This window comes from Cellulomonas sp. P2_B4 (assembly GCF_056404795.1).
The window spans coordinates 1-57,671 of the sequence record NZ_JBFUDI010000007.1 but is presented as its reverse complement, the minus strand read 5'-3'; the positions used below and the strand labels follow the sequence as shown (position 1 = coordinate 57,671).

At 70.4% G+C, this 57,671-nt stretch carries 47 protein-coding genes, 1 tRNA gene and 3 rRNA genes (1 of these 51 running past the window's edge); 44 read left to right on the top strand and 7 right to left on the bottom strand.

Annotated elements, in window-relative coordinates:
- The 4 genes in view from kdpB to AC1DZC_RS13525 are tightly spaced (each overlapping or abutting the next) and all read left to right on the top strand, a layout consistent with a single transcriptional unit that may run on beyond the window.
- Positions 1–1,189, top strand: partial view of a potassium-transporting ATPase subunit KdpB gene (gene kdpB, locus AC1DZC_RS13540; RefSeq protein ID WP_477043635.1) — the 3' portion only. The gene continues 923 nt to the left of window position 1, outside the view; the window shows 1,189 of its 2,112 coding nt (coding positions 924–2,112); its start codon lies beyond the left edge, outside the window; the stop codon is at positions 1,187–1,189.
- Positions 1,189–1,833, top strand: a complete 645-nt coding sequence (kdpC, locus tag AC1DZC_RS13535) for a potassium-transporting ATPase subunit KdpC (RefSeq protein ID WP_477039977.1) — start codon at positions 1,189–1,191, stop codon at positions 1,831–1,833. Before kdpB ends, kdpC begins: the two co-directional genes overlap by 1 nt.
- Positions 1,830–4,364 (top strand): DUF4118 domain-containing protein, encoded by a 2,535-nt coding sequence (locus AC1DZC_RS13530; protein ID WP_477043634.1) that lies wholly within the window; start codon positions 1,830–1,832, stop codon positions 4,362–4,364. The genes kdpC and AC1DZC_RS13530 overlap by 4 nt, the downstream gene beginning before the upstream one ends.
- Positions 4,364–5,050, top strand: coding sequence for a response regulator (locus tag AC1DZC_RS13525; protein ID WP_477039979.1), 687 nt, complete (start codon positions 4,364–4,366; stop codon positions 5,048–5,050). The genes AC1DZC_RS13530 and AC1DZC_RS13525 overlap by 1 nt, the downstream gene beginning before the upstream one ends.
- A 48-nt stretch (positions 5,051–5,098) precedes the next feature.
- On the opposite strand, the gene AC1DZC_RS13520 is transcribed toward AC1DZC_RS13525, so the two are convergent.
- The 3 genes from AC1DZC_RS13520 to AC1DZC_RS13510 all read right to left on the bottom strand — a co-directional run bounded on the left by AC1DZC_RS13520 (position 5,099) and on the right by AC1DZC_RS13510 (position 7,981).
- A complete protein-coding gene (locus AC1DZC_RS13520; RefSeq protein ID WP_477043633.1) occupies positions 5,099–7,057 on the bottom strand; it encodes a potassium transporter Kup in 1,959 nt (652 codons plus the stop codon).
- A gap of 115 nt (positions 7,058–7,172) precedes the next feature.
- Positions 7,173–7,248: transfer RNA gene (locus AC1DZC_RS13515), tRNA-Arg, on the bottom strand.
- A gap of 76 nt (positions 7,249–7,324) precedes the next feature.
- The gene (locus tag AC1DZC_RS13510) at positions 7,325–7,981 is read right to left on the bottom strand and encodes a FadR/GntR family transcriptional regulator (protein WP_477043632.1); all 657 of its coding nucleotides are present in this window, start codon (positions 7,979–7,981) and stop codon (positions 7,325–7,327) included.
- 93 nt (positions 7,982–8,074) lie between these two features.
- On the opposite strand from AC1DZC_RS13510, the gene AC1DZC_RS13505 reads away from it, so the two are divergent.
- The 25 genes from AC1DZC_RS13505 (at position 8,075) to AC1DZC_RS13385 (ending at position 33,454) form a co-directional block, all read left to right on the top strand.
- Positions 8,075–9,367: an MFS transporter gene (locus AC1DZC_RS13505; RefSeq protein ID WP_477043631.1), complete on the top strand. Its 1,293-nt coding sequence runs from the start codon at positions 8,075–8,077 to the stop codon at positions 9,365–9,367.
- A 31-nt stretch (positions 9,368–9,398) separates the two neighbouring features.
- Complete coding sequence (argS, locus tag AC1DZC_RS13500) at positions 9,399–11,078, top strand: arginine--tRNA ligase (RefSeq protein ID WP_477043630.1); 1,680 nt, start codon at positions 9,399–9,401, stop codon at positions 11,076–11,078.
- On the top strand, positions 11,075–12,418 hold the full coding sequence (gene lysA / locus AC1DZC_RS13495) for a diaminopimelate decarboxylase (protein WP_477043629.1): 1,344 nt from the start codon (positions 11,075–11,077) through the stop codon (positions 12,416–12,418). The genes argS and lysA overlap by 4 nt, the downstream gene beginning before the upstream one ends.
- Positions 12,419–12,528: 110 nt before the next feature.
- Positions 12,529–13,836: a homoserine dehydrogenase gene (locus AC1DZC_RS13490; RefSeq protein ID WP_477043628.1), complete on the top strand. Its 1,308-nt coding sequence runs from the start codon at positions 12,529–12,531 to the stop codon at positions 13,834–13,836.
- Complete coding sequence (thrC, locus tag AC1DZC_RS13485; protein WP_477043627.1) at positions 13,836–14,906, top strand: threonine synthase; 1,071 nt, start codon at positions 13,836–13,838, stop codon at positions 14,904–14,906. Before AC1DZC_RS13490 ends, thrC begins: the two co-directional genes overlap by 1 nt.
- A 4-nt stretch (positions 14,907–14,910) precedes the next feature.
- Entirely contained in the window at positions 14,911–15,867 is a 957-nt protein-coding gene (thrB, locus tag AC1DZC_RS13480; RefSeq protein ID WP_477043626.1) for a homoserine kinase, read from the top strand.
- A 282-nt stretch (positions 15,868–16,149) separates the two neighbouring features.
- The gene (gene rho / locus AC1DZC_RS13475) at positions 16,150–18,117 is read left to right on the top strand and encodes a transcription termination factor Rho (protein WP_477043625.1); all 1,968 of its coding nucleotides are present in this window, start codon (positions 16,150–16,152) and stop codon (positions 18,115–18,117) included.
- A gap of 137 nt (positions 18,118–18,254) precedes the next feature.
- Complete coding sequence (locus AC1DZC_RS13470; RefSeq protein ID WP_477043624.1) at positions 18,255–19,109, top strand: PPK2 family polyphosphate kinase; 855 nt, start codon at positions 18,255–18,257, stop codon at positions 19,107–19,109.
- Between the two features lie 217 nt (positions 19,110–19,326).
- Positions 19,327–19,542 carry a 50S ribosomal protein L31 gene (gene rpmE / locus AC1DZC_RS13465; protein WP_028051036.1) on the top strand — a complete coding sequence of 72 codons (216 nt, stop codon included), beginning with the start codon at positions 19,327–19,329 and terminating at the stop codon, positions 19,540–19,542.
- Positions 19,543–19,655: 113 nt separating this feature from the next.
- On the top strand, positions 19,656–20,744 hold the full coding sequence (prfA, locus tag AC1DZC_RS13460) for a peptide chain release factor 1 (protein ID WP_477039989.1): 1,089 nt from the start codon (positions 19,656–19,658) through the stop codon (positions 20,742–20,744).
- The gene (gene prmC, locus AC1DZC_RS13455) at positions 20,741–21,631 is read left to right on the top strand and encodes a peptide chain release factor N(5)-glutamine methyltransferase (RefSeq protein WP_477043623.1); all 891 of its coding nucleotides are present in this window, start codon (positions 20,741–20,743) and stop codon (positions 21,629–21,631) included. The genes prfA and prmC overlap by 4 nt, the downstream gene beginning before the upstream one ends.
- Positions 21,628–22,278 carry an L-threonylcarbamoyladenylate synthase gene (locus tag AC1DZC_RS13450; RefSeq protein WP_477043622.1) on the top strand — a complete coding sequence of 217 codons (651 nt, stop codon included), beginning with the start codon at positions 21,628–21,630 and terminating at the stop codon, positions 22,276–22,278. The genes prmC and AC1DZC_RS13450 overlap by 4 nt, the downstream gene beginning before the upstream one ends.
- Positions 22,275–23,396 carry a glycosyltransferase family 4 protein gene (locus AC1DZC_RS13445; RefSeq protein WP_477039991.1) on the top strand — a complete coding sequence of 374 codons (1,122 nt, stop codon included), beginning with the start codon at positions 22,275–22,277 and terminating at the stop codon, positions 23,394–23,396. Before AC1DZC_RS13450 ends, AC1DZC_RS13445 begins: the two co-directional genes overlap by 4 nt.
- A gap of 2 nt (positions 23,397–23,398) precedes the next feature.
- Complete coding sequence (locus AC1DZC_RS13440) at positions 23,399–23,899, top strand: hypothetical protein (protein WP_477043621.1); 501 nt, start codon at positions 23,399–23,401, stop codon at positions 23,897–23,899.
- Positions 23,900–23,992: 93 nt separating this feature from the next.
- A complete protein-coding gene (gene atpB / locus AC1DZC_RS13435; RefSeq protein WP_477043710.1) occupies positions 23,993–24,808 on the top strand; it encodes a F0F1 ATP synthase subunit A in 816 nt (271 codons plus the stop codon).
- 89 nt (positions 24,809–24,897) lie between these two features.
- Positions 24,898–25,107 carry an ATP synthase F0 subunit C gene (atpE, locus tag AC1DZC_RS13430; RefSeq protein WP_370504580.1) on the top strand — a complete coding sequence of 70 codons (210 nt, stop codon included), beginning with the start codon at positions 24,898–24,900 and terminating at the stop codon, positions 25,105–25,107.
- On the top strand, positions 25,107–25,691 hold the full coding sequence (locus AC1DZC_RS13425; RefSeq protein WP_477040020.1) for a F0F1 ATP synthase subunit B: 585 nt from the start codon (positions 25,107–25,109) through the stop codon (positions 25,689–25,691). The genes atpE and AC1DZC_RS13425 overlap by 1 nt, the downstream gene beginning before the upstream one ends.
- On the top strand, positions 25,691–26,503 hold the full coding sequence (locus tag AC1DZC_RS13420; RefSeq protein WP_477043620.1) for a F0F1 ATP synthase subunit delta: 813 nt from the start codon (positions 25,691–25,693) through the stop codon (positions 26,501–26,503). Before AC1DZC_RS13425 ends, AC1DZC_RS13420 begins: the two co-directional genes overlap by 1 nt.
- A gap of 81 nt (positions 26,504–26,584) precedes the next feature.
- Positions 26,585–28,213, top strand: coding sequence for a F0F1 ATP synthase subunit alpha (gene atpA / locus AC1DZC_RS13415; protein WP_477043619.1), 1,629 nt, complete (start codon positions 26,585–26,587; stop codon positions 28,211–28,213).
- 2 nt (positions 28,214–28,215) lie between these two features.
- Entirely contained in the window at positions 28,216–29,109 is an 894-nt protein-coding gene (locus AC1DZC_RS13410; protein WP_477039995.1) for a F0F1 ATP synthase subunit gamma, read from the top strand.
- A 33-nt stretch (positions 29,110–29,142) separates the two neighbouring features.
- Positions 29,143–30,630, top strand: a complete 1,488-nt coding sequence (gene atpD / locus AC1DZC_RS13405; protein WP_477039996.1) for a F0F1 ATP synthase subunit beta — start codon at positions 29,143–29,145, stop codon at positions 30,628–30,630.
- A gap of 62 nt (positions 30,631–30,692) precedes the next feature.
- Positions 30,693–30,983, top strand: a complete 291-nt coding sequence (locus tag AC1DZC_RS13400; RefSeq protein WP_477043618.1) for a F0F1 ATP synthase subunit epsilon — start codon at positions 30,693–30,695, stop codon at positions 30,981–30,983.
- Positions 30,984–30,996: 13 nt separating this feature from the next.
- Positions 30,997–31,413: a DUF2550 family protein gene (locus tag AC1DZC_RS13395; RefSeq protein ID WP_477039998.1), complete on the top strand. Its 417-nt coding sequence runs from the start codon at positions 30,997–30,999 to the stop codon at positions 31,411–31,413.
- A 21-nt stretch (positions 31,414–31,434) separates the two neighbouring features.
- Positions 31,435–32,130 carry an endonuclease NucS gene (gene nucS / locus AC1DZC_RS13390; RefSeq protein ID WP_477039999.1) on the top strand — a complete coding sequence of 232 codons (696 nt, stop codon included), beginning with the start codon at positions 31,435–31,437 and terminating at the stop codon, positions 32,128–32,130.
- Between the two features lie 145 nt (positions 32,131–32,275).
- Positions 32,276–33,454, top strand: a complete 1,179-nt coding sequence (locus tag AC1DZC_RS13385; protein WP_477043617.1) for an N-acetylglucosamine-6-phosphate deacetylase — start codon at positions 32,276–32,278, stop codon at positions 33,452–33,454.
- On the opposite strand, the gene AC1DZC_RS13380 is transcribed toward AC1DZC_RS13385, so the two are convergent.
- Complete coding sequence (locus tag AC1DZC_RS13380; RefSeq protein ID WP_477043616.1) at positions 33,449–34,450, bottom strand: LacI family DNA-binding transcriptional regulator; 1,002 nt, start codon at positions 34,448–34,450, stop codon at positions 33,449–33,451. The two genes, AC1DZC_RS13385 and AC1DZC_RS13380, sit on opposite strands and share 6 nt — an antisense overlap.
- Positions 34,451–34,685: 235 nt before the next feature.
- On the opposite strand from AC1DZC_RS13380, the gene AC1DZC_RS13375 reads away from it, so the two are divergent.
- The 7 genes from AC1DZC_RS13375 (at position 34,686) to AC1DZC_RS13345 (ending at position 43,022) form a co-directional block, all read left to right on the top strand.
- Positions 34,686–35,999 carry an ABC transporter substrate-binding protein gene (locus AC1DZC_RS13375; RefSeq protein ID WP_477040002.1) on the top strand — a complete coding sequence of 438 codons (1,314 nt, stop codon included), beginning with the start codon at positions 34,686–34,688 and terminating at the stop codon, positions 35,997–35,999.
- Positions 36,000–36,061: 62 nt separating this feature from the next.
- Positions 36,062–37,045, top strand: a complete 984-nt coding sequence (locus AC1DZC_RS13370) for a carbohydrate ABC transporter permease (RefSeq protein ID WP_477043615.1) — start codon at positions 36,062–36,064, stop codon at positions 37,043–37,045.
- On the top strand, positions 37,045–37,902 hold the full coding sequence (locus AC1DZC_RS13365; RefSeq protein ID WP_477040004.1) for a carbohydrate ABC transporter permease: 858 nt from the start codon (positions 37,045–37,047) through the stop codon (positions 37,900–37,902). The genes AC1DZC_RS13370 and AC1DZC_RS13365 overlap by 1 nt, the downstream gene beginning before the upstream one ends.
- Positions 37,903–37,911: 9 nt before the next feature.
- Positions 37,912–40,173: an alpha-xylosidase gene (yicI, locus tag AC1DZC_RS13360; protein WP_477043614.1), complete on the top strand. Its 2,262-nt coding sequence runs from the start codon at positions 37,912–37,914 to the stop codon at positions 40,171–40,173.
- Between the two features lie 169 nt (positions 40,174–40,342).
- Positions 40,343–41,782 carry a glycoside hydrolase family 1 protein gene (locus AC1DZC_RS13355; RefSeq protein ID WP_477043613.1) on the top strand — a complete coding sequence of 480 codons (1,440 nt, stop codon included), beginning with the start codon at positions 40,343–40,345 and terminating at the stop codon, positions 41,780–41,782.
- Between the two features lie 137 nt (positions 41,783–41,919).
- Positions 41,920–42,219: a hypothetical protein gene (locus tag AC1DZC_RS13350; RefSeq protein WP_477040007.1), complete on the top strand. Its 300-nt coding sequence runs from the start codon at positions 41,920–41,922 to the stop codon at positions 42,217–42,219.
- Positions 42,216–43,022, top strand: coding sequence for an HAD-IIB family hydrolase (locus AC1DZC_RS13345; RefSeq protein WP_477043612.1), 807 nt, complete (start codon positions 42,216–42,218; stop codon positions 43,020–43,022). Before AC1DZC_RS13350 ends, AC1DZC_RS13345 begins: the two co-directional genes overlap by 4 nt.
- On the opposite strand, the gene AC1DZC_RS13340 is transcribed toward AC1DZC_RS13345, so the two are convergent.
- Entirely contained in the window at positions 43,019–43,660 is a 642-nt protein-coding gene (locus tag AC1DZC_RS13340) for a class I SAM-dependent methyltransferase (protein ID WP_477043611.1), read from the bottom strand. The two genes, AC1DZC_RS13345 and AC1DZC_RS13340, sit on opposite strands and share 4 nt — an antisense overlap.
- Before the next feature lie 62 nt (positions 43,661–43,722).
- On the opposite strand from AC1DZC_RS13340, the gene AC1DZC_RS13335 reads away from it, so the two are divergent.
- Both AC1DZC_RS13335 and AC1DZC_RS13330 read left to right on the top strand, forming a co-directional pair.
- A complete protein-coding gene (locus AC1DZC_RS13335; RefSeq protein WP_477043610.1) occupies positions 43,723–44,472 on the top strand; it encodes an alpha/beta hydrolase in 750 nt (249 codons plus the stop codon).
- Positions 44,469–45,197: an alpha/beta fold hydrolase gene (locus tag AC1DZC_RS13330; RefSeq protein WP_477043609.1), complete on the top strand. Its 729-nt coding sequence runs from the start codon at positions 44,469–44,471 to the stop codon at positions 45,195–45,197. The genes AC1DZC_RS13335 and AC1DZC_RS13330 overlap by 4 nt, the downstream gene beginning before the upstream one ends.
- On the opposite strand, the gene AC1DZC_RS13325 is transcribed toward AC1DZC_RS13330, so the two are convergent.
- Both AC1DZC_RS13325 and AC1DZC_RS13320 read right to left on the bottom strand, forming a co-directional pair.
- Positions 45,177–45,635 (bottom strand): hypothetical protein, encoded by a 459-nt coding sequence (locus AC1DZC_RS13325; protein ID WP_477040012.1) that lies wholly within the window; start codon positions 45,633–45,635, stop codon positions 45,177–45,179. The two genes, AC1DZC_RS13330 and AC1DZC_RS13325, sit on opposite strands and share 21 nt — an antisense overlap.
- A gap of 39 nt (positions 45,636–45,674) precedes the next feature.
- Positions 45,675–47,816 carry a coiled-coil domain-containing protein gene (locus AC1DZC_RS13320; RefSeq protein ID WP_477043608.1) on the bottom strand — a complete coding sequence of 714 codons (2,142 nt, stop codon included), beginning with the start codon at positions 47,814–47,816 and terminating at the stop codon, positions 45,675–45,677.
- A 227-nt stretch (positions 47,817–48,043) separates the two neighbouring features.
- Between AC1DZC_RS13320 and AC1DZC_RS13315 the strand changes: the two genes are divergently transcribed.
- The 6 genes from AC1DZC_RS13315 to rrf all read left to right on the top strand — a co-directional run bounded on the left by AC1DZC_RS13315 (position 48,044) and on the right by rrf (position 57,659).
- Positions 48,044–49,771, top strand: coding sequence for a hypothetical protein (locus AC1DZC_RS13315; RefSeq protein ID WP_477043607.1), 1,728 nt, complete (start codon positions 48,044–48,046; stop codon positions 49,769–49,771).
- Entirely contained in the window at positions 49,768–50,766 is a 999-nt protein-coding gene (locus AC1DZC_RS13310; RefSeq protein WP_477040015.1) for a DUF8094 domain-containing protein, read from the top strand. Before AC1DZC_RS13315 ends, AC1DZC_RS13310 begins: the two co-directional genes overlap by 4 nt.
- A 64-nt stretch (positions 50,767–50,830) precedes the next feature.
- Positions 50,831–51,772: a co-chaperone YbbN gene (locus AC1DZC_RS13305; protein WP_477040016.1), complete on the top strand. Its 942-nt coding sequence runs from the start codon at positions 50,831–50,833 to the stop codon at positions 51,770–51,772.
- Positions 51,773–52,382: 610 nt separating this feature from the next.
- Positions 52,383–53,904: ribosomal RNA gene (locus AC1DZC_RS13300) — 16S ribosomal RNA — on the top strand.
- A gap of 448 nt (positions 53,905–54,352) precedes the next feature.
- A 23S ribosomal RNA gene (locus tag AC1DZC_RS13295) occupies positions 54,353–57,460 on the top strand.
- Positions 57,461–57,542: 82 nt separating this feature from the next.
- Positions 57,543–57,659 (top strand): 5S ribosomal RNA (gene rrf, locus AC1DZC_RS13290).
- The 16S, 23S and 5S rRNA genes sit together here, the layout of an rRNA operon.
- The last annotated feature ends 12 nt before the right edge of the window (positions 57,660–57,671 follow it).

Below are 57,671 nucleotides of genomic sequence, written 5' to 3'. Positions count from 1 at the left end.
TGATGTCGACGTGCTCCTGCTCGACAAGACCGGCACGATCACGCTCGGCAACAGGCAGGCCGCGGACCTGCTGCCCGCCGCGGGGATACCAGCCCAGGACCTCGCGGACGCCGCGCAGCTGTCCTCGATGGCCGACGAGACCCCGGAGGGCCGGTCGGTCCTCGTGCTCGTCAAGGAGCGGTTCGGGCTGCGCGAACGCCCTGAGGGTGACCTGGTGGGGGCCGAGCTCGTGCCGTTCGCGGCGCGCACACGGATGAGTGGGGTGGACCTTCCGTCCCATGCCGATCGTCCTGCCCGGGTCGTCCGCAAGGGTGCCGCTGCGGCGGTGACGCACTGGGTGAGGACGACCGGCGGGCATGCGGGTGCCGACGTGGCCGCGACCGTCGACGCGATCTCCGCGTCCGGCGGGACGCCGCTGGTCGTCGCCGAGCAGCTCGGAGACGCGCCGGCGCGGGTCCTCGGGGTCATCCACCTCAAGGACGTGGTCAAGGAGGGCATGCGCGAGCGGTTCGACGCGCTGCGGGCCATGGGAATCCGGACGGTCATGGTCACGGGCGACAACCCGCTCACCGCCAAGGCCATCGGACTCGAGGCCGGCGTGGACGACGTCCTTGCCGAAGCCACTCCCGAGGACAAGCTCGCGCTCATCCGCAAGGAGCAGGAGGGCGGGCGGCTCGTCGCCATGTGCGGTGACGGGACGAACGACGCCCCGGCCTTGGCTCAAGCGGACGTCGGGGTCGCGATGAACACCGGCACGACCGCGGCGAAGGAGGCCGGCAACATGGTCGACCTCGACTCGAACCCGACCAAGCTGCTCGAGATCGTCGAGATCGGCAAGCAGCTGCTCATCACGCGCGGGGCCCTGACGACCTTCTCCGTGGCCAACGACGTCGCCAAGTACTTCGCGATCCTGCCGGCCATGTTCGTCATCGCGTTCCCGCAGCTGCACGTGCTCAACGTCATGCACCTGACCAGCCCGGAGACGGCGATCCTTTCGGCCGTCATCTTCAATGCGCTGATCATCGTCGCTCTCCTGCCGCTCGCCCTGCGCGGGGTCCGCTACCGGCCCTCGTCGGCGTCGGCCCTGCTGCGACGCAACCTGCTGGTGTACGGCGTCGGCGGCGTGATCGCGCCGTTCGTCGGGATCAAGCTCATCGACCTGATCGTCACTGCCCTAGGGATGTCCTGATGACTACCACCCCCCGCCCGCACTACTCCACGGGCTCCGACACCGTCTCGTTCGTCCGGCAGACCTGGGCCGGCCTTCGGGTGCTCCTCGTGCTCACCGTGGTGCTCGGGTTCGCCTATCCCCTCGCCGTCATGGGCGTCGCGCAGGTCGCCCTCCGGTGGCAGTCCCACGGCTCGCTCGTCAGCTCCTCCGGCGAGCGGGTGACCGACCCTACGGACGCCGTCGGATCTCTGCTGATCGGGCAGGTGTTCGACGGACCGCAGTGGTTCCACCCGCGGCCCTCCGCGGCCGGTGACGGGTACGACACCCTCGCCTCGGCGGGATCCAATCTCGGTCCGCTGAACGAAGACCTGCTCTCGACCGTGCAGGAGCGCCGCTCCTCCGTGGCAGCCGAGGAGGGCGTCGACCCGGCCGACGTGCCCGTCGACGCGGTGACGGCATCCGCCTCGGGTCTCGACCCCGACATCTCCCCGGCCTACGCGGCCCTGCAGGTCGCGCGGGTAGCGAAGGAGCGCGGACTCTCGCAGGACCAGGTGCAGGCCCTGGTCGAGGACACCACGGTCGGTCGTGATCTCGGCGTCCTCGGCGAGCCGCGGGTCAACGTCCTGCGCCTGAACCTCGCCCTCCAGGAGCTGGGCGCATGATCCGGCCCGACGAGGGCGGCGGCCCCGGCGCCGGCCGCCCTCGTCGGGGTCGGCTCACCGTCTACCTCGGCGCAGCCCCCGGCGTCGGCAAGACCTACGCCATGCTGGACGAGGCCCATCGTCGTCTCGCGCGGGGCACGGACGTCGTGGTCGGGCTCGTGGAGGACCACGGTCGAGCAGCCACCGCGGCGCAGCTGGTGGGCCTGGAGGTCCTGCCGCGTCGAACGCTGACCTACCGGGACACCGAGTTCACCGAGCTCGACGTGGACGCCGTCCTGGAACGGGCGCCGCAGGTGGTGATGATCGACGAGCTCGCACACACCAACGTGCCGGGCAGCCGTCACGCCAAGCGCTGGCAGGACGTCCACGACGTCCTCGACGCGGGTATCGATGTGGTCACCACCGTGAACGTGCAGCACCTGGAGTCGCTGAACGACGACGTCGAGGCGATCACGGGGGTCAAGCAGCGCGAGACGGTGCCGGACCACGTCGTGCGCGACGCGGACCAGATCCAGCTGGTCGACCTCTCGCCGGAAGCCCTGCGCCGTCGGCTCGCGCACGGCAACGTCTACCGGCCCGAGCAGATCGATGCCTCGCTCAGCCAGTACTTCCGGGTCGGCAACCTGACCGCCCTGCGCGAGCTGGCACTGCTGTGGCTCGCCGACCGAGTCGACGACGCCCTCACGACCTACCGGCGCGAGCACCGGATCGAGTCGCCCTGGCCCGCTCGCGAGCGCGTGGTCGTGGCCGTCACCGGCGGACCGGAGGGGGACACGTTGCTGCGACGCGGCGCACGGATCGCCCAGCGGGCGGCCGGCTCTGAGCTCCTCGCCGTGCACGTGCTCGCGACCGACGGCCTGCCGAGCGCACCGCCAGCGCGGATCGCCGAGCAGCGCCGGCTCGTCGAGTCGCTCGGGGGCACGTTCCACACGGTCGTGGGTGAGGACGTCCCGAGCGCTGTCGTGGACTTCGCCCGCGGTGTGAACGCCTCGATGATCGTGGTGGGTGTGTCCCGGCGCAGCCGCTGGCGAGAAGCCGTCCGAGAGAGCAACGGCACCGAGATCGCCCGGCTCGCCGGCATGGTCGACGTCCACCTGGTGACCCACGAACGCGCCCGCGCCGGCACCCGCCGGACGGGACGGGGATCGGCGTTGTCCGGCCCGCGCCGGACTGCCGGCTGGGTGGTCGCTCTGCTCGGCCCGGTCCTGCTGACTGTTCTGCTGAGCACGATGCGCGAGCTCGTGAGCCTGCCCACCGAGCTCATGCTCTTCTTGGCGCTCACAGTCCTGGTTGCCCTCATCGGCGGACTCTGGCCGGCCATCGTCAGCGCGATCGTCGGCTTCCTGCTGCTCAACTGGTTCTTCACCATGCCTACCGGGAGGCTGACCATCGCCGAGCCGGAGAACGCGCTCGCGCTGGGGGTGTTCGTGCTCGTGGCGGCCGGGGTCGCCTCGGTCGTGGACCTCGCTGCGCGGCGCACGACCGAGGCGTTCCGCGCCCGGGCTGAGGCGTCCGCCCTCGCCACCATCTCCCGGTCGGTGCTCTCCGGCGAGGACACCGCGGCTGCCTTGGTCGCACGGCTGCGCGAGACCTTCACGCTGGAGGCGGTCTCGCTGCTCTCGAGGAACGGGAACGGCTGGGACGTCCTGGCGACGGACGGCGTCGATCCGGCCATCGATCCGGAGACGGCCCAGGTTGTCCTGGCCGTGGACGACGACCGGGTGCTCGCGCTGACCGGTCGCGTACTTCCGGCCAGCGACCGCCGGGTGCTCGAGGCGTTCGCTTCTCAGGTCGGGCTCGTGCTGGAGCAGGAGCGACTGCGGGCCCAGGCGGAGCAGGCGCGCATCCTCGGCGAGGCCGACGCCACCCGCACCGCTCTGCTGGCCGCCGTGTCGCACGACCTGCGCACGCCGCTGGCGACCATCAGAGCGTCGGTCGACGGGCTGACGTCGGCTGATCTGGACCTCGACGACGCCGACCGCGCGGAACTCGTGGGGACACTCGAGGAGTCCACCGCGCGGCTGGAGCGCCTCATCGACAACCTGCTCGACCTGTCCCGGTTGCAGACCGGTAGCGTCCGACCCGTGCTGCGGGCGACGAGCCTCGACGAGATCGTGCCCTTCGCGATCGAGGGCTACCCGCCGGGCGCCGTCGTCCTCGACGTGCCGGACGACCTCCCGCTCGTGCACACCGACCCGGGCCTCCTCGAGCGCGTCGTGGCCAACCTCGTGTCCAACGCGGTCCGGCACGCCAGAGCGGGCAGCCCCGTGGTCGTGGGATCGGCCGTCGTCGGCAACGGCGTCGTCGTGCGGGTTGTCGACGACGGCCCTGGCGTGCCCGACGACGTCAAGGAGCACATGTTCGACGCGTTCCAGCGGCTGGGGGACACCACCGGGAACGGCCTGGGTCTGGGGCTCGCGGTCGCCGACGGGCTCGCGACCGCCGTCGGAGCTGAGCTGAGCGTCGAGGACACCCCGGGCGGTGGACTCACGATGCTGGTCACCGTTCCCCTCGCAGAGACGGCAGCCTGATGGCGGGCAACAAGATCCTCGTGGTCGACGACGAACCCGGCCTGGCGCACGCGCTGTCGATCACGCTGCGCGCTGGAGGCTGGGAGGTCACGACCGCGGGCGACGGAGCATCGGCGATCTCAGCAGCGGCGTCGCACGCTCCCGACGTGGTGCTGCTCGACCTCGGGCTCCCTGACATGAGCGGGCTGGACGTCATCACGGCGATCCGCGGCTGGAGCCACATGCCGATCGTGGTCCTGTCGGCCCGCCAGCACGGGGAGGACAAGGTCGACGCCCTCGACGCCGGGGCCGACGACTACGTGACCAAGCCGTTCGCCATGAACGAGCTGCTCGCTCGGCTCCGGGCAGCGGTCCGACGGGCGTCCGTCCCGTCCGAGACCGATGACGCCGTCGTCGTGGCCGGAGCCTTGACCGTGGACCTCGCCCGCCGGCGCGTGCTCCGGGACGGGTCCGAAGTGCGGCTGAGTCCCACCGAGTGGTCCATGCTCGAGGTGCTGGTCCGCAACCGCGGGCGACTCGTGGGTCGCGTGCAGCTGCTCCAGGAGGTCTGGGGGCCGGGCTATTCCGACGAGACCCACTACCTGCGTGTGTACTCCGCCCTGCTCCGCCGCAAGCTCGAGGACGACCCGGCGCACCCCCGCCACATCATCACCACGCCCGGGGTGGGATACATCTTCGAGACGTGATGGCCGGCCTCCTCCGGGCGTCGGCGACGGCCGGAGGACGTCGCTGGGCTACAGGTCGACGTTGGCGCCCATGATCACGGTCCGATCCGGTGGCAGGTGGAAGACCTCGGTGCGGCTCGCGGCGTTGTTCGCCATCCAGACGAACAGTCGCTCGCGCCAGTTCTTGCGATGCGGAGCCGCAGCGGCGTGCACGGCGAGGAGCGAGAGGTAGTAGTGGGCGTCGTCGACGTCCAGCGTGAGCTCGGGGCTCTCGCCGATGGCCAGCCCCAGGCCGCGTGGGATGTCCTGGCTGTCGTTGAACCCGACGTGTACGCAGACGTGCACGATGCCGTCGTCGGCGTAGCCGAGGTCGTCGACGACGACCCGGTCGACGTGCCGGATGTGCGGGACGTTCTCGTTGAGGATCTGCACGATGACGACGTGCTCGTGCAGCACCTGGTTGAACGCGACGTGCGAGCGCAGTGCCAGCGGGGTCGTCAGCTTGTTCGGATGGGGGAAGACCGCCAGGCCGGGCACGCGCGGGACGCCCGTCTCTCGGACCATCGCGACGAAGTCGTCGAGGGGCCCTTCGAGCTCGGCGCGCCGGGCGAAGAGTCTCTCGGCGCCGGACCGCCACGTGGTCATGAGCGTCACGACGATGGCGGCGATGAGAAGTGGGAGCCAGCCGCCGCTGACGATCTTGGTGAGGTTGGCCGCGAAGAAGACGAGCTCCAGGCCGACGATGACGACGCCGTACGCAGCGACCTTCCACGGCGCCCAGCGCCAGATGCGCTTCGCGAGCAGCAGGAACAGCAGGCTGGTGAGCAGCAGCGTCCCGGTGACGGCCAGACCGTAGGCGGTGGCCAGCCGGCTCGAGCTGCGGAACACCGCGATGAGGACGAGCACACCGAAGAACAGGATCCAGTTGACCGCCGGCACATAGATCTGACCGCCCTCGTGCCGCGACGTCTGACGCACCGAGAGCCGGGGGAGCAACCCGAGCCGCACGGCCTGACGCGAGACCGAGAAGGCACCCGAGATCACGGCCTGCGACGCGATGACCGTCGCGAGCGTCGCCAGGGCCACGAGGGGGAGTGTCGCCCAGGTAGGCGCGAGGTGGAAGAACGGGTTCTCGACCGTCGCGGGGTCGTCCAGGATCATCGCGCCCTGCCCGAGGTAGTTCAGGGTCAGCGCCGGAAAGACGACGGCGTACCAGCCCAGCCGGATCGGCGCCGGCCCGAAGTGGCCCATGTCGGCGTACAGCGCCTCGGCACCGGTGATCGTCAGCACGACGGCACCCATCGCGATGAACGCCGTCGCCGGGTGTTCGACGACGAAGGCGACGGCGTAGGTGGGCGACAGCGCCCGCAGGATCGCCGGGTTCGCGGCGATGTGCGGAACGCCCAACGCGGCCAGGACGACGAACCACAGTGCCATGACCGGTCCGAACGCCCGCCCGACCACCGTGGTGCCATATCGCTGGACGACGAAGAGCACGGTGAGGACCGCCACGGACGCTGGCAGCACGAGCCGCTCGAACGACGGGTCGGCCACCACGACCCCCTCGATGGACGACATGACCGAGATCGCCGGGGTGATCACGCTGTCGCCGTAGAACAAGGCCGCGCCGAAGATCCCGAGCATCGTGGCGATCGCGAGCCGACGTCTGTCCGCGAGCTTCTGGCGCAGCAGCGCGACGAGCGCGAGGATGCCGCCCTCGCCGTCGTTGTCGGCCCGCATGACGAGCGCGACGTAGTTCACCGACACCACGACCGCGATGGACCAGAACACCATCGAGATCACGCCGTACACGTCGACAGCCGTCGGCAGGACGCTGTTGTGCTCGATGCTGAAGACCGTCTGCAGCGCGTACAGCGGGCTCGTGCCGATGTCCCCGAAGACGACGCCCAAAGCTCCGAGCGCCAGCAAGGACCGGGTGCCGTGCCGGGTGTGGCGGGTCTCGCGGACGTCCGCGTGGTCGGCGGCCTGCTGTCGTGCGCCGCCTAGGGATGCCTGCTTGCGTGTCACTCCGGAATGGTGGCACGCCGCGGGAGCAAGATCGCCAGTCGACAGGCACGCGGCTGGGCGACCGCTCGTCGGGGCCGGCCACCGCGACACGGTCAAGACGTTCCTGCAGTTCAGATGGTGCCCGCGAAAGGACTCGAACCTTCGACCTTCTGCTCCGGAGGCAGACGCTCTATCCACTGAGCTACGCGGGCCGGGCACACGCCGGTAGACGACGCGGTGCCCGACACTACCAGCCGACGCCCGGCCGGTCCGAACGCGAATCAGGGGTCAGCGCGTCTCGCCCAGCAGGGCCGACAGGTACCGCGTCGTCTCGTCGGCGGCCCGCTCGTGGTCGCCCGCGACGATCGCCTCGACGAGCGCGTCGTGCGAGTCGTGGCCGTGAGTGTCCGTGACGAAGTTGAAGCGGATGTTCTCGCCGATCGCGGCCAGCAGGTTCTCGTAGAGCTCGGTCAGCACCGGGTTGGCGCCTGCCCGCACGATCTCGCGGTGCAGGGCGAGATCGGTGGCGACCATCGCGTCCAGGTCGCCGGCCCTGTAGGCCGCCGAGCGCTCGTCACGACGGTCCGAGAGGGCGGTCGCCTCGTCGGACGTGCGCCGACGGGCCGCGAGCCGCGCGGCCTCCACCTCGAGGGCGCGGCGGACCTCGACGACGTCGCGCTGGCGGGCGTCGGCGATCTGGCGGCCCATGGTCACGGCCAGCTCGGAGCGCGAGAGCACGTAGGTGCCCGAGCCCTGGCGGCGTTCGAGCAGGCCGGCGTGCACGAGCGACTGCACGGCCTCGCGGACGGTGTTGCGGCCCACGCCGAGCAGGTCGGCGAGCGCGGGCTCCGGCGGGATGCGCGCGCCGACCGGCCATTCCTGCGTGGTGATCCGCATCCGGAGCTCGTCGACCGCGGTGTCGATCAGTCCGGTCCGTCGTGGCATCCGGTTAGGCTCCGTGTCCAGGCATGCGGTGCAGTCAACACCGGCAGGTCGGGCTCGCGCCAGACCTGCAAGGGATGATCTGCTGACCGCCGCGTGCTCGGATCAGGAGTGCTCGAGGTGTCGTCGTCCGTGCCCGCGACCGGGCGATCCGTCGCACCATGGCACGGGCGTCTCGTCGTCCTGGCGGCGATCGTCCTGGTCGGTCTCAACCTTCGGCTGGCCGTCGCGGCGGTGTCCCCGATCTTCAGCTCGCTGCGCGAGACGTTCCCGGTCTCGACGACGCAGGTCGGCCTGCTGGGCACCATCCCGGTCGCGTCCTTCGCGCTCTTCGGAGCCCTCGCCGCGCCGATCGGGCGCAAGCTCGGGCTCGAACCGGCGATCATCCTCGCGATGGCGTTCGCGGTCGTCGGCCAGCTGCTGCGGGCCGTCGCGCCGAACATGCCGGTGTTCCTCGGCTGGTCCGTGCTGGCGCTCGGCGGGATGGGCATGGCCAACGTGCTGCTGCCACCGCTGGTGAAGCGGTACTTCCCCGACCGCATCGGCGCGGTGACCGCGAGCTACTCCGTCGCGCTGACCGTGAGCACGGCGGTGCCGCCGCTCGTGGCGCTGCCGGTCGCGCTCGCTGCGGGCTGGCGGTTCTCGGTGGGGATGTGGGCCGTGGTGGGCGTCGCGGCGATCGTGCCGTGGCTCGTCGTCGTGACCCGGTCCATGGCCGCGCGCTCGCACCTGCGGGAGATCTTGCGACGAGCTCCGAGAGCAGACCGTCCAGCCCTCCTGGTCCGCTCCGGCGCCGCCGAGTCGAGGCTGGTCTGGCGCTCGCGGCTCGGCTGGGCACTGGTGCTGACGTTCTTCGCCAACACGACGGGCACCTACGTGATGTTCGCGTGGCTGCCGCAGATCCTCGAGGACGCTGGGCTGGGCAGCGAGGTGGGCGGACGCTGGCTCGCCGTCTTCGCGATCCTGGGCCTGCCCGCCGCGCTGTTCGCCCCGATCCTGACGGCCCGGATGCGCAACCCCTACCCGTTGGTGGTGCTGTTCGTCAGCTGCTGGATCGTCGGCTACCTCGGGCTGTGGCTCTCGCCGGCTCAGGGGACCGCGATCTGGATGATCCTGTGCGGAATCGGCCCGGGCGCCTTCCCGGTGCAGCTCGCGCTCATCGGGCTGCGGACCCGGACTCCCGCGATCGCGTCCGCGCTGTCGGGGATGGTGCAGGGGCTCGGCTACGCGCTGGCCATCGCCGGGCCGGTCGGGATCGGGCTGCTGCACGAGGCGACCGACTCCTGGACCGCGCCGTTCATCGTTCTGCTCAGCCTGCTGGTGCTGCTGCTCGTCGCGGCCTGGTTCGCCTGCCGCCCGACGATGCTGGGCGACGAGCCGGCGGCATAAGGCGTTCCCGGGCGTCGGTACCCTGGCTCCCGTGACTCCCGCTCAGCTCTCCGAGGCCCTCCGGGCCGCCCTCGTGCACGCCGTCGACGACGGAACGTTCGCCCTCGACCCGGCCGCGATCCCCGCGACCGTGCACCTGGAGCGACCGCGGCAGCGCGAGCACGGCGACTGGGCCACCAACGTGGCGATGCAACTGGCCAAGAAGGCCGGCAGCAACCCGCGCGCGTTCGCGGAGGAGCTCGCCCGTCGGCTGGAGTCCACCGAGGGCGTCGCGTCCGTGGAGGTCGCCGGCCCCGGCTTCCTGAACATCCGGCTCGACGCCGCGTCCGCCGGTGAGCTCGCCCGCTCGATCGTCGAGCAGGGCACCGAGTACGGGCAGAACGAGACGCTGGCCGGCGTCTCGCTGAACCTCGAGTTCGTCTCGGCCAACCCGACCGGTCCGCTGCACATCGGCGGTGTGCGCTGGGCGGCCGTCGGCGACAGCCTCGCCCGTGTCCTGCAGGCGTCCGGCGCGACCGTCGCCCGCGAGTACTACTTCAACGACCACGGCGCGCAGATCGACCGCTTCTCGCGGTCGCTGCTGGCGCGCGCTCTGGGCGAGCCGGCCCCCGAGGACGGCTACGGCGGCGAGTACATCAGCGAGATCGCGGAGCAGGTCGTCGCGGACGCGCTCGCGGCCGGTGAGACCGATCCGCGCACGCTGCCGACCGCCGAGGCGAACGAGGCGTTCCGCGCCCGCGGCGTCGACCTGATGTTCGCGGAGATCCAGAAGTCGCTCGAGGACTTCGGCGTGCACTTCGACGTCTACTTCCACGAGGACTCGCTGCACAGGTCCGGTGCCGTCGACCGCGCCGTGGCGCGGCTGCGCGAGCAGGGCCACATCTTCGAGGCGGACGGTGCGGTCTGGCTGCGCACGACGACCTTCGGCGACGACCGGGACCGCGTGATCATCCGGTCCAACGGCGAGGCGGCCTACATCGCGGGCGACATCGCGTACTACCTGGACAAGCGCGAGCGCGGGTTCGACCGCGTGGTCATCATGCTCGGCGCCGACCACCACGGGTACATCGGCCGCATGATGGCCGTCTGCGCGGCGTTCGGCGACGAGCCGGGCGTCAACCTCGAGATCCTCATCGGGCAGCTGGTGAACCTGGTCAAGGACGGCGCTCCGGTCCGGATGAGCAAGCGCGCCGGGACCGTCGTGACGATCGACGACCTGGTCGACGCCGTCGGCGTGGACGCCGCCCGGTACGCCCTCGCGCGCTCGTCGGCGGACTCCAGCATCGACCTGGACCTCGACCTGCTCGCGAGCGCCAAGAACGAGAACCCCGTGTTCTACGTCCAGTACGCGCACGCGCGCTCGGCGTCGGTCGACCGCAACGCGGAGGCCACCGGGGTTCGTCGCGAGGACGGGTTCGACGCCTCCCTGCTCGACCACGAGAGCGACTCCGTGCTGCTCGGCTCCCTCGCGGAGTTCCCGCGGATCGTCGCCCAGGCGGCCGAGCTGCGGGCCCCGCACCGGGTCGCGCGCTACCTGGAGGACCTCGCCGGCGACTACCACACCTGGTACGGGCAGGTCCGGGTCGCGCCGTTCGGCGACGAGGTCGTCGGCGACGTGCACCGCACCCGCCTGTGGCTCAACGACGCCACGCGTCAGGTCCTGGCCAACGGGCTCGCGCTGCTGGGGGTTTCCGCCCCGGAGCGCATGTGACCGGCGAGCCCTGGTCGACCGGGGTCTCCCGGTCCGCCGCCGGCGTCGTGTCGGTCGGCGGGGTGTCCGTCCAGGCGCTCGCCGACGGCTTCGGGACGCCGGCGTACGTCGTCGACGAGGCCGACCTGCGCGCGCGTGCCCGCGGGTACCGGCGTGCGTTCGAGACCGCGTTCGCCGAGATCGGCGCGGGCGTCGACGTCTACTACGCGGGCAAGGCGTTCCTCTCCGTCGCGGTCGCGCGGTGGGTCCACGAGGAGGGTCTGCGCGTCGACACCGCCACGGGCGGCGAGCTCGCGATAGCCCTGCGCGCCGGCATCCCCGGCGCGGACATCGGCCTGCACGGCAACAACAAGTCCGACGACGAGATCGCGCGCGCCCTGTCCGCGGGCGTCGGCCGGCTCATCGTCGACTCGCTCGTCGAGATCGACCGCGTGGCCGACTCGGCCTCGGTGGAGCACCCGGCGCCCGTGATGGTCCGCGTGACCACCGGCGTGCACGCGGGCGGCCACGAGTACATCTCGACCGCGCACGAGGACCAGAAGTTCGGACTGTCGATCCACGCGCCATCCGGGGACAGCCCCGCGATGCAGGGGCTGCTCAAGGTGCTCTCCCGCCCGGAGCTCACGCTGCTCGGCATCCACTCGCACATCGGCTCGCAGATCCTCGACCCGTCCGGCTTCGAGGTCGCGGCCCGGGCGGTGCTCACCCTGCGCGCGCAGCTCGCCGAGCGCACCGGCGTGCTCGTCGACGAGATCGACCTCGGCGGCGGCTACGGCATCGCCTACCTGCCGGGGGAGGTGTCGCTCGACCCCGACCGCATCGCCAAGGACATCGCCTCCTCGGTCGCCGCGAGCGCGCACGACCTGGGCACGCCGCTGCCGCGGTTCTCCATCGAGCCCGGCCGCGCGATCGTCGGACCCGCGGGCCTGACCCTCTACACGGTCGGCACCGTCAAGCCCGTCCGCATCGACGACGGCTCCGTCCGTACCTACGTCTCGATCGACGGCGGCATGAGCGACAACATCCGCCCGGCCCTCTACGGCGCGCAGTACCACGCGGAGATCGTCGGGCGCTCGTCGCAGGAGCCGACGGTCCTCGCCCGCGTCGTCGGCAAGCACTGCGAGTCCGGCGATATCGTGGTGCACGAGGTCCAGCTGCCCGGCGACGTCCGCGCGGGCGACCTGCTCGCGGTCGCGGCGACCGGGGCCTACGGGCGCTCGATGGCCTCCAACTACAACCAGGTCCCGCGCCCGCCGGTGATCGCGGTGTCGGGCGGCGCCAGCCGCGTGCTCGTCCGTCGCGAGACCGAGGACGACCTGCTCGCGCTCGACCAGGGCTGACCGGACCGCCACCGGGCAGGTTCTCCACCCGTTGGCCACCGACCGGCCGGGCTGACGCCTGCCCCTATCCTGGGGTCGCCGTCGCCCACCCATCGACCGGAGGCCGTCCCGTGTCCTCGTCCGTCCCCGCCCACCAGCCCCTGCGCGTCGCCGTCCTGGGCTGCGGCGTCGTCGGTACGGAAGTGGTGCGGCTGCTGACGACGCAGGCGGACGACCTGGCAGCGCGGGTCGGCACCCGCCTCGAGCTGGTCGGGGTCGGGGTCCGCAACCTCGACGTCGAGCGCGACGCGGTCGTCGACACCGCGCTGCTGACCACCGACGCCGAGGGGCTCGTCGAGAAGGCGGACGTCGTCGTCGAGCTCATGGGCGGCATCGAGCCGGCCCGCTCCCTGCTGCTGCGGGCGATCGCCTCGGGCGGGTCCGTCGTCACCGCCAACAAGGCGCTCCTCGCCCAGGACGGTCCGACCCTCTACGCCGCGGCCGACGAGGCCGGTGTCGACCTCTACTTCGAGGCGGCCGTCGCCGGTGCCATCCCGATCGTTCGCCCGGTGCGGGAGTCGCTGGCCGGAGACACCGTCAAGCGCGTGCTCGGCATCGTGAACGGCACCACCAACTACGTGCTCGACAAGATGGCCTCCGAGGGCCTCGACTTCGAGCAGGCCGTCAAGCAGGCCCAGGCGCTGGGGTACGCCGAGGCGGACCCCACCGCGGACGTCGAGGGTTTCGACGCCGCCGCCAAGGCCGCGATCCTCGCGTCGCTCGCGTTCCACACGCGGGTGTCGCTGGACGACGTCGACCGGCAGGGGATCACGAGCATCACCGCCGACGACGTCCTGTGGGCCGAGCGGACCGGGTACGTCATCAAGCTGCTGGCGATCGCCGAGCGCGGAGTCGGCGGCGTCCAGGTGCGCGTGCACCCGGCCCTGGTCCCGTCGCAGCACCCGCTCGCGGGCGTCCGCGGCGCCTACAACGCGGTCTTCGTCGAGGCCGAGGCCGCCGGTGAGCTCATGTTCTACGGTCGCGGCGCCGGCGGGCAGCCGACCGCGTCGGCCGTGCTCGGCGACGTCGTCTCGGTCGCCCGGCACCGCGTGCTCGGCGGCCGCGGGCCGGTCGAGTCGTGGTACGCGGAGCTGCCGGTGCTCCCCGCCGACCAGGCCCGCACGCGCTACCAGCTGCGCCTGGACGTGTCGGACCGCCCGGGCGTCCTCGCCCAGGTCGCGGCGGCCCTCGCCGACCACCAGGTCTCGATCGAGACGGTGCGGCAGTCCCCGCTCAACGAGGTGGACACCGACGTCGCGCACCTCGTCATCACCACGCACGCGGCCCCCGACCATGCCCAGCGCGCCACGCTCGAGGCCATCGAGCGCCTCGACGTGGTCCAGCGCGTCGTCTCCGTCCTCCGAGTCGAAGGATCCTGATGGCCCACCAGTGGCGCGGCGTGATCGCCGAGTACGCCGACCGCCTGCCCGCGCACGTCCAGACGCACGTCGTCAGCCTCGGCGAGGGCGGCACGCCGCTCGTCTTCTCGCCCACGCTCTCGCAGGCGACCGGCGCCGAGGTGCACATCAAGGTCGAGGGCATGAACCCGACCGGGTCGTTCAAGGACCGCGGCATGACGACCGCGATGTCGGCGGCCGCGGCCCGGGGCGCCAAGGCCGTCGTGTGCGCCTCGACCGGCAACACGAGCGCGTCGGCCGCCGCCTACGCCACGCGCGCCGGCATGGTCTGCGCCGTGCTCGTCCCGGACGGCAAGATCGCGATGGGCAAGCTCAGCCAGGCCGTCGCGCACGGGGCGACCCTCCTGCAGGTCGACGGCAACTTCGACGACTGCCTGGTCGCCGCGCGCAAGCTCGCCGAGGCGTATCCCGTCGAGCTGGTGAACTCGGTGAACCCGGACCGGATCGAGGGCCAGAAGACGGCGGCGTTCGAGATCGTCGACGCCCTCGGCGACGCCCCCGACATCCACGTCCTGCCGGTCGGCAACGCCGGCAACATCACCGCCTACTGGAAGGGCTACCGCGAGTACGCGGAGTCGGGTCCGGCCACGCGGACGCCGATCATGTGGGGCTTCCAGGCCGACGGCGCCGCCCCGATCGTCCGCGGCTACCCGATCGACCAGCCCGAGACGATCGCCACGGCCATCCGGATCGGCAACCCCGCGTCCTGGCAGCAGGCCGAGGAGGCGCGCGACGTCTCCGGCGGGCTCATCGAGGCCGTCACCGACGAGCAGATCCTCGCCGCCCACCGCATCCTGTCGGCCGAGGTCGGCATCTTCGTCGAGCCGGCCTCCGCGTCCGGCGTCGCGGGGCTGCTGGCCCTGTCCGCCGAGGGCCGCGTCCCGGCCGGTGCCCAGATCGTCATCACGGTCACCGGGCACGGGCTGAAGGACCCGCAGTGGGCCCTGCGCACCCCCGACGGCGGCGAGGTCGTGCCCGTGCGCGTGACGTCGGACGTGGTGTCCATCGCCACGGCCCTGAGCCTGGACTGAGAGCGTGCGTCTGGGGGCGGACCACGTCCGCGTGCGCGTCCCGGCCACGAGCGCCAACCTCGGGCCGGGCTTCGACGCGCTCGGCCTCGCCCTCGACCTCGCCGACGAGCTCGAGGTGCACGCGCTCGGCTCGCCGGGCGTGCGCGTCGAGGTCACGGGGGAGGGCGCGGGACAGGTTCCCGACGACGAGCAGCACCTGGTGGTCAGCTCGCTGCGGGCCGCCCTCGACCACGTCGGCGCACCGCAGACCGGCCTGCACCTCGTCTGCCACAACCGCATCCCGCACGGCCGTGGGCTCGGTTCGTCGGCTGCCGCCGTCGTCGCGGGCATCGTCGCCGCGCGCGGCCTGATCGCCGAGCCCGAGGCCCTCTCCGACGACGTCGTGATCGACCTCGCGGCGAGCATCGAGGGCCACCCCGACAACGCCGCTCCCGCGGTGCTCGGCGGCGCGACGCTGGCGTGGAAGGACGCGACGGGCTTCCGCGCCATCGGGCTGAGCGTGCACCCGTCGGTCGTGCCGATCGCCGTCGTCCCGCCGACCCACCTGTCGACGAAGGCCGCCCGCGGCGTGCTCCCGGCCACGATCCCGCACGCCGACGGAGCGTTCCAGGCCGGGCGCGCGGCCCTGCTGGTCGAGGCGCTGGGCCGCCGGCCCGAGCTGCTGCTGACCGCCACCGAGGACCGCCTCCACCAGGAGTACCGCCGCTCGGTGATGCGCGACTCGCTCGCCCTCGTCGACCTCCTGCGCTCGCGCGGGGTCGCGGCGGTGGTCTCGGGCGCGGGCCCGACGGTCCTCGTCCTCGCCCGCAGCACCGGTCTCGACGACGGCCTGGTGCAGACCGACGCGGACGAGGCGATCGCGGCCGCGTTCGGCGGTGCGATGGGTGGCTGGAAGGTGCTGCCCCTCGCCGTCGACCGGGCCGGAGCGACCGTCGAGCTCGTCTCGCCGTCCAGCAGATGAACCCACCGGGTGAAGTACGCCGGAGTAGGTCAGTCGTCAAGGTGGAGCAGCCGACAGTGGTAGCATCGATGCGTTCCCCGGACCTCGTCCTCAGGTAACCCGCGTCGTTCTTGACCGGGTGCCGAAGAAGAGTCGACGACCCGGGAACGATCCAGCCCATCGCGCGCAGACGTCGTCGTACGCAGCGTGTGCGGCTCCACCACCGTCTTGGTCATCACGACCGGACGTCGGCCGATCCCCGAACCAACGGGTCCCGGCCACCGACGAGGGGAAGGGTCCTTCGTGACAGACATCATCGAACCCGCCGTGAGCACGTCCGGCGGGTCCGCCCGCGGCGCCATCTCGGCGCTCCGCCTGCCCGAGCTGCAGGCGATGGCGTCCGAGCTGGGCGTCAAGGGCACCTCCAAGATGCGCAAGGGCGACCTCGTCCAGGCCATCTCGGACGCACGCGGGGGCTCGCGCCCCCAGGCACTGGAGCCGCGCCGCTCGGAGAGCAGCGCGAGCACGGTCGTCGCCGAGCCGCCCGCCCGGGCCGCTCGCGCGCCGCGCACCAAGGCCGCGCAGTTCGAGCTCGACGTCCCGGTGCAGACCGAGCGTGCCCCGCGCAACGACGCGCCGAAGGGTGACGCGCTCGCCGGCCTCGAGGCCGCGCTGGACGCCAAGCTCGCGCCGGTCGACGACCGGGCGGCCCGCGCGGCCGACGCCGTCGGCACCGTCACGGGGGAGCGCCGTTCGCGCCGCTCGGGCCGTGGCGCCGGTGCCCCGCAGGGCGGCGAGGACGCCGCTGCGCAGGGCGGCCAGCCGCAGCAGGACCGCCAGCAGGCCAACGGCCAGCAGAACGGCCAGCCGCAGCAGGAGCGTCAGCAGGGCGCCCAGCCGAACCGTCAGCAGGGCGGCACGCAGCAGGGGGCCCAGCAGGGCACGCAGCCGCGTCGCGAGGTCCAGGACGGCGAGGACGGCGAGGAGCGCGGCGGTCGTCGTCGGCGCTCGCGCGACCGGTACCGCGACCGCGACCGTGACCGCAAGGGCCGCGGCACGCGCCGTCCGGGCCCGGGCGAGCTCGCCGGTCTCGACGACATCGAGGTCAGCGACGACGACATCCTGCTTCCCGTCGCCGGCATCCTCGACCTGATGGACAGCTACGCGTTCGTGCGCACCACGGGCTACCTGCCCAGCGCCGCGGACGTGTACGTCTCGCTCAACCAGGTCAAGCGCTACGGCTTGCGCCGCGGCGACGCCGTCACCGGCGCGATCCGACAGCCCCGCGAGGGCGAGCAGCAGCAGCCGCCGCAGGGCAACCGGCCCAGCAAGTTCAACGCGCTGGTCCGCCTCGACTCGATCAACGGCGCCGAGCCGGACGCGGCCAAGAACCGCCCCGAGTTCAGCAAGCTGACGCCGCTCTACCCGCAGGAGCGCCTGCGCCTGGAGACCGAGCAGACGAAGCTCTCCGCCCGCGTGATCGACATCGTCGCGCCCATCGGCAAGGGCCAGCGCGGCCTCATCGTCGCGCCCCCCAAGGCGGGCAAGACGATCATCATGCAGCAGATCGCCAACGCGATCACGACCAACAACCCCGAGGTCCACCTCATGGTCGTGCTCGTCGACGAGCGCCCCGAAGAGGTCACGGACATGGAGCGCACGGTCAAGGGCGAGGTCATCGCCTCGACCTTCGACCGCCCCGCCTCCGACCACACGATCGTCGCCGAGCTCGCCATCGAGCGCGCGAAGCGGCTGGTCGAGCTGGGCCAGGACGTCGTGGTGCTCCTCGACTCGCTCACGCGTCTGTCGCGGGCCTACAACCTGGCCGCCCCGGCGTCCGGGCGCATCCTGTCCGGTGGTGTCGACGCCTCGGCGCTCTACCCGCCCAAGCGATTCTTCGGTGCCGCGCGCAACATCGAGAACGGTGGCTCGCTCACGATCCTCGCCTCGGCGCTCGTCGAGACCGGCTCCAAGATGGACGAGGTCATCTTCGAGGAGTTCAAGGGCACCGGGAACATGGAGCTCCGGCTCTCCCGCGGCCTCGCCGACAAGCGCATCTTCCCGGCGGTGGACGTCAACGCGTCCGGCACGCGCCGCGAGGAGATCCTCATGGCGAACGACGAGCTGAAGATCATCTACAAGCTGCGTCGCGTGATGGGCGCCCTCGACCAGACCCAGGCCATCGAGCTGCTGATCGGCAAGCTGCGCGAGACCAAGTCGAACGTCGAGTTCCTCCTTCAGGTCCAGAAGACCACCCCCGGCGGCGAGTAGCACCTCGCCCGCCGACGAAGGCCCCGCGCTCCCCTCGGAGCGCGGGGCCTTCGTGCGTCCGGGCGGTCACGGACGGCGGGGGCGTCGACAGGCCGCTAGCGTGCAGAGGTCGCACCGTCGCGTACCTGGAGGCATCGATGGCGAAGTCGTGGACCACACCGCCCGAGGAGGCCCTGCGGGTGGTGCCGGGCTTCGACCTGGCGACCGCGGACCTGGCGGCGACGCCCGGCTGGGAGCACGGCGAGTCGGCGGCGCTCAAGCGGCTCGACTCGGACGGCGAGCACCTCAGCGACGCGCAGGAGCGGCTGTTCGCGCACGGTCGCGCCGGCGGCACCCGCTCGGTCCTGCTGGTCCTGCAGGGCATGGACACCGCGGGCAAGGGCGGGATCGTGCGGCACGTCCTCGGCCTCGTCGACCCGCAGGGTGTCCAGCTGAAGTCGTTCGGCGTCCCGACGGACAAGGAGCGCAAGCAGCACTACCTCCAGCGGATCCGCGAGGCGCTGCCGGCGGGCGGCCGCATCGGCGTGTTCGACCGGTCGCACTACGAGGACGTGCTGGTGGTCCGCGTGAACAAGCTGGTCCCGCCGGAGGTCTGGGAGCCGCGGTACGACGAGATCAACGCCTTCGAGCGCGAGGTCACCGAGGCCGGCACCGTCATCGTCAAGGTCGCGCTCCTGGTGTCGCCGGCCGAGCAGAAGGCTCGCCTGCGCGAGCGGCTGGAGCGCCCCGACAAGTACTGGAAGTACAACCCCGGCGACGTCGACGAGCGCGCCAAGTGGCCGCTCTACCAGGAGGCCTACCAGGCGGTCCTCGACCGCACGAGCACCGACGTCGCGCCCTGGTACGCGGTCCCCGCGGACAACAAGTGGTACGCCCGGCTGGCGGTCGGGCGCCTGCTGCGCAACGCCGTCGAAGGCCTGCACCTCGGATGGCCGCGCGCCGAGTTCGACATCGAGGCCGAGAAGGCCCGCCTGGACGCCCAACAGTTCTGACGGGCCTCAGGCCGCAGGCCACCTGCCAACCCCGGCGACGGACCCCGGGCGGCGACCCCGCCCCGCGGCTCGGCGAGTGATCAGCGTCATGTCCCGCTGCTGTCGGGATGATTTCCGGGTGGTCCGCTGTTCTGGCACAATGCTCTGTTGGTCTGCGGTTCACCTGCGCGCGATCGCGTGCGGGACCCGGAGACACCCCAGCGAGGAGATTTGACTGATGAAGGCTGACATCCACCCCGAGTACGTGACCACCGAGGTCACCTGTACCTGCGGCAACACGTTCACCACGAAGTCCACGGTGACCAGCGGCAAGATCCACGCCGACGTGTGCAACGCCTGCCACCCGTTCTACACGGGCAAGCAGAAGATCCTCGACACCGGCGGCCGTGTGGCCCGGTTCGAGGCGCGCTACGGCAAGAAGGCCGCCAACTAGCAACCCCGCAGCGCCGGTGCCCGGCGCGGACGACTGCCCTCCATGGCAGTGTTCGCGCGGGCACCGGCGCTGTGTCGTTGTCGGAGAACCATCAGCCAGAGGACACCAGCACCATGAGCGAGGCATTCGCCGCCGCCGAGCCGCTGCTCGCCGAGCACGCGCAGATCGAGGCGCAGCTGGCGGACCCCGCCGTCCACGCCGACGCCGCGAACGCGCGCAAGCTGGGCCGCCGGTACGCCGAGCTGGGTCAGGTCGCGCAGGCGTACACCGCGTGGAAGGCCGCGAGCGACGACGCCGAGGCCGCCCGCGAGCTGGCGGAGGTCGACGAGGGCTTCGCCGCCGAGCTCCCCGGGCTGGAGCAGGCCGCGACGGCCGCCGCCGCTCGTCTGCGCGAGGTCCTCATCCCGCGCGACCCCGACGACGCCCGCGACGTGATCCTCGAGGTCAAGGCGGGGGAGGGCGGCGAGGAGTCGGCGCTGTTCGCCGCCGACCTGCTTCGGATGTACCAGCGGTACGCCGAGAAGATGGGCTGGGCGACGCAGCTGCTCGGCGCCACGGACTCGGACCTCGGCGGCTACAAGGACGCGCAGCTCGCCATCAAGTCCCGCGGAACGCCTCTGCCGGAGGACGGCGTCTGGGCGCACCTGAAGTACGAGGGCGGCGTCCACCGCGTCCAGCGCGTGCCGGTGACGGAGAGCCAGGGCCGCATCCACACGTCGGCCGCCGGCGTGCTCGTGTTCCCCGAGGTGGAGGACGAGGCCGAGGTCGAGATCGACCCGAACGACCTGCGCATCGACGTCTACCGGTCCTCCGGCCCGGGCGGGCAGTCGGTCAACACCACCGACTCGGCGGTCCGGATCACGCACCTGCCGACCGGCATCGTCGTCTCGATGCAGAACGAGAAGTCGCAGCTGCAGAACCGCGAGCAGGGCATGCGCGTGCTGCGCGCCCGCATCCTGGCCGCCCGCCAGGAGGAGGCCGCGGCCGCCGCGAGCGAGGCTCGTCGGAGCCAGGTCCGCACGGTCGACCGTTCGGAGCGCATCCGTACGTACAACTTCCCGGAGAACCGGATCGCCGACCACCGCACCGGGTACAAGGCGTACAACCTCGATGCCGTCCTCGGCGGCGACCTGGCCCCCGTGGTGCAGTCGGCGATCGACGCCGACGAGGCAGCGCGTCTGGCGGCGGCGGGGGACGCGTGAGCACGCCGTCCCTGCGTGACCTCGTCGAGGGCGCGACCCGCCTTCTCGACGAGGCCGGCGTCCCGTCGCCCCGCCACGACGCCACCGCGCTGGCCGCGCACGTCCTCGGCCTCGAACGCCTCGAGCTCGTCGTCGCGCCACCCGTCCCGGACGGGTTCGCCCAGACGTACGCCGGCCTGGTCGAGCGCCGTCGGCAGCGCGAGCCCCTGCAGCACCTGGTCGGCTCGACGGGCTTCCGCTACCTGACCCTCGGTGTCGAGCCCGGCGTCTTCGTACCGCGCCCGGAGACCGAGGTCGTGGCGCAGGTCGCGATCGACGACGCCGCGCGCCTGGCGGCCCCGCTCGTCGTCGACCTCTGCTGCGGCGCGGGCGGCATCGCCATCTCGGTCGCGATGGAGGTGCCGGGCGCGACCGTCGTCGCGGTCGACCTCTCGCCCGAGGCCGTCGCCCTGACCAGGAAGAACGCTGTCCGCAACGGCGCGACGAACCTGACGGTCGAGCACGGCGACGTCGCAGACCCCACGCTGCTGCGGCGCCTGGACGGAACCGTCGACGTCCTCGTCGCCAATCCGCCGTACATCCCGCCCGACGCCGAGCCGGTGGAGCCCGAGGTCCGCGACCACGACCCCGACCTCGCGCTCTACGGCGGCGGGCTGGACGGCCTCGAGGTCCCGCGAGCGGTCCTGCGGGCCGCCGCCCGGCTGCTCAGGACCGGCGGTCTGCTCGTCATGGAGCACGCCGAGGTCCAGGACGCGGCGGCCCGCGCGGACGCGCTTGCCACGGGCGCGTTCGAGCAGATCGAGTCGCGCGACGACCTCACGGGACGCCCCCGGATGCTGGTCGCGCGCCGGAACTCTCACCCTCTCGTGACAGACTCGGCGCCGTGAACCAGCGCATCACGGCGGCGAGCGACCCCGCGACCTGGGGACCCGCGATCGACGAGGCGGTCAACGTGGTCTCGCGCGGCGGGCTGATCGTCCTGCCCACCGACACGGTCTACGGGATCGGTGCCGACGCCTTCACGCCGCCCGCGGTGCAGGCGCTCCTGGACGCCAAGGGCCGTGGCCGGCACATGCCGCCGCCGGTCCTCATCGCGGACGTGGCCACGCTCGACGGCCTCGCGATCAACGTGCCCGTGGGCGCGCGCGCCCTGGCGACGCAGTTCTGGCCGGGCGGGCTCACGCTCATCGTGCACGCGCAGCCGTCGCTCGCCTGGGACCTCGGCGAGACGCACGGCACGGTCGCGCTGCGCGTGCCGGACCACCCCACGGCGCTCGCTCTGCTCAAGCGGACGGGTCCGCTGGCCGTCTCCAGCGCGAACACGACGGGCAACCCGGCCGCCGTCAGCGCCGAGGGCGCGTACGAGCAGCTCGGCGACGCGGTGTCGGTCTACCTCGACGCCGGCGACGCGCCCGGCCAGGTGGCCTCGACCATCGTCGACGCGACGGGGGAGACGCTGCGCCTCGTCCGCGCGGGTGCGATCAGCCTCGAGCAGCTGCGGGAGATCGCGGACGTGGAGGAGCCCGCTTCGTGAGGGTCTACCTGCTCGTCATGTTCATCGCGGCCACGGTCGCCTACCTGACCACGCCCCTGGCCCGCTGGTTCGCGCTCCGCTGGGGCGCCATCACCGCGGTCCGCGAGCGGGACGTGCACGCGATCCCGACGCCGCGGCTGGGCGGCATGGCGATGTTCGCGGGCATCCTCGTCGCGGTCGTCATGGCCAGCCGGCTGCCGTTCCTGGAGAGCGTGTACGCCAACCCGCGGCCGCTCATCGGCATCGTCGGCGGCGCGGCCATGGTCTGCGCGCTCGGGGTGGCCGACGACATCTGGGACCTGGACTGGCTGACCAAGCTCATGGGTCAGGTGCTCGCCGCCGGATTCCTGGTGTGGCAGGGCGTGCTGATCTACCAGCTCCCGATGGGCGGGCAGCAGCTCGTCGGGTCGCAGGCGATGTGGACGTTCCTCACGGTCCTGACGGTCGTCATCGCCATGAACGCGGTGAACTTCGTCGACGGGCTCGACGGGCTGGCCGCCGGGGTGCTGGCGATCGGGGGGACGGCGTTCTTCCTGTACGCGTACCTGCTGACGCGCGACGTCAACTCCGGCACCACCTACGCCAACGCCAGCCTGGCAGCCCTGGTCCTCATCGTGCTGGTGGGTGCCTGCGTCGGCTTCCTCCCGCACAACCTCTACCCGGCGCGCATCTTCATGGGCGACTCGGGCGCGATGCTGCTCGGCTTCGTGTTCTCGGCGGCCGCGATCGTGGTGACCGGGCAGACCGAGCAGGTGCTCGTGCGGCAGCGGTTCCCCGCGTTCCTGCCGATGGTCCTGCCGTTCGCGGTGCTGCTGCTCCCGCTGCTCGACATGGGGCTCGCGATCGTCCGCCGCGTCGGCAAGGGCAAGTCACCGTTCCACCCCGACCGCATGCACCTGCACCACCGTTTGCTCCAGCTCGGCCACTCGCACCGTCGCGCGGTGGCGATCATGTACGTCTGGACGGCCGTCTTCGCGTTCGGCGTCGCCGCCCTGTACCTGTGGTCGACGACGACCGTCCTGCTGCTGTTCGGCGGCGCCGTCGTCGTCGCCACGATCCTCACGCTCGGACCGCTGCGCGGCCGGGCGGCCACCCCGCACCTGGAGCCCACGCCGTGACCGTGCCCACGACACCCAGCCCGCCCGCGCCCCCTTCAGCCGCCGACCGGGTCTTCCGTCAGGCCCTGCGCGACATGTTCGTGCTCCTCGGCGTCCTCACCGTGGTCGGCGTGGTCGTCGGCTACCTCGTCGACGGGATGGCCGGCGTCTGGGGCGCGCTCATCGGGGTGCTGGTCGCGCTGATCTTCTCGGGCACCACCGTGATCTCGGTCTGGCGCACCTCGCGCTCCAACCCCACGACGATGCTCGCGGTGCTCATGGGGGCCTGGCTGGGCAAGATCATCGTGGTCATCGTCGTGCTCGCCTCGATCCGCCACCTGGACTTCTACAACCCCCAGGTGCTGGCGGTCGTCCTCATGGTCGGGGTCATCGGCTCGGCGATCCTGGACGCCCGCGCGGTGCAGCGCGGACGCATCACCTACTTCGACGAGCAGCCCGCCCAGACGGGCGTCCAGAAGCCCTCCGGCGGCCCCGGCCCGGGTCCGGACCAAGCAACTTCATAGGTTAGGCTTCACCCCATCCACGACGGCCCGGCGCCGTGCCTGTGCCCGCACTGATGCGGCCGGCGCGGAGCACACGACCACCAGGAGACCGCCCTGTCCAGCCTTGCGACGATCCTGCCGCTTGCCGCGGATGACGGCAGCGGTGGCTTTCACCCGCCTTCGCTCGCTGACTTCTTCCCGCCGGCCATCTGGTTCGAGGGCACGCCGTTCGAGATCAACCGGATCATCCTGGTCCGCTTCATCGCCGTCATCGTGTTCCTGGTGATCTTCGTCATCGGGGCCCGTCGCGCGAAGCTCGTCCCGGGTCGCTTCCAGAGTGCGCTGGAGATGGGGCTCGACTTCTGCCGGACGCAGATCGCGTTCGAGATCCTCGGTGAGAAGGACGGCAAGAAGTACGTCCCGATGATCACGACGATCTTCTTCGCCGTCTTCTTCTTCAACATCACCGGCGTGATCCCGTTCCTCAACATCGCGGGGACCTCGGTGATCGGCCTGCCGATCATCTTCGCGCTGTGGGTCTACTTCATGTACCTGAGCCAGGGCGTCAAGAAGTTCGGCGTCGGCGGGTACCTCAAGCACAGCCTCTTCCCGCCCGGCGTCCCGTGGCCGATCTACTTCCTGCTGACGCCCGTCGAGTTCCTGCAGGTCTTCCTGCTGCGCCCGGCGACCCTCGTCATCCGGCTCCTGGCCAACATGATGGCCGGCCACCTCCTGCTCGCCCTGTGCTTCGCGGCGACCTCGTTCCTGTTCTTCGAGGCCTCCAACGGGCTCAAGCTGTTCGGCGCCGTGACCTTCGTCGCCGGGTTCGCGTTCTTCCTGCTCGAGGTCTTCGTCGCGCTGCTCCAGGCGTACGTGTTCTCGATCCTCACCGCCGTCTACCTGCAGATGTCGATCTCCGAAGAGCACTGATCGACGCACTCCCAGCGACGGGCTGATCCCGGACCGTCGCCCCGTAACGGACGCGCCGAGCGGCGCGCAGATGAAAGGAACCAGATCCAGTGGAAATCACCGGCCTCGCACTCGTCGGATACGGTCTGGCGGCCATCGGCCCCGGCATCGGCCTCGGCATCCTGTTCGGCAAGACGATCGAGGGCATGGCCCGCCAGCCTGAGATGTCCGGCCAGCTCCGTTCGACGATGTTCATCGGCCTGGCGTTCATCGAGATCCTGGCGCTCCTCGCGATCGCCACGCCCTTCTTCTTGAAGTGATCACCTCGACGCTCGTCGCTGCCGCGCAGAGCGTGGCGGAGACAACCGACACCGAGGAGCTGAACCCGCTCCTGCCCGAGACGTACGACATCGTCTGGTCGCTCGTCATCGTCGTCATCATCTTCCTCGTGTTCATGAAGTACGCGCTGCCGAAGTTCCAGGCGATCCTCGACGAGCGCGCGGAGAAGATCGAGGGCGGTCTGCAGCACGCCGAGGTCGCACAGGCCGAGGCGGCCGCGCTGCGCGCCGAGTACGAGCAGCAGCTCGCCGACGCACGCACCGAGGCAGCCCGCATCAAGGAGGCAGCTCGCGTCGAGGGTGGCGCGATCTCCGCCGAGATCAAGGCGAAGGCGACCGCGGACGCGGCACGCACCGTCGAGACGGCTCAGCGTCAGATCGAGGCGGAGCGCCAGCAGGCGGCCGTCTCGCTGCGCGCCGACGTCGGGGCGCTCGCCACCGAGCTCGCGTCCAAGATCGTCGGGGAGTCCCTCGAGGACACGGCCCGCCAGTCGCGCGTGGTCGACCGCTTCCTCGCGGACCTCGAGGCCTCTACTGCCGCTACCTCTGCGGCCAAGGAGAACTGATGCGCGGAACGAGTCTCGCTTCGCTCACGGCGGCACAGGAGCGGTTCGCGCCGGTCCTGACCGCCGGGGGCAAGCAGGCGGCCGAGCTCGGCGAGCAGCTGTTCGCCGTCGTCGACGCCCTGGACTCCTCGGGTTCGCTGCGGCGCACCCTGTCCGACCCCGCGCTGCCCGCGGACGCGAAGACGGGCCTGGTCCGCTCCGTCCTGGCGAGCTTGGACGAGCGTGTCGTCGCGGCGGTCTCCGACCTGGTGAGCGCGCGATGGACCTCCGAGGAGGACCTGGCCGACGCCGTCGAGCAGCTCGGCTTCGACGCCGTCCTGGCGTCCGCCGAGGCGAGCAACGAGCTCGAGCGGGTCGAGGACGAGCTGTTCCGCATCACGCGGTCGCTCGTCGGCCAGCGCGAGGTGCGCTCGGCTCTGTTCGACCCGCGGGGCACGCGCGAGAACCGCGTGAAGCTCGTCGACAACCTGCTCGAGGGCAAGGTGACCGACGCGACGCTGCAGGTGGCGCGCCGGGCGACCGCCTCGCCCCGGGGCAAGCGGTTCGTCGCCACGCTCGGTGACGTGGCCGAGCTGGCCGCAGAGCGTCGCCAGCGCCTCGTGGCCTCCGTGACCTCCGGCAGCGAGCTGTCGCAGGCGCAGATGGACCGACTCGGCTCGATCCTGCAGCAGGCCTACGGCCGTGACCTGCAGCTCAACGTGACCGTGGACCCCGAGATCCTCGGCGGCCTGCGCATCCAGGTGGGGGCGGACGTGGTCGACTCGACCGTGCTCGCGCGGCTCGCCGACGCACGACGACGACTTGCCAGCTGAGTATCGGCCCCAGGCCGGCCCATCGAACGACGTGAACGAACGTACGACCGCGCACCGCGTGGTCACGACAGGAGAAGAGCAATGGCTGAGCTGACGATCCGGCCGGACGAGATCCGGGCCGCGCTGGACAGCTTCGTGAAGTCCTACGAGCCGAGCGGCGTGGTGACCGAAGAGGTCGGCCGCGTGACGCTGACGGCCGACGGCATCGCGCAGGTCGAAGGTCTGCCCGGCGCGATGGCGAACGAGCTGCTCCGCTTCGAGGACGGCACGCTCGGCCTCGCGCTCAACCTCGACGTCCGCACGATCGGCGTCGTCGTCCTGGGTGAGTTCACGGGCATCGAGGAGGGCCAGGAGGTCCGCCGCACGGGCGAGGTCCTCTCGGTCCCCATCGGCGACGGCTACCTCGGCCGCGTCGTGGACCCGCTGGGCCAGCCGATCGACGGTCTGGGCGAGCTCGTGACCGAAGGTCGCCGCGCGCTCGAGCTGCAGGCCCCCGGCGTCATGCACCGCAAGAGCGTGCACGAGCCGCTGCAGACCGGCCTCAAGGCCATCGACGCGATGATCCCGATCGGCCGCGGCCAGCGCCAGCTCATCATCGGCGACCGCCAGACCGGCAAGACGGCGATCGCGATCGACACGATCATCAACCAGAAGGCCAACTGGGAGACGGGCGACGCGACCAAGCAGGTCCGCTGCATCTACGTCGCCATCGGTCAGAAGGGTTCCACCATCGCCGCCGTCCGCGGCGCCCTGGAGGAGGCCGGCGCCCTGGAGTACACGACGATCGTCGCGGCCCCGGCGTCCGACCCGGCCGGCTTCAAGTACCTCGCCCCGTACACCGGCTCGGCCATCGGCCAGCACTGGATGTACCAGGGCAAGCACGTCCTCATCGTGTTCGACGACCTGTCGAAGCAGGCCGAGGCGTACCGCGCCGTGTCGCTGCTGCTGCGCCGCCCGCCGGGCCGCGAGGCGTACCCCGGTGACGTCTTCTACCTGCACTCCCGTCTGCTCGAGCGTTGTGCCAAGCTCTCCGACGAGCTGGGTGCCGGCTCGATGACGGGTCTGCCGGTCATCGAGACCAAGGCCAACGACGTCTCGGCGTACATCCCGACCAACGTCATCTCGATCACCGACGGCCAGATCTTCCTGCAGTCGGACCTGTTCAACGCCGACCAGCGCCCCGCCGTCGACGTCGGCATCTCGGTGTCCCGCGTCGGTGGTGCCGCCCAGGTCAAGGCGATGAAGCAAGTCTCCGGCACGCTGAAGCTCGACCTGGCGCAGTTCCGCTCGCTCGAGGCGTTCGCCATGTTCGCCTCGGACCTCGACGCCGCGTCCCGTGCGCAGCTGACCCGTGGTGCGCGCCTGATGGAGCTGCTCAAGCAGGCCCAGTACTCGCCGTACCCGGTCGAGGACCAGGTCGCGTCGATCTGGGCCGGCACCAAGGGCAAGCTGGACGACGTCCCGCTGGGCGACGTGCGCCGGTTCGAGAGCGAGCTGCTCGACCACCTGCGTCGCAACACCGACGTCCTGGGCACCATCGCCTCGTCCGGCAAGCTGGACGACGCGACGGAGGAGGCCCTCGGCGCGGCGATCGACGAGTTCCGCAACGGCTTCCTCGTGGGTGACGGCTCCACGCTCGTCGGCTCGGTCGACGACGGCGCCGAGGTGGATGTCGAGCAGGAGCAGATCGTCCGGCAGAAGAAGGGCTGACCGTGGCAGGTCAGCAGCGCGTCTACCGGCAGCGGATCCGGTCGACACAGTCGCTGAAGAAGATCTTCCGCGCGATGGAGCTCATCGCTGCCTCGCGCATCGGGAAGGCGCGCGCCCGCGTGACGGCCTCGACGCCGTACTCGCGCGCGCTGACCCGGGCGGTCTCGGCGGTGGCGACGCACTCCAACGTGTCGCACCCGCTGCTCACGGAGCGCACGGACACCAACCGCGTGGCCGTGCTCGTCGTGACCTCGGACCGCGGCATGGCCGGTGCCTACTCGGCGAGCGTCATCCGGGAGGCCGAGCGCCTCATCGGCCGGCTCACCGAGGCAGGCAAGGAGCCGGTCGTGTACGCGACCGGCCGCCGCGCCGTCTCGTACTACGCGTTCCGTAGCCGTGAGCTCGCGGGGCAGTGGACCGGCAACTCGGACGCTCCCTCGATCGACACCGCGGACGAGATCGCGGACGCCCTGCTGACGGCGTTCGGTGCGCCGGCCGACCAGGGCGGCGTCTCGGAGCTGCACGTCGTGTTCACGCACTTCAAGAACATGGTCACGCAGACCCCGCGCGTCATCCGGCTGCTGCCCCTCGAGGTCGTCGACGGCGTCGAGCCGGTCGGCGATCACGAGATCACGCCGCTGTACGAGTTCGAGCCGTCGCCGGAGGACGTCCTGGACGCCCTGCTGCCGCGGTACGTGCGCAGCCGCATCTACACCTGCCTGCTGCAGGCCGCGGCGTCCGAGCTGGCCGCGCGCCAGCGTGCGATGCACACCGCCACCGAGAACGCGGAGGACCTGGTGCGCATGTACACCCGGCTCGCCAACCAGGCCCGCCAGGCCGAGATCACGCAAGAGATCAGCGAGATCGTGTCGGGCGCCGACGCGCTCGCCGGCTGATCCCACGAAAACCCTTTCCAACCGGAGAAGAACATGACTGCCACCACCACCGAAGCTGCCGTCGAGCACGCCTCCGGTCCCGGCGTGGGCCGCGTCGCCCGGGTCATCGGCCCGGTCGTCGACATCGAGTTCCCGTCGGACCAGATCCCCGACATCTACAACGCGCTCAAGGTCACCATCGACCTCTCGGCGCAGGGCGAGGGCGAGGCCGAGGGCGGCGTCGAGATGACGCTCGAGGTCGCGCAGCACCTCGGTGACTCGCTCGTGCGTGCCATCGCACTGAAGCCGACCGACGGCCTGGTCCGTGGCGCGCTCGTGCGCGACACCGGCGAGGCGATCAGCGTCCCGGTCGGCGACATCACCAAGGGTCACGTCTTCAACGTCATCGGCGAGGTGCTCAACCTCAAGGAGGGCGAGAAGTTCGAGGTCACCGAGCGCTGGCCCATCCACCGCACGCCCCCGGCCTTCGACCAGCTCGAGAGCAAGACGCAGATGTTCGAGACCGGCATCAAGGTCATCGACCTGCTCACGCCGTACGTGCTCGGCGGGAAGATCGGTCTCTTCGGTGGTGCGGGCGTCGGCAAGACGGTCCTCATCCAGGAGATGATCCAGCGCGTCGCGCTCAACCACGGTGGTGTGTCGGTGTTCGCCGGTGTCGGCGAGCGCACCCGTGAGGGCAACGACCTCATCGTCGAGATGGAGGAGGCCGGCGTCTTCGACAAGACGGCGCTCGTCTTCGGCCAGATGGACGAGCCGCCGGGCACGCGTCTGCGCGTCGCCCTGTCCGCGCTGACGATGGCGGAGTACTTCCGCGACGTGCAGAAGCAGGACGTGCTGCTCTTCATCGACAACATCTTCCGGTTCACGCAGGCCGGTTCCGAGGTCTCGACGCTGCTCGGCCGCATGCCGTCCGCCGTCGGCTACCAGCCGAACCTCGCCGACGAGATGGGCCTCCTGCAGGAGCGCATCACCTCGACGCGTGGCCACTCCATCACCTCGCTGCAGGCGATCTACGTGCCCGCCGACGACTACACCGACCCGGCCCCGGCCACGACGTTCGCGCACCTGGACGCCACGACCGAGCTCTCGCGTGAGATCGCCTCCCGCGGTCTGTACCCCGCCGTCGACCCGCTGACCTCCACCAGCCGGATCCTCGACCCGCGGTACGTCGGCCAGGCGCACTACGACGCCGCGACCCGCGTGAAGTCGATCCTGCAGCGCAACAAGGAGCTCCAGGACATCATCGCGATCCTCGGTGTCGACGAGCTGTCGGAGGAGGACAAGACGGTCGTGGCCCGTGCCCGCCGCATCCAGCAGTTCCTCTCGCAGAACACGTACATGGCCGAGAAGTTCACCGGTGTCGTCGGTTCGACGGTCCCGCTGAGCGAGACCGTCGAGGCCTTCGGCAAGATCGCCGACGGCGAGTTCGACCACATGGCCGAGCAGGCGTTCTTCAACATCGGCGGCCTCGAGGACCTCGAGCGCAACTGGGCCCGCATCCAGAAGGACTACGGCGTCTGAGACGCCCGCGGGGCGCCGTCGGTTGACGGCGCCCCACCCATCTTCTCGAGGAAGGAGTGCTCGTGGCAGACATCGAGGTCGAGATCGTCGGTGCCGAGGGCAAGCTCTGGTCCGGTAGCGCCTGGCAGGTGTCGGCGAAGGCCGGCGAGGGCGAGATCGGCATCCTGGCCGGGCACGAGCCCGTGCTCTCCGTGCTGCAGCCCGGCGAGGTCCGGGTGTTCCCGGAGCGCGGTGCACAGCCCGAGCGCTGGCAGGTCGAGGGCGGGTTCCTCTCGTTCGACTCCAACCACCTGACGATCGTCGTCGACGACGCCGTGTCGGGCTCTCGCCCCGCGACGACCACGGCGCACTGAGGTCCAGTCCACGGTGAGCGGGGTGGTCGTCGCGCTGATGCTCGGGGCTGCTCTGCTCGCCGTGGTGACCGTTCTGCTCTGGTTGTCCCGGGTTCACACGCTGGACCGCCGCGTCGGCTCGTTCCACTGCTGGGTGTCGAAGACGCCCCAGGGACCGTGGACCACCGGCGTCGCGCAGTACGGGTCCGCCAAGCTCTATTTCTGGAGCCGCTGGTCGCTGGCGCCCCGGCCCCGCATCCGCTGGAACCGCGTCGGCCTGAGCGTCGTCGAGCGCCGCTGGCAGAACCCGGACGGCGCGTCCGGTGACCAGCTCGTCGTCGCGACCTGCCGGACCGATCACGACTTCTATCTCCTGCTGAGCGCCGAGGCCTACACCGGCCTGACGTCCTGGATCGAGGCGACGCCCTCGCGCGTCAACTCGGTCACCTAGTCCCTCCCGAAAGCGGATCCCGTGCGCCTCGTCGTCGCCTCCTGCTCGGCGCGCTACAGCGGTCGACTCAACGCCCACCTGCCCTTGGCCACGCGACTCCTCGTCGTGAAGGCCGACGGCAGCGTGCTGCTGCACTCCGACGGCGGGTCGTACAAGCCGCTGAACTGGATGAGCCCGCCGTGCTCGCTCGCGGTGCTGGAGCCGTCCGAGGAGGCCGCCGCGCGTGGCGTGACCCAGGTCTGGACCGTGCAGCACCAGAAGTCCGACGACCGGCTCGAGATCGAGCTGCACGAGGTCCAGAGCGACTCCGCGCACGACCTCGGCGTGGATCCTGGCCTGGTGAAGGACGGCGTCGAGGCGCACCTGCAGGAGCTCCTCGCGGCGCAGATCATCCTGCTGGGCACCGGCCACACGCTGGTGCGGCGCGAGTACCCGACCGCCATCGGTCCGGTCGACATCCTGGCCAAGGACCCCGCCGGCGGCACCGTGGCCGTCGAGATCAAGCGCCGGGGCGACATCGACGGCGTCGAGCAGCTGACCCGCTACCTCGAGCTGCTCAACCGCGACCCCCACCTCGCCCCCGTCCGCGGTGTGTTCGCCGCCCAGGAGATCAAGCCGCAGGCGCGCGTGCTCGCCACCGACCGCGGCATCGGCTGCCTGGTGCTGGACTACGACGCCATGAAGGGCGTCGACGACAGCGGCTCGCGCCTGTTCTAGCGCCGGGCCCGCGCACCGCGAGATCGTGCGTCTGCCTCGAGATCGTGGGTTCCGACGCACGATCTCGAGGCAGACGCACGATCTCGGCGCCGTCGTGGTGTCGACCGCGCCAGTTCGTGGGTGTCGCGTGAGCGAGGATGGACCCGTGAGCGAGCCCCTCGTCCTGCGCGGACGCCTGGTGACCCCCCGAGGCATCGTCGACGACGGAGCGGTCGTGGTCGACGACGAGACGATCGTCTGGGTCGGCCCGTCCGACGGGCTGCCGCCGGCGTGGTCGCTACCGGACCCGACGGGCGACACGCTCCTGCCGGGCCTGGTCGACCTGCACTGCCACGGTGGTGGCGGTGCGAGCTTCCCGGACGCGGTCGACGCAGCCGACGCGCAGACCGCGGTCGACGAGCACCGGCGGCACGGGACGACGAGCCTCGTCGCGTCGCTGGTCACGGCCCCGCGCGACGTCCTGCTCGAGCGGACCGCGCTGCTGGCGGACCTCGCGGACGCGGGGGAGATCGTGGGCATCCACCTCGAGGGGCCGTTCTTGTCGGCGGACCGGTGCGGCGCGCAGAACCCGGCCGACATGCTCGCCGGTTCCGCGGCGCTCACGACGGCGATCGCGCAGGCGGCCCGTGGCCACCTCGTCACCATGACCATCGCGCCCGAGGTGCCGGGCGTCGCCGACGAGGTCCTGCCGGCGCTCGTCGACGCGGGGGCGATCCCGTCGATCGGCCACACGGACGCGTCCGCGGAGCAGGTGGAGGCGGCGGTGGACCGCGGTTTCGACCTGCTGGCCGCCACGAGCAACCGCCGGCTCACGGCGACGCACCTCTTCAACGGCATGCGGCCGCTGCACCACCGCGACCCCGGCCCGATCGCCGCGTGCCTGGCGGCCGCGGCGCGCGGCGAGCTGGTGGTCGAGCTGGTCGCGGACGGGACGCACCTGGCCGACGCCACGGTCCTGTCGGTGTTCGACCTGCTCGGCGCGGGGTCGATCGCGCTGGTCACGGACGCGATGGCTGCGGCCGGCATGCCGGACGGGTCCTACCAGCTGGGGCCGATGGAGGTCGTCGTCGACGGTGGGGTGGCCCGGCTGGCGAAGGGCGGCGCGATCGCCGGGGGCGTCGCACACCTGATCGACCTCGTCCGGAACGTCGTCGCGGCCGGGGTGCCGCTCGAGGACGCGGTGCTGTCGGCGGCGACCGTGCCGGCGGACGTGCTGGGTCGGCGCGACCTCGGCGCGCTGGCTGCGGGTCGACGAGCGGACGTCGTCGTGACCGACGACGACCTGCGGCCGCTGCGCGTGCTGCGCGGGGGAGCCTGGCTATAGCGCCGGGGCGGTCGTCTCGCGGACGGTGAGCTCGGGCGCGAGCAGGCGCGTCTCGGGCGTCTGACCCTCGTCGAGGCGGGCCATCACCATCTCGACGGCGACCGCGCCGATCCGGGCGGCCGGGATGTCGACGGCGGTGAGCTGCTGCGTCTGGCCGGTCGCCACGTCGCGCGGGCACACCGCGACGACGGACATGTCGCGCGGGACCTGGATGCCGCGCTCGCGCAGCCCGGCGAGGACCGCGGGCAGGGCGACCTCGTTGTGCACCACGAGCCCGGTGACGTCGGGGAGGCGGTCGAGCACGCGGTCGAGGGCGGCGTCGGCGCCGGCGTGCGACGACTCGCACGGCTCGAAGACGGCCTCGACGCCCAGGCGCTCGGTCTCCGCGCGGAAGCCGCTGACCGTGCGCATCGCGTAGGTCGTGTGCCGGTCGAGCACGACCGGTGGGGACCCGATGAACGCGATGCGCCGGTGCCCGAGGCCGACGAGGTGGTCGACAGCGGTCCGCGTGACGGCCTCGAAGTCCAGGTCCACGCAGGACAGGCCGGCGGCGTCGCGGGGAAGTCCGATGAGGACGGCGGGCTGGCGCTGACGGCGCAGGATCGGCAGCCGGGGGTCCTCGGCCTCGACGTCCATCATGATCACGGCGTCGACCATGGAGCCGGCGGCGACGCGCTCGACCCCGGCGTGGTCATCCTGGGTGAGCAGCAGGACGTCGTGCTCGAAGTCGCGGGCACGGGTGACCACGCCGGTGACGAACTGCATGATGACGCCGACGTTGACGTCGACGCGCAGGGGCGCCATGAGGGCGAGCACGTTGGTGCGCTGCGAGGCGAGCGCCCGGGCGCCCGCGTGCGGCCGGTAGCCGAGCTCCTGGACCGCGCGCTCGATACGCTCGCGCGTCGTCGCGGAGATGGGCCGCTTGCCGGACAGGGCGTAGGAGACCGTCGAGACCGACACCCCGGCTGCGCGCGCGACGTCGTCGATCGTGGTCACGGCGCTCCGCCTCCTTCGTCTCGGGGCCGGGCACACCGGCGCCGGGAGAAACCCTAGCGGCATCGCCCCACGTCAGAGCGTAGAAGCGAAGCGCTTCGACTGTCGAGGGCCAATCACGCACCCAAAGTCCCCGGATGTCCGGTCTGGACATCGCAAAAATCACGCGCTAGTTTATCGAAGCGCTTCGACGATCGGACACCATCCGGTCGACATCCACTCGATGAGGAGAACCCGGATGAGGAACAGCACACGGCGATGGGCGGCCGTCGGGACCGCCGCCCTCCTGACCACGACCGCCCTGACCGCCTGCAGCAGCAGCGGCGGCAGCGGGGGCGGCGACTCCGACGAGGACACCCTCACCGTCTGGCACTACGAGTCCGAGGACTCGGCCATGGGCCAGGCCTGGGACAAGGCCATCGAGATCTTCAAGACGGAGCACCCCGGCGTGAAGGTCGACCTCGAACACCAGACGTTCGAGCAGATCCAGAAGAACGCCAAGATCGTGCTCACCGGCGACGACGTCCCGGACGTCATGGAGTACAACAAGGGCAACGCCACCGCGGGCCAGCTCGCGTCGCAGGGTCTGCTGACGCCGCTCACCGACGTGGCGAAGGAGAAGGGCTGGGACAAGACGCTCTCCGGCTCGCTCGCGACGACGGCCATGTACGACGAGAACGGCCTCATGGGGTCGGGCGACTGGTACGGCGTGCCGAACTACGGCGAGTTCGTCGGCGTCTACCTCAACAAGGACCTGTTCGCGCAGTACGGCATCGAGGTGCCGACGACGTTCGACGGCTTCGAGGCAGCCCTGGCGACCTTCAAGGAGAACGGCGTCACGCCGCTCGCCGAGGCCGGAGCCGAGTACCCGCTCGGTCAGCTCTGGTACGAGCTCGTCCTGCACTACGGGGACCGCGCGCTCGTCGACGACTACCAGCTGTTCAAGAACGACGTCGACTGGCACGGCGACGCGATGACCAAGGCCACCGAGAAGCTCGACGAGTGGGTCAAGAAGGGCTACATCGCGTCCGACGCGGCCGGCCTGACCGCCGAGGACATGGGCGTCTCGTTCATCAACGGCACCTACCCGATCATGGTCTCCGGCTCCTGGTGGTTCGGCCGCCTGGCCGAGGAGATCCAGTTCGACTGGGCCCAGACGAACTTCCCGGAGAACACGCTGCACCCGGGCTCGTCGGGCAACATCTGGGTGGTCCCCCAGAACGCGGACTCCAAGACGCTCGCCGAGGACTTCATCGACATCACGCTGCGCCCCGAGGTGCAGAACGTGCTCGGCGAGAAGGGTGGCCTGCCGGTCGCCGGCGACCCCAGCGCGATCACCGACCCCAAGACGGCCGAGATGACCCAGAACTTCGCGGACATCCTGGCCGACGACGGCCTCGCGTACTACCCGGACTGGCCCGTCGCCGGCTTCTACGACGTGATCGTCAGCCAGCTCCAGTCGCTGGTCAACCAGTCCAAGACGCCCGCCGAGGTGCTCGACGGCCTCAAGGACGCGTACGAGTCCGGCAAGGCCGACCTGCTCGGCGAGTGACCCGACGCGCCCGGGGCGGGCCGAGCACCGACCCGCCCCGGGCGCCCCACGGAGGACAGACCATGAGCACCGAAGCTCTCGACAGCCGGCCCGCGACCTCGTCGGACAAGACGCCCGAGAACGCCGCGCCGCACGTCCGCAAGAAGAAGCGCCCGACCTGGGTGGCCTACCTGCCCTACCTCGCACCGGGCGCGATCGCGTTCGTCGTGGTCATCGGCATCCCGTTCGCGACGAACATCGCGTACAGCTTCCAGAAGTGGAAGGGCGGGATGGCGCCGCACCACTGGGTGGGGCTCGACAACTACCAGGCCCTGCTGCACGACGAGCAGTTCTGGACGTCGTTCCGGAACTCGATCTCGATGATCGTCGCGATGGTGATCGTGCCGACCGTCATCGGGCTGCTGCTCGCGTCGGTGCTCTTCGACTACCTCGGCAAGAAGTTCGGGTCACGCTCGGCCTCCGTGCTGCGGGCCAGCTACTACCTGCCGCAGATCCTCCCGGTCGCGGTCGCCGGTGTGCTGTGGAACTGGATCCTCAACGCGCAGACGGGCGCGGTCAACGAGGTGCTGCGCTCGCTCGGCGTCGAGAACCCGCCCAACTGGCTCGGGTCGCCGACGACCGCCATGCCGACCGTGATGCTCGTGCTCGTCTGGGTGCAGATCGGCTACCCGGTGGTCATCTTCATGTCCGCCCTGCAGCGCGTGGACCCCGAGCTGTACGAGGCCGCCGAGCTCGACGGCGCCGGCTGGTGGCGCCGCTTCCGCGCGATCACGATCCCGCAGATCAAGCCCGAGACGTTCGTCGTCGTGCTCACCTGCACGGTCGCAGCGCTCAAGGTGTTCGGGCCGATCTACGTGCTCACCCGCGGCGGACCGGAGGGGTCGACCCTCGTGCCGAGCTACTACTCGTACCTGAACTTCTTCGACAAGTCGAAGGTCGGCTACGGGGCGGCGGTGGCCAACGTGCTGACCCTCGTCATCGTCATTGCCGCAGGTCTGATCCTCGTCGCGCAGGCGCGCAGCGAGCGCAAGGAAGGTGTGGGCTGATGGCCACCGAGGTCCTCACGAGCGGTGCCCGGCACCGCCGCGGCAAGGCCCGCTGGGTCGTCCTGGTCGGCGCGATCCTCGTCGCCGTCGCGATCCTCCTGCCGTTCCTGATCATGCTGCTCAACGCGTTCAAGTCGCCGCTCGACTACTCGCTGAACGGCCCGCTGAGCCTTCCGCACGAGATCTACACCAAGGGCCTGACGACGTTCTGGAACCGCGTCGACTTCCCGCAGAAGCTGGTCAACTCCATCTGGATCTCGGGTGCGGTCGCCATCCTGGGCACCCTGTTGTCCCTGCTCAACGCCTACGCGATCGGTGTCGGTCGCGTGAAGGGCCGGCTGCTCGTGGTCTCGCTGTTCCTGCTGGCGACGATGCTGCCGCAGGAGGCCCTGATCTACCCGCTGTTCACCATGGCCCAGCAGGTCGGGCTCTCGAACTCGCCGTGGTCGGTGATCATCATCTTCACCGTCATCCAGTCGGCGTTCGGCACCTACCTGCTGGCGTCGGTGCTCGGCACCTTCCCCAAGGCGCTGCTCGAGGCCGCGGCCCTGGACGGCGCGAGCCGGTGGCAGGTGCTGTGGAAGGTCGTCTTCCCCGTCGTGCGCCCGACGCTGTCGGTCCTGATGATCTTCTTCTTCATCTGGACCTGGAACGAGTTCTTCATCCCGCTGGTGATGCTGACGACGAACGACACCCAGACCATCCCGGTCGCGCTCGCGTCGCTGCAGGGCGACCGGATGATGGACGCGCCGACGACGAACGCCGGCGCCCTCGTCTCGCTGCTGCCGGCAGTGCTCTTCTTCCTGATCTTCCAGCGAACCCTGACGCGCGGCGTGACCGCCGGCGCGGTCAAGTAAGGCGTCCCCATGAAGTTCACCAACGGCTACTGGCAGCTCCTCCCAGGCGTTCAGGTGCTGCGTCCGCGCAGCGTCGCCGACGTCGTCGTCGGCGAGGACACGTTGACGGTCTACAGCGCCACCGTGCCCCTGACCTCGCGCGGCGACACCCTGAACCGCCCGCTGGTCACGGTGACGTTCACGTCGCCGATGGACGACGTGATCGGGGTGCGGATCGAGCACCACACCGGGGGCGTGCCCCCGCGGCCCGCCTTCGCGGTGGCTCGGTCGTCGCAGACCGACGTCAAGGTCGTCGCGGACGGTCCGGTCGCGTCGTTGACGTCCGGCGGGCTCACGGCCCGGGTCTCGACGGACGGCGCGTGGAACGTGGACTTCGAGGCGGACGGCCGCGTCCTGACCTCGTCGACCGAGCGCAGCATCGGCGTCGTGACCGACGCCGCCGGCGAGAGGTACGTGCACGAGCAGCTGGGTCTGGGCGTCGACGAGCACGTCTACGGCCTGGGGGAGCGCTTCGGCGCGTTCGTCAAGAACGGTCAGTCCGTCGACATCTGGAACGCCGACGGCGGGACGGCGACCGAGCAGGCGTACAAGAACGTGCCGTTCTACCTCTCCGACGCGGGCTACGGCGTGTTCGTCGACCACCCCGGGCACGTCTCGTTCGAGGTCGGCTCCGAGGCGGTCTCGCGCACGCAGTTCTCGGTGCCGGGGGAGACGCTGCAGTACTACGTGGTGCACGGGCCGTCGCCCAAGGAGGTGCTGCGCCGGTACACCGCGCTCACCGGCCGCCCGGCGCGGGTCCCGGCCTGGTCGTACGGCCTGTGGCTCTCGACATCGTTCACCACGCAGTACGACGAGGCGACGGTCATGTCGTTCGTCGACGGGATGGCCGGCCGCGGGCTGCCCCTGAGCGTCTTCCACTTCGACTGCTTCTGGATGCGCGCGTTCCACTGGACCGACTTCACGTGGGACCCCGCGACGTTCCCGGACCCCGAGGGGCTCCTGGCCCGCCTGCACGAGAAGGACCTCAAGGTCTGCGTCTGGATCAACCCGTACATCGCGCAGCGCTCCCGGCTCTTCGAGGAGGGTCGCGCCGGCGGCTACCTGGTGACGCGCGCGGACGGATCGGTCTGGCAGACCGACGACTGGCAGGCGGGCATGGCGCTCGTCGACTTCACCAACCCCGACGCGGTCGCCTGGTACCAGGGGCACCTGCGGCACCTGCTGGTCCAAGGGGTCGACGCGTTCAAGACCGACTTCGGCGAGCGCATCCCGACGGACGTGCGCTGGCACGACGGCTCCGACCCCGAGCGGATGCACAACTACTACACGCACCTCTACAACCGCGCGGTGTTCGAGGTGCTCGAGGCCGAGCGCGGCGAGGGCGAGGCGGTGCTGTTCGCACGGTCGGCGACCGCGGGCGGCCAGCAGTTCCCCGTGCACTGGGGCGGCGACTGCGAGTCGACGTTCGTCTCGATGGCCGAGTCGCTGCGCGGCGGGCTGTCGCTCGCGTCGTCGGGCTTCGGGTACTGGAGCCACGACATCGGCGGCTTCGAGGGCACCCCCGACGCGGCCGTGTTCAAGCGCTGGCTGGCGTTCGGCCTGCTGTCGTCGCACAGCCGGCTGCACGGCTCTGACTCCTACCGGGTGCCGTGGGCGTTCGACGAGGAGGCCGTCGACGTCGCGCGCCTGTTCACCCGGCTCAAGCTCTCCCTCATGCCCTACCTGGGACGGCTCGGCGAAGACGCGCACGAGCACGGCCTCCCCGTGATGCGCCCGATGGTCCTGGAGTTCCCCGACGACCCCGGTGCGGCGACCGTCGCGACGCAGTACATGCTCGGCGAGAGCCTGCTGGTGGCGCCGGTGTTCACGGCCGACGGCCAGGTGAACGTGTACGTGCCGGAGGGGGTGTGGACCTCGCTGCTCACGGGCGAGCAGGTCACCGGCCCCCGCTGGTACGCCGAGACGCACGACTTCCTGTCGCTGCCCGTCTACGTCCGCCCGGACACCGTCCTGCCGGTCGGCGCCCGCGAGGACCGGCCGGACTACGCGTGGGCCGACGGGGTCACGCTGCGCCTGTTCGAGCTCGCCGACGGCCACCGCTCGGTGACCGCGATCCCGTCGTCGGCCGGTGGGGAGCCGACGACGTTCGTCGTGACCCGCACCGGTTCCTCGGTGCGCGTCGTCGCCCGGAACGCGCCGGGGCCCTGGCGCGTCCAGGTCGGCGGCGAGGTCCGCGAGGTCGAGGGCGAGGAGGTCGAGCTCGCGCTCTGAGCGTGTCTCTGCGCCGGCGCGCAGGGCCCGTTGCGGGAGCGCTCCCACCTGACGTATCGTAACGTTTCGACGCCACGCTCGAGGCCTATGGTCGAGGAACGCGCAGACAAGGAAGTCGCGATCCGTGCCAGCCGCCGACAACATCCCGCCCGACCGAAGGACCCAGCACATGACGACCTCGCGACCGTCCGGACGCGCCTTTCCCGCCGACTTCCTGTGGGGATCCGCCACCGCGTCCTACCAGATCGAGGGCGCAGCCGACGAGGGCGGCCGCGCGCCGTCCATCTGGGACACGTTCTCCCGCACCCCCGGCAAGGTCCAGGACGGGGACACCGGCGACGTCGCGGTCGACCACTTCCACAAGGTCCCGCAGGACGTCGCGATGATGGCCGACCTCGGCCTGCAGGCGTACCGGTTCTCGATCTCGTGGTCCCGCGTGCAGCCGACCGGCTCCGGCGAGTTCAACCAGGCCGGCATCGACTTCTACTCCGACCTCGTCGACAGGCTCCTCGCGGCGGGGATCAAGCCCGTCGCCACGCTGTACCACTGGGACCTGCCGCAGGCTCTCGAGGACGAGGGCGGTTGGACCAACCGGCAGACCGCCGTCCTGTTCGGGGAGTACGCCCGCAAGATGGCCGAGGAGCTGGGCGAGCGGATCCACCTGTGGACCACCCTGAACGAGCCGTGGTGCTCGGCCTACCTGGGCTACGCCTCGGGCGTGCACGCACCGGGCCGCACCGACGACGTCGCCGCGCTCCGCGCGGTGCACCACCTGAACCTCGCGCACGGCCTCGCCGGTCGCGCGGTCAAGGACGTGCTCGGCCAGGACACGCCCGTCTCGGTCACGCTGAACCTGCACGTCACGCGCGCAGCGACGGACTCCCCGGAGGACGTGGAGGCCAAGCGTGTCGTCGACACCATCGCGAACGAGGTGTTCCTGCGCCCGATGCTCGACGGCGAGTACCCCAAGGAGGTCTTCGCCGACACTGAGCACCTGACCGACTGGTCGTTCGTGCAGGACGAGGACCTCGAGATCATCCAGGTACCGCTCGCTCTGCTCGGCATCAACTACTACTCGACCGGGCGGGTCCGCTGGGGCACGCCCGAGGTCGGCGACGGCGGACCCGGCCCCGACGGGCACCGCTCCTCTGCTCACAGCCCGTGGGTTGGTGCGACGAACGTCGAGTTCCTCCCGCAGCCCGGTCCGCACACGGCGATGGGCTGGAACATCGAGCCCCAGGGCCTCGTCGACCTGCTCCTCGAGATGCACGAGCGCTACCCGACGCTTCCCCTCGCGATCACCGAGAACGGCGCCGCGTTCGAGGACGTGCTCACCCCTGACGGCCACGTGCACGACGCCGACCGGGTGGCCTACCTGCACGACCACATCGACGCGGTCGGCGAGGCCATCGAGCGCGGCGCCGACGTCCGCGGCTACTTCGTCTGGTCGCTCATGGACAACTTCGAGTGGTCCTACGGCTACTCCAAGCGCTTCGGCGTGGTCCGCGTCGACTACGACACGCTCGAGCGCACCGTCAAGGACTCGGGCCACTGGTACCGCGACCTCGTCGCCACCAACGCCGTCCCGGCCCCCACAGCCCGCCTCTAGCACCACCCGAGACGTCCGCACCCGAGGTCGGGAGCCCTCCGGGTGCGGACGTCCGGCTCTCCGCGCGACGTCCGAGCAGATGAGGCCCCTGGCCACCCTCTGCTCGGACGTCGGCGTTTCTAGGGGAGGATGAGGGCGTGGGACGACGATCGACGAAGCGGCCGTACGGCGCCGAGCACGTCGAGCTCGACCTCGACCGCGCGACCGCGGGCCGCACGAGCGAGACCGGTGCCGACGGGGAGTGGACGGTCCAGCGCGTCCGCGGGTCCGACCGCGAGTACCGCTGCCCGGGCTGCGACCAGCTGATCGTCGCCGGCACCGCGCACGTCGTCGCCTGGCGCACGGACGGGCTGTTCGGCGAGGCCGTCGACGACCGCCGTCACTGGCACACGTCCTGCTGGCAGGCTCGTGGCCGCCGCGGCCCGACGCGCCGATGACCGCGCCCCGGCTGATCGCCACCGACCTGGACGGCACGCTGCTCCGCGACGACGGCACGGTGTCCGCCCGCACCGCCGCGGCCCTGCGTGCGGCCGCCGAGGCGGGGATCGAGGTCGTCTTCGTGACCGCGCGACCCCCGCGCTGGCTGGCGGGTCTGACCGAGCACGTGGCCGGCCACGGGGTCGCCATCTGCGCGAACGGGGCTGCGGTGATCGACGTCGCGACGCGCGAGGTGCTGGCCGAGCACGGGATGCCCGCGGACCTCGTCGCGACGATCGTCGGACGCATCCGCGACGCGTGGCCGGACGCCGTGTTCGCGACCGAGACCGCTCAGGGCTTCGCGCACGAGACGCGGTTCCGGTCGTCCCACGAGATCCCGGACGGCAGCCCGGTGGCCGACCTCGTCGAGGACGTCCTGACCGCCTCCACGTTCAAGCTCCTGGTCCGCAGCCCGGCCCGACCGCTGGGCACCTTCGCGGACGACCTCGCGGCCGTCGTCGGCGATCTCGCGATCGTCGCCGACTCGGGCGCGTCCGGGCTCGGCGAGATCTCCGGCCCGGGCGTCACCAAGTCGGCGACGCTGGAACGCTGGGCCGCGGACCGCGGGATCGGCGCGGCCGAGGTCTGGGCCATGGGCGACGCACCGAACGACCTGTCGATGCTCACGTGGGCCGGCGCGTCGTTCGCGGTCGCCAACGCCCACCCGATCGTCCTCGCGGCTGCCACCCACCGCTGCGCCGCCAACACCGACGACGGCCCCGCCGACGTCCTGGACCTGGCGGTCGCGCAGGCGGTCGGCTAGGCCCGGCGCACCGCCACCAGCACGGCGTCGCGGATCTCGACGGGCTCGCCGTCGGTGCCCGCGACCGTGCGCGACGGCGAGGTCGCGGTCACGTCCCACCGGTCGGGGTCGAGGGTCACGCCGACATCCTCCGCGGTGAACAGCAGGTCCGCGCGGTCGGGGCGCTGGATCTTCGTCGACCCGTGGTCGGAGGGGTGGTGCCCGACGACGAGCAGGGTGCCCCCGGGCCGGACGGCGGCGGCCAGCCGGCGGTGCAAGGAGCGCAGCGCGTCCGACGGCAGGTGCATGAACTGGGCGGAGACCAGGTCGAAGCGGTCGACGCCGGGCTCCCAGGTCAGGACGTCGCGCAGCTCCCAGCTGATCGGCAGCGGACCGGCGATCGCTGCGGAGCGGTCGAGCGCGACCTGGGAGATGTCGATCGCGGTCACGTCCCAGCCGTGGGTGGCCAGCCAGATGGCGTCGGCCCCCTCGCCCGACCCCACGTCCAGCGCGGTCCCGGGGCTCAACGGCGAGGCGACGGAGACCAGGTGCGGGTTCGGGTCGCCGCTCCAGATGCGGTCGGCGGAGCTGTACCGCTCGTCCCAGAACTCGGGCGTGTACAGGATCTCGGGGTGCTCGTCGTGGCTCACGTCCTGCATCTTGCCTCCTGCGCCGAGGTCCGCCTGCACCGTGTTGCCGAACCGGCAATAGGCTCGTCGTGATGAGCACCGAAGCGCACCCCATCCGTTCTCTGACGGTCCTTCCCGCGCACCGCGAGGACGTCGAGCTGCACACCGCGGACGGGCTGACGCTCGTCGGCGAGCTGGCCGTCCCGGCGCGCAGCGCACCCGTCGCCACGCTCGTGACCCTGCACCCGCTGCCCACACACGGCGGCTACATGGACTCGCACATCTACCGCAAGGCGGCCTGGCGGCTGCCGGCGATGGCGGACCTGGCCGTCCTGAGGTTCAACACCCGGGGCACGACGAGCCCGCGGGGAACCAGCGCAGGTGCCTTCGACGGCGGGGTGGCAGAGCAGTACGACGTCGCCGCGGCCATCGAGTTCGTCGAGTTCCACGACCTGCCGCGGCCCTGGCTGGTCGGCTGGTCGTTCGGCACGGAGCTCGTCCTCATGCACGGGCGCGACCCCGCGATCGAGGGCGCGATCCTGCTCTCGCCCCCGCTGCACCGCGCGACGGACGCCGACCTCGACGCCTGGGCGGCGTTCGGCAAGCCGCTGGTCGTCCTGGTCCCCGAGCTCGACGACTACCTGCGTCCCGACGAGGCCCGGGAACGCTTCGCGCGCGTCCCGCAGGCCGAGGTGATCGGCGTCGAGGGCGCCAAGCACCTGTGGGTGGGGGAGTCGGCGGTGCGACGGGTCCTGGACGAGATCGTCGGCCACGTCCTGCCCGACCACCCGCTGCCCCTGCCCACGCACTGGGCGGGCGAGACCGTGGAGGCCAGCGCATGACCCCGCTCCTGCTCCTGCACGCGTTCCCGCTCGACCACCGCATGTGGGACGGCGTCGAGGTGCTGCTCACGGGCTTCCCACGCGTCTTCGCGCCGGACCTGCCCGGAGACCTCGTCCACCAGGAGCCGTCGCTCGACGCCGTCGCCGACGCCGCCGCCGAGCAGCTGCGCGCGGCCGGGATCGACCGGGTTCTCGTCGGTGGCCTGTCGATGGGCGGCTACATCGCGCTCGCGCTGCTCGAGCGCCACCCGGACCTCGTCGCGGGGCTCGCCCTGATCGACACCAAGTCGACCGCCGACGCGCCGGAGGCGCACGCGAACCGCCTTCGTGTCGCCGACGAGGCCGAGGCGTCGGGCACGGTCGACGTCGTGCGCCCCATGAGCGGCGTGCTGCTCGGCGAGACCACGCGGGCTGTGCGCCCCGAGGTGACCGCGACGGTCGACGGCTGGATCGGCGAGCAGGACCCGGCGGCTGTCGCCTGGTGCCAGCGGGCGATGGCGGCCCGCCCCGACCGCACGGCGGTCCTGCGGGCCTTCGACGGACCCGTCATCGTCGTCGTCGGCGACGAGGACACCGTCACCCCCGTGGCCGCCGCCGAGCACATGGCCGACGCGGCACCGCAGGCGCGTCTGATCGTCGTCCCGCGGGCCGGGCACCTGACCGCGATCGAGGACCCCGCCACCGTGGCGGACGCGCTCGGAGCGCTACTTGCCCAGCAGGCGTGAGAGCGCCGCGGACAGGTCGATCGACTCGCCGTCCTTGCCGCCCGCGCCGAGCACGAGCGTCGGCTCAGAGGGAACCGGCGTCACGCCCTTGAACCGCGCGGACAGGCTGCCGGGCACCGTCAGGATGTAGAAGTTCCCGGCGGTGTCGATCGCGACCGTCTCGTCCTTGCGCAGGTACCAGCCGGTCAGCGGCGTCTTGTACCGCGTCCCGCCGTCGTAGCTGCGCGCCCGGAGCTCGACGGGCTGCGGACCGAACCGCTGACCGTTCACGCGGCGCAGGAACGACGCGATCTGCGCACGTGCGGCGGCAGCCTCGGCCGCCTGGCGCGTGGCCAGCACCTCTTCGTGCGCCGCAGCGGTCGCCCGCTGCTGCTCACGCCAGGTGGCCGCCGCGTTGTCAGCGGGCGCGCTGGGGTTCGAGGGGGTCTGCTCGGACAACTGTCGGTCTCCGGTCTGTGAGTACGCGGCGCTGCAGTCTCAGCGGGTCGGCGCGGGCGCGTCGTCCTTGCCAGAAGTGTGCTGGTCGTGAGACTCGGAGTCCGTGGACGCGTCCGACTTCACCTCAGGAGTCACCTGTTCGGGTGAACCGTCGTCGGACGGACCGCCCTGCGCCGGCACGTCGGGAGCGGGGTTCGACGACGCCGCGGCCGCTGCCGCCGAGACCGGGGCCGGCCGCGACTTGGACGGTCGGGCCGCCGGTCGCGCGGGCTTGGTGGACGGCTTGTCGTCCTTGGCCTCGGCCTTCTTCTGCTCCTCCTCGAACGCGGCCTCGGCGCGCGACGCCCGCTCGAGCGTGGCGCGGTCCGGGTTGTGCCCGAGCAGGTTGCGCAGCTCGTCCAGGTAGGACGTGATCGACTCGCGCTGGCGGTTGAGGTCCTCGACCTGACGCGCGGCGGACGTCCGCTCGCGCTCCGACTCGGTCATGGCGTCCGAGATCTGCTTCTCGGCGTGCTCGCGAGCCTCCGCGACCACCCGGTCCGCGTTCTTGCGCGCGTTGGAGAGGAGCTCCTTGGCGTGCGTCTCCGCGTCGGTCCGGACCTTGTCGCCCTGCGCGAGCGCCTTGGCCACCCGCTGCTCGGCCTCGGACGCGTGCGCCTCGGCGTCACGCACGAGGCGCTCGGTGTCGGCGCGGGCCGTCTCGTGACGCTCGGCGTCCTCGCGCTCGGCGGCCTCGCGACGCGACGCGATCGACAGCTCGGCGTCCGCGAGCTGCTGCTCGGCGGAGCGGACGAGCTCGTCCGCGTTGGTCTTGGCGTTCGTCGTGAGCTCGGCCGCGGCGCGACGAGCCTCGGTGAGCGCCCGCTCGACCTCGAGGCGCGTGCGCTCCCGGAGCTCGGCCGTCTCGCGATCGGTCGAGGCGCGCAGCTCGGCGGTCTCGCGGTGCGTGACCTCCTGCAGCTCCTGCGCCTCACGGTGGGTCACGTCGCGCAGGTTGCTGGTCTCCTGGGCGGCCCGTTCGCGCAGCTCGGTCGTCTCGCGCTCGGCGGTCGCCCGCAGGTCGGCGGCGTACCGCTCCGCGTCGCCACGCAGCGCGACGACGGCCTGCTGGGTCTCGGTGCGGAAGGCGGTCATCTCGTCGGCGGCCGCGGCGCGCAGCTCGCTCGTCTCGCGCTCGGCCTGCGCCCGCACGAACGCGGAGTACTGCTCGGCCTCGACCCGCAGGGCGGCGACCTCGGCCGCGACGCGCTGCTGGAGCGCCGCGCCGTCCCGCTCGGCGGCGGCGCGGACGCCGTCCGCGTACTCCTGGGTCTGCAGACGCAGCGACGTGACCTCCTCGGCGGCCTGCTGACGCAGGGCCGCGACCTCGGCGGCCGCGTCCGAACGCTGCTGCGCGACGTAGCGGTCGACGTCGGCGCGCTGCGTCGCGAGCTCGGTCTCGACGCGCTGCCGGAGCTCGGTGGTGTCGGCGTCGGCGCTCTGGCGCAGGTCCTGGGCGTAGTGCTCGGCGTCCTCGCGCTGCGCGGTGGTCTCGGCCTCGCTGCGCGCACGCAGCTCGCTGGCGGTCCGCTCCGTCGCGATCCGCAGCTGCGTGGCCTCGTGCTCGACGCTGGCGCGCAGCGTACCGAGCTCGCGCTCCAGCGAGCTGCGACGCTCGCTCTCCTCGGTCGTGATCGCGCTCTGGATGCGCGCGGCCTCGCGCTCGGCCGACCCGACGAGCTCCTCCGCCCGGCGCTGGGCGGCCGTGAGCGTGCTCTCGGCCTCGGAGGCGGCCGTCGTCTTGACCTCGTCGGCCTCGCGACGAGCGGTCGCGATGAGCTCGGCGACCTCGTTCTCGGCGCGGGCACGCAGCTGGCCCGACGACAGCTTCGCGCGGGCCAGGGCGTCGGCGGCCTGGGCGTTCGCCTGCGTCACGACGTCCGAGGACTGCTCCTCGGCGGAGCGCAGCAGCTGCTCGATCCGCGAGCCGAGCCCGGAGTACGTGGGGCGCTCGGCCTCGCGCAGCTGACGGTGCGCCTCGGACAGCTCGCCGGCCACCTGCATGGCCCGTCCGTCGAGCTGCTCGACCTGGGCGCGCGCGTCCGCGAGGGCCTTCTCGAGATCGGTGAGTCGAGCGTCGACGGCTTCGCGTTCGTATCCGCGGAAGTTGACGACGGGGAAGGGGGTCCGGGCGTCGGGCACGAGCGATCCTCCTGGGCACTGTGACTCCGGGGAGCCGCCTCGGTCGAGACGCTCTGTGACAACCGGAGCCCGCGCCAACGATACGCGTCTTCACTCGCCCGTGGTCAGCACGGATGCGCGCAGTCATGCTCCCGGCCCAGGCGCCGGGCGTCTTCGGAAGTGCCCCGGTTCGGTCGTGACGTGCTGCTCTGCCTATCCTGGGGCTTCTCGTCCCTGGAGGATCCTGCGTGGTGAAGCGACTGATCATCGCCGCCGTCGGCGTCGTCGGACTGGTCGTCATCGGTCTCGGCGTGGCCTCGGCGACGGTGTGGAGGGCCGACGACATCCTCGTCGCCGGGACCTCGGACGGACCCCACACGCTGGTGACCGAGCCGGGGGTGCTCGAGCTCGGCGGCGATCCCGTCACCGTCAAGGTCACGGTTCCCGACAAGGGTCAGGTGACCCTCGCGATCGGTCGCGACACCGACGTCGAGGGCTGGGTCGGCACCGAGGCGTACGGACAGGTCACCGGGCTGGACAGCTGGCACGAGCTCGCGGTGACCGGCGTCGAGGACACGACCCCCGAACCCTCGCCGGAGGCCACCGCGTCGGACCCCGCCGCCGCCGCGCCGCCCCCGACGCCGACCCCCACCCCCGACGCCGAGGCGGACTCGGCGACGGCCACCGATCCCGCCGGGTCGGACCTCTGGGTCGCCCAGTCGACCGGCAAGGGGTCGGCATCGCTCGAGTGGCCGCAGCAGGAAGGGCGCTGGAGCCTCATCGCCGTGAGCACGGGCAAGTCCGCGCCGAACCTGACGCTGGCGTGGCCCCGCGAGGTGACCACACCGTGGCTGTGGCCCGCCGTGGTCGGCGGCCTGGTGCTCGTCCTGCTCTCGGGCTGGCTCCTGTTCCGGGACGTCTACCGGCACCGCAAGGGTCTCGACGAGGAGTGGCACCCGGTCACCACCGGCGCGATCCCCGCGGTCCTGGCCGAGGACGTCGACGCGATCCCGGTGCTCACGCGGCGCCAGATGCGTGAGGCCGCCGCGGCTCGTGGTGCGCGGCCCGCCCCGCGCACCGGCCAGGTGCCCCAGGTGTCGCCCCCGCTCGACGACGCGGAGGTCCGCACCGCGACCACGCCCGTCGACGGACCGCCGACGAGTCGCCGCGCGTTGCGCAGCGGCTCGCCCCAGACCTCGCCGACCGCGGTCGTCCCTGCGGCCTCCGATGCTGACCCGACGACGTCGGCCGCGGCCGCGGCGTCGGCCGCGCGGGCCTCCTCGGCCACCCCCACCCCGACGGCACCTGCGTCGGGCAGCTGGACGCCCGCGCCCCGTCCGACGGGGATGCCTTCAGGCTCGCCGGTCGGGGCTCCCGCGGGTTCGCCGGCTGGGCCCGCCTCCGGTTCGCCGACTGGCTCTGCCTCCGGGTCGCCGTCCGGCCCTGCCTCCGGCTCGCCGGTCGGGGCTCCCGCGAACGGTTCGACACCGACCGACGCCGAAGTTGCCCACGACCGCCGTCCGTCCTGGCTGAGCACCCCGACCGGTGCGACGCCCGCGACGGGTCCCGCGGCGCCCGCGCAGGGCGCGTCCGCGACCCCGGTCGCCCCGTCGGCGAAGGTCCCGCCTCCGCCGGTGGGTCCCGTCGTGCCCGGTACCGCCATCTCGTCGCCCGGCAAGGCGGCACCCGCGCCGACCTCCGGACCGGGATCGGTCCGCGGGGCCACAGCCTGGGCCACGGTCACGGCGCCCACCCCCGAGGTGCGGTCGGCCGAGACCGACCCGCACGCGGGCCGCCCGGCGTGGCTGGCCACGACGACGCCCGAGGCACCGCAGGAACCGGCCGCCGGCGGATCGCGGGCAGACGCCTGGCGCCGTGCCTGGGGTCTGCCCCCGACCGAGGGGGAGTCGACCTCGACCTCTGCCTCGACCTCGCCCGAGAACGACCAGACCGACGAGCAGGAGGACGGCCGATGATCCGCCGCCCGCGCCGCCGCGCCGCCGTCCTCGCCGTGACCGCCCTGTTCGCGCTCGCGGCGTGCGCGGAACCGCTGCCGCAACCCGCACCCGCACCGGTCCCCGCGGTCGCCCCGCCGGCGACGACGGTCGGGCAGTCGGACAACGTGCTGGGCGACCTGGGGGAGGTGCTCGCGGCGGGTGACGCGGCTCTCGACCCCGCGCTCCTGCAGCCGCGCGTCTCGGGTCCCGCGCTCGCCATCCGCGCCGCGGAGTACATCCGCGCCAAGGCGACGGCCAACGCGAAGCCGCCGACGGTGATCCCGACCAAGGCGCAGGCGCTGATCCTGCCGCAGACGGACGCGTGGCCGCGGACGCAGCTGGTGGTGACCGAGCAGCCGGACGACCTGCAGGCGCCGCGCATCCTCGTGCTCCAGCAGAACGCGCCGCGCGACCAGTACCACCTGTGGGGCTGGGGCCGGATGGGCCAGGGGATCCAGATGCCTCTGACCGCTGCCCCGGAGACCGGCAGCGCGGTGCTCGCCGCGGACGCGACGGGTCTCGTCGCCACCCCGACGGACGCCATCGCGCAGTACTGCGACGTGCTCGCCAACGGCACGGCTTCCCCGTACGCAGCGGCGTTCGCACCGGACGCGTTCCGGACGGGCATCGAGGCGGCCCGCGCGACGACCGCCGCAGGGGTCAACACCGCCGGGACGGCGACCGAGACCTACACGCCCGCCCCCGCGCCGATGACCAGCCTCGCGACCGTGGACGGCGGCGCGATCGTCGTCAGCGAGGTCACCACCGTGTCCACCGTGCTGCTCACGGCGGGCGGCACCGTCCGGATCGACGACCCGTTCTACGCCGCCCTCACCGGGAAGCCCTCGGCGTCGGCCAGCTTCGTCCGCACGTTCACCGACGTCGTGATCATGTACGTCCCCCCGGCCGGCAGCACGGGCCTCATGCAGGTCCTGGCCGCCGAGCACGCCATCACCGCGGTGACCGCGGACTGAGTTTTCGGGCACTCTGTGTCCAGGCCCTCGCACTCCTCCCGACCCGCACGAAGGACCACGTCGCATGTCCCAGCCCACCGGACCCCGCCCCCGCCTCGACGTACGCGGTGCGATCGACCTGTCCTCGCTCGCGCGTCCGGCCACGCCGCCGCCGGGCGCCCCGGGCGGGCTGCCCGCTCCGGGCGCCTACGTCGTCGACGTGGACCAGGCCACCTTCCCGGCGCTCGTGCAGAGCTCTACCGGGCATCCCGTCGTGGTCGTGCTGTGGGCGGCGTGGAGCGAGGTCAGCACCGCGGTCGCGGCCGACCTCGCCGCGCTCGCCGACGAGGACGCGGGCCGGTGGCTGCTCGCGCGGATCGACGCCGACGCCAACCCGCAGATCGCCCAGGCGTTCCAGGCGCAGTCGGTGCCGACCGTCGTGGCCGTCCTGGCCGGCCAGCCGCTGCCGCTGTTCCAGGGCGCATACCCGCGCGACCAGGTGCGCGAGGTGCTGGACCAGGTGCTCGCCGCGGCCGAGGCCAACGGGATCACGGGCCGGGTCGCGCCGAACGTCCCGGGAGCCGACGCCCCCGAGGCCGAGCCCGAGCCGGAGCTGCCGCCGTTGCACCAGGCCGCGTACGACGCGATCGAGCGTGACGACCTCGACGCCGCCCGCGCCGCGTACGAGCAGGCGATCAAGGAGGACCCGCGCGACGCGCTCGCCCGGGCCGGCCTCGCCCAGGTCGGACTGCTCGACCGCACCCGGGATGCGGACCTCCAGGCGGCACGCACCGCGGCGGCCGCCGACCCCAAGGACGTCGACGCGCAGCTGGCGGTCGCGGACCTCGACATCCTCGGTGGAAAGGTCGATGACGCCTTCGGGCGGCTCGTCGACCTGCTCCGCACGACGTTCGGTCCCGACCGCGAACGCATCCGCCTGCGCCTCGTCGACCTGTTCGAGGTCATCGGCTCCGACGACCCCCGGGTCGTCGCCGCGCGGCGGGCCATGGCAAACGCGCTCTACTGAGACGTTTGTGCAGGTCAGGGCACTGAAGGGCGTGGTGATCCGCGTCACGCGACCGTGATTTGCCCTCCGGCCGCTCTGCCCGTACTGTTCTCGACGTCGCCCGGCAGGGAGGAACGGACACCGAGGATCGAACCTCGATGGCTGGTCCCCCGGACGACACCCCCGGAAGCCCCGACCGACGATCACATCGCCGGTCATCGGGAGCGTCCGGGAAGTGGAGCTCCGACTCCTCAACCCGATGAGCTGAAGCTCGGATCTGGTCTCGATCAGGTCTGGGACGAAGTTTGACGGGGAGGGTCAACTCCGCTAAGTTAGAACGGTTGCCTCCGGCCAGGTTGAAGGACCTGAATGGATGCGCGTCTGTTCCTTGAGAACTCAACAGTGTGCCAAATAGTCGATGCCATATGGCTTGCTATCTGAGATGTTCTGGGCCGGTGGTCTGGGGTGTTGATGGTGGTGGGTCTTGGTTGAGATGGGTGTCGTTCTTCTACCTCCGTGGAAGGCGATGCCACATACAGCCGAATCTGATTGGTTCGCCGGGTTGAACCGGTGGGACCGTTTCGTTTTGTCGGTTGCTTCAGCGCTTTGGTGTTGGGGTGCCATGTAGACATTTACGGAGAGTTTGATTCTGGCTCAGGACGAACGCTGGCGGCGTGCTTAACACATGCAAGTCGAACGGTGATGACCAGCTTGCTGGTCTGATCAGTGGCGAACGGGTGAGTAACACGTGAGCAACCTGCCCTTCACTCTGGGATAACCACGGGAAACGGTGGCTAATACCGGATACGAGACGCACACGCATGTGTAGTGTCTGGAAAGATTTATCGGTGGGGGATGGGCTCGCGGCCTATCAGCTTGTTGGTGGGGTAGTGGCCTACCAAGGCGACGACGGGTAGCCGGCCTGAGAGGGCGACCGGCCACACTGGGACTGAGACACGGCCCAGACTCCTACGGGAGGCAGCAGTGGGGAATATTGCACAATGGGCGCAAGCCTGATGCAGCGACGCCGCGTGAGGGATGACGGCCTTCGGGTTGTAAACCTCTTTCAGCAGGGAAGAAGCGCAAGTGACGGTACCTGCAGAAGAAGCGCCGGCTAACTACGTGCCAGCAGCCGCGGTAATACGTAGGGCGCAAGCGTTGTCCGGAATTATTGGGCGTAAAGAGCTCGTAGGCGGTTTGTCGCGTCTGCTGTGAAAACCTAAGGCTCAACCTTGGGCTTGCAGTGGGTACGGGCAGACTAGAGTGCGGTAGGGGTGACTGGAATTCCTGGTGTAGCGGTGGAATGCGCAGATATCAGGAGGAACACCGATGGCGAAGGCAGGTCACTGGGCCGCAACTGACGCTGAGGAGCGAAAGCATGGGGAGCGAACAGGATTAGATACCCTGGTAGTCCATGCCGTAAACGTTGGGCACTAGGTGTGGGGCTCATTCCACGAGTTCCGTGCCGCAGCAAACGCATTAAGTGCCCCGCCTGGGGAGTACGGCCGCAAGGCTAAAACTCAAAGAAATTGACGGGGGCCCGCACAAGCGGCGGAGCATGCGGATTAATTCGATGCAACGCGAAGAACCTTACCAAGGCTTGACATACACCGGAAAAGTGCAGAGATGTGCTCCCCGTAAGGTCGGTGTACAGGTGGTGCATGGTTGTCGTCAGCTCGTGTCGTGAGATGTTGGGTTAAGTCCCGCAACGAGCGCAACCCTCGTCCCATGTTGCCAGCGGGTTATGCCGGGGACTCATGGGAGACTGCCGGGGTCAACTCGGAGGAAGGTGGGGATGACGTCAAATCATCATGCCCCTTATGTCTTGGGCTTCACGCATGCTACAATGGCCGGTACAAAGGGCTGCGATACCGCGAGGTGGAGCGAATCCCAAAAAGCCGGTCTCAGTTCGGATTGGGGTCTGCAACTCGACCCCATGAAGTCGGAGTCGCTAGTAATCGCAGATCAGCAACGCTGCGGTGAATACGTTCCCGGGCCTTGTACACACCGCCCGTCAAGTCACGAAAGTCGGTAACACCCGAAGCCAGTGGCCCAACTCGTAAGAGGGGGAGCTGTCGAAGGTGGGACTGGCGATTGGGACTAAGTCGTAACAAGGTAGCCGTACCGGAAGGTGCGGCTGGATCACCTCCTTTCTAAGGAGCATCTGGCACTGGCCGTCCCTGTCATGGGGTGCGGTGATGGTGTCCAGGCCCGTTGTCCCTGCCGAACGAGTGGGGGACGGTGCTCAAGGGTGGAACATCGACTATGGCCGGCTTTCGAGCTGGTGGCGCCTAGTACGCCGCARCCCTTCGGGGTTCGGGTGGGAACGGTGAGCTGCCAGGGAGRGGGTCGGCTGGGCATGCTGTTGGGTCCTGAGGGAACAGCCGGAAGGTTGTTGTCTCGGGGTCGCTACACACGCGGTCTGCATCTTCGGGTGCGGGTCGGGGTGTGAGGGACTGCGGGCTGGTACCGCTCGGTCGAACCGCCCACCACGAGCCAGAGATGGTTTGGGGTGGGTAGGCGCTGGGGTGAGGGTGCCGGAGCCGGTCGTAGCTTGAGAACTGCACAGTGGACGCGAGCATCTTTTTGAATGATCTTTGTGGTCAAGTTTATAAGGGCACAGGGTGGATGCCTTGGCACTAGGAGCCGAAGAAGGACGTTGTAGCCTGCGATAAGCCTCGGGGAGTTGGCAAACGAACCGTGATCCGAGGATGTCCGAATGGGGAAACCCCGCACGAGTCATGTCGTGTGACCCGCACCTGAATATATAGGGTGTGTGGAGGGAACGGCGGGAAGTGAAACATCTCAGTACCGCCAGGAAGAGATATTCCGTGAGTAGTGGCGAGCGAAAGCGGATCAGGCCAAACCGTGTACGTGTTCAAGCCGGCAGGCGTTGCGTGCACGGGGTTGTGGGACCTTTCAGCTGGTTCTGCCGAATCAGCAGGGAGTCAGAAAGTCGCGTCATAGTCGAAGGGCATTGAAAGGCCCGGCACAGAGGGTGTGACCCCCGTAGACGAAATGGCGTGGCCTCCCGAAGGGGATCCCAAGTAGCTCCGGGCCCGAGAAACCTGGAGTGAATCTGCACAGACCACTGTGTAAGCCTAAATACTACCTAGTGACCGATAGCGGACAAGTACCGTGAGGGAAAGGTGAAAAGTACCCCGGGAGGGGAGTGAAATAGTACCTGAAACCGTGTGCCTACAATCCGTTGGAGCCTCCCTAGCAGGGGTGACAGCGTGCCTTTTGAAGAATGAGCCTGCGAGTTAGTGGTACGTGGCGAGGTTAACCCGTGTGGGGAAGCCGTAGCGAAAGCGAGTCCGAATAGGGCGATTCAGTCGCGTGCTCTAGACCCGAAGCGGAGTGATCTAGCCATGGGCAGGTTGAAGCGCGGGTAAGACCGCGTGGAGGACCGAACCCACCAGGGTTGAAAACCTGGGGGATGACCTGTGGTTAGGGGTGAAAGGCCAATCAAACTCCGTGATAGCTGGTTCTCCCCGAAATGCATTTAGGTGCAGCGTCACGTGTTTCTTGCCGGAGGTAGAGCTACTGGATAGCCGATGGGCCCCACCAGGTTACTGACGTTAGCCAAACTCCGAATGCCGGTAAGCCAGAGCGTGGCAGTGAGACTGCGGGGGATAAGCTCCGTAGTCGAGAGGGAAACAGCCCAGACCACCAGCTAAGGCCCCTAAGCGTATGCTAAGTGGGAAAGGATGTGGAGTTGCACAGACAACCAGGAGGTTGGCTTAGAAGCAGCCAYCCTTKAAAGARWGCGTAAYAGCTCACTGGTCAAGTGATTCCGCGCCGACAATGTAGCGGGGCTCAAGTATACCGCCGAAGCTGTGGCATTCACACATCGCTAAGCCTTCGTGGTTCAGGCGTGTGGATGGGTAGGGGAGCGTCGTGTGGCGAGTGAAGTCGCGGGGGAACCCAGCGGTGGACGCCACACGAGTGAGAATGCAGGCATGAGTAGCGAATGACGGGTGAGAAACCCGTCCGCCGAATGACCAAGGGTTCCAGGGCCAGGCTAATCCGCCCTGGGTAAGTCGGGACCTAAGGCGAGGCCGACAGGCGTAGTCGATGGACAACGGGTTGATATTCCCGTACCGGCGAAGAACCGCCCATACCGAGCCCGGTGATGCTAAACGCCCGAAGCACCGCATCGTCCCTTCGGGGACACCGTGGTGTGGAGCGCGTGACCCGAACCGGTAGTAGGTAAGCGTATTAACAGGGGTGACGCAGGAAGGTAGCCGAGCGTGGCGATGGTAGTCCACGTCTAAGGTCGTAGGGCGAGGTGTAGGCAAATCCGCACCTCATACAGCCTGAGAGCTGACAGTGACCGCGAATGCGGGAAATCGGTGATCCTATGCTGCCAAGAAAAGCCTCGACGCGAGGTTCTAGCCGCCCGTACCCCAAACCGACTCAGGTGGTCAGGTAGAGAATACCAAGGCGATCGAGAGAATCGTGGTTAAGGAACTCGGCAAAATGCCCCCGTAACTTCGGGAGAAGGGGGGCCTGAAGCGTGAACCGACTTGCTCGGGGAGCGTGAAGGGCCGCAGAGACCAGGGAGAAGCGACTGTTTACTAAAAACACAGGTCCGTGCGAAGTCGCAAGACGATGTATACGGACTGACGCCTGCCCGGTGCTGGAAGGTTAAGAGGACGGGTCAGCCGCAAGGCGAAGCTCAGAATTTAAGCCCCAGTAAACGGCGGTGGTAACTATAACCATCCTAAGGTAGCGAAATTCCTTGTCGGGTAAGTTCCGACCTGCACGAATGGCGTAACGACTTCTCCGCTGTCTCAACCGCGAACTCGGCGAAATTGCACTACGAGTAAAGATGCTCGTTACGCGCAGCAGGACGGAAAGACCCCGGGACCTTTACTATAGCTTGGTATTGGTGTTCGGTGCGGCTTGTGTAGGATAGGTGGGAGACTGTGAAGCCGGCACGCCAGTGTCGGTGGAGTCAACGTTGAAATACCACTCTGGTCGCTCTGGATATCTAACCTCGGTCCGTGATCCGGACTAGGGACAGTGCCTGGTGGGTAGTTTAACTGGGGCGGTTGCCTCCTAAAATGTAACGGAGGCGCTCAAAGGTTCCCTCAGCCTGGTTGGCAATCAGGTGGCGAGTGCAAGTGCACAAGGGAGCTTGACTGTGAGACTGACAGGTCGAGCAGGGACGAAAGTCGGAACTAGTGATCCGGCGGTGGCTTGTGGAAGCGCCGTCGCTCAACGGATAAAAGGTACCCCGGGGATAACAGGCTGATCTTGCCCAAGAGTCCATATCGACGGCATGGTTTGGCACCTCGATGTCGGCTCGTCGCATCCTGGGGCTGGAGTAGGTCCCAAGGGTTGGGCTGTTCGCCCATTAAAGCGGTACGCGAGCTGGGTTTAGAACGTCGTGAGACAGTTCGGTCCCTATCCGCTGCGCGCGCAGGAAACTTGAGAAGGGCTGTCCCTAGTACGAGAGGACCGGGACGGACGAACCTCTGGTGTGCCAGTTGTTCCGCCAGGAGCACGGCTGGTTGGCTACGTTCGGAAGGGATAACCGCTGAAAGCATCTAAGCGGGAAGCCTGCTTCAAGATGAGGTTTCCATGGGGACTTGATCCCCGAGAGGCTCCCAGCTAGACCACTGGGTAGATAGGCCGGATGTGGAAGAGGGGACGAAAGACCCTCGCAGCTGACCGGTACTAATAAGCCGACAACTTCATCACATTCATTCAAGTCAATGTGCTACGCGTCCACTGTGCGGTTCCCGAGAGACGAACGGGAACCCGTTTGACAACTCGACAACGTTACGGCGGTCATAGCGAAGGGGAAACGCCCGGTCCCATTCCGAACCCGGAAGCTAAGCCCTTCAGCGCCGATGGTACTGCACTCGCCAGGGTGTGGGAGAGTAGGACGCCGCCGGACATCATTCAGGAA

Excerpts from the sequence above, each read along its gene's own strand:
- AC1DZC_RS13305 (WP_477040016.1), top strand. The coding sequence starts at position 50,831 with ATGTCCCAGCCCACCGGACCCCGCCCCCGCCTCGACGTACGCGGTGCG.
- AC1DZC_RS13370 (WP_477043615.1), top strand. The coding sequence starts at position 36,062 with ATGAGCACCGAAGCTCTCGACAGCCGGCCCGCGACCTCGTCGGACAAG.
- thrC (WP_477043627.1), top strand. The coding sequence starts at position 13,836 with ATGGCCCACCAGTGGCGCGGCGTGATCGCCGAGTACGCCGACCGCCTG.
- atpA (WP_477043619.1), top strand. The coding sequence starts at position 26,585 with ATGGCTGAGCTGACGATCCGGCCGGACGAGATCCGGGCCGCGCTGGAC.
- AC1DZC_RS13470 (WP_477043624.1), top strand. The coding sequence starts at position 18,255 with ATGGCGAAGTCGTGGACCACACCGCCCGAGGAGGCCCTGCGGGTGGTG.
- AC1DZC_RS13365 (WP_477040004.1), top strand. The coding sequence starts at position 37,045 with ATGGCCACCGAGGTCCTCACGAGCGGTGCCCGGCACCGCCGCGGCAAG.
- AC1DZC_RS13525 (WP_477039979.1), top strand. The coding sequence starts at position 4,364 with ATGGCGGGCAACAAGATCCTCGTGGTCGACGACGAACCCGGCCTGGCG.
- rpmE (WP_028051036.1), top strand. The coding sequence starts at position 19,327 with ATGAAGGCTGACATCCACCCCGAGTACGTGACCACCGAGGTCACCTGT.
- AC1DZC_RS13340 (WP_477043611.1), bottom strand. The coding sequence starts at position 43,660 with ATGCAGGACGTGAGCCACGACGAGCACCCCGAGATCCTGTACACGCCC.
- prfA (WP_477039989.1), top strand. The coding sequence starts at position 19,656 with ATGAGCGAGGCATTCGCCGCCGCCGAGCCGCTGCTCGCCGAGCACGCG.
- AC1DZC_RS13330 (WP_477043609.1), top strand. The coding sequence starts at position 44,469 with ATGACCCCGCTCCTGCTCCTGCACGCGTTCCCGCTCGACCACCGCATG.
- kdpC (WP_477039977.1), top strand. The coding sequence starts at position 1,189 with ATGACTACCACCCCCCGCCCGCACTACTCCACGGGCTCCGACACCGTC.
- AC1DZC_RS13530 (WP_477043634.1), top strand. The coding sequence starts at position 1,830 with ATGATCCGGCCCGACGAGGGCGGCGGCCCCGGCGCCGGCCGCCCTCGT.
- yicI (WP_477043614.1), top strand. The coding sequence starts at position 37,912 with ATGAAGTTCACCAACGGCTACTGGCAGCTCCTCCCAGGCGTTCAGGTG.
- AC1DZC_RS13345 (WP_477043612.1), top strand. The coding sequence starts at position 42,216 with ATGACCGCGCCCCGGCTGATCGCCACCGACCTGGACGGCACGCTGCTC.
- AC1DZC_RS13355 (WP_477043613.1), top strand. The coding sequence starts at position 40,343 with ATGACGACCTCGCGACCGTCCGGACGCGCCTTTCCCGCCGACTTCCTG.
- AC1DZC_RS13420 (WP_477043620.1), top strand. The coding sequence starts at position 25,691 with ATGCGCGGAACGAGTCTCGCTTCGCTCACGGCGGCACAGGAGCGGTTC.
- AC1DZC_RS13510 (WP_477043632.1), bottom strand. The coding sequence starts at position 7,981 with ATGCCACGACGGACCGGACTGATCGACACCGCGGTCGACGAGCTCCGG.
- AC1DZC_RS13375 (WP_477040002.1), top strand. The coding sequence starts at position 34,686 with ATGAGGAACAGCACACGGCGATGGGCGGCCGTCGGGACCGCCGCCCTC.
- atpD (WP_477039996.1), top strand. The coding sequence starts at position 29,143 with ATGACTGCCACCACCACCGAAGCTGCCGTCGAGCACGCCTCCGGTCCC.
- AC1DZC_RS13310 (WP_477040015.1), top strand. The coding sequence starts at position 49,768 with ATGATCCGCCGCCCGCGCCGCCGCGCCGCCGTCCTCGCCGTGACCGCC.
- AC1DZC_RS13335 (WP_477043610.1), top strand. The coding sequence starts at position 43,723 with ATGAGCACCGAAGCGCACCCCATCCGTTCTCTGACGGTCCTTCCCGCG.